We start from the raw sequence: 57,671 nt of genomic DNA, 5'->3' as shown, positions 1-57,671 counted from the left end.
TGGTGCACGTGCTGCTTCCCTGGCTCTTCTTCGCCGGGTTCGGCGCGTACCGCTCCTGGTCCGCCTCCGCGAGCGCCTCGATCCTGGCTGCGGCCGTCGTCGCGTGCGCGCCGGTGCTGGCCGTGCCGCTCCTGGTGATCTGGCTCGTCGTCGTCGCCACCTCGGGGCGGCGGATCGGCCGCTTCATCGGCCTGCCGATCCCCGCGGCCGTCCTCCTCTTCCCGCTGGTGGTCGCCCGCGCACCGCGGGGCGACTGGCTCGGCGTCCTCGCGGATCCGGGCGTCCCGCTGCCCTCCGCGCAGTCGGACCTCGTCGCGCTGCTCGCCGGCTTCCCGGCCGGTCTGCCCGACGGATGGCTCGCGTTCCTCGGCGGTCTGGGGATCGGCACCTCCGCCGCCCCGCTGGTCACGGCCGTGCTCGTCGTGCCGCTGATCGTCGCGGCGCTGGCCGCCCTCCTCCTCCCGAACAACCTCTCGGCCCTCGGCGGCGTCGGCGTCTCGGCGGCGGGTCTCGTGACCGCCTCGCTCGCCCAGGGCGTGCAGGTCGCGACCACCGGCTCCGAGGCGGTCTCCGTCTGGAGCGGCACCGGTCTCAGCCTCTACTGGCTCGGCCTGGTGATCGGCGCGTCGCTCTCGCTCGCCGCCGTGCGCTCGGTGCGCGTGGTGCCGGCGCTCGTCGTCACGGCCGCGGCGGCAGCACTGGTCGGTCCGCTCGCGGTGGCCTTCCCGACCGGCGCCGGCACGTCCGTGTCGACCACGTCGGACCGCTCGCTCCCCGCCTACGTGGCGGCCGAGGCCCGGAACGACCCGCGGGTGGGCACGATCGTGCTCGTCCCGCAGGCGGACGGCGGCGTCCTCGCCCGGCTGGAGCGCGGAGCGGGCGCGACCCTCGACCAGCAGTCGACCCTCGCGAACACCGGCGCCGAGAGCACGGACGCGATCGACGAGCTGGCGGGCAACCTCGTCTCGCGGACGGGCTACGACGTCCCCTCCGCGCTCGAGAGCCTCGGCGTGCGCTTCGTCGTGCTGACCGTGCCGGCCGGCACCCAGGTCGGCGACGCGGCCGCCGCCGTGCGCGCGCGGGCGGCCGTCTCCCTCGACGGCAACGCGGCGTTCTCGGCCGTCGGCGACACCCGCTACGGGCTCCTCTGGACGGCCGTCGACACCGAGGGGACCCGCACCGAGGCCGCTCCGTCCGGCGTTGTCGGGCCCTTCGGGATCGCCTACACGATCGCCCTCCTCCTCGTCTTCGTCGTCGCCCTCCTGCTGGCGGTGCCCACCGGGCTCTCGCTCGAGCGGGGCCGCTCCAGCGGCGCGGTCGCCGGGATCGACGACGAGCCGGGCGAGGCCACCGGCCAGTTCGACGACGGGAACGACGATGTCTGACCCCGCCGACCAGGAGAAGCAGATGCCCGAGTCCTCCGCCCGCCGCTCCCGCGCGGAGCGCCGCGCCGATCGCGCCGCGGCCTCGACGCCCGATCGCGCACCCTCGGCCGCCCGTCGGCGCCGGACGGCCCTGCGCGGTGCGGTGGGCGCGGCCGGAGTCGTGATCGCCGCGGCCGCCGTGGTCGTGCCCCAGCTCCTCCCGTCCCCCCTGGTCTCGAGCGCCGCGGAGGGCGTCGTCGTGACGCCCGTCGCGGCCGACAGTTCGCTGGTCTGCGGCGGCGATCTGATCGACGCCGGAGAGCCGGAGCAGCTGCGCGCCCTCGACGGCGCGGCGACCGCGGTCCGGCCCGAGGGCTCCACCTCGGACCCCACGGTCCTCGACGAGGACGATGTCGCCGCACCGGGCACCGGCATCACCGGTCTGAGCGTGCCCGCGGGCTCCGACCCCGCTCCCGGTGGAGCCACCGTCCAGGCCATCGGCACGGACACCCTCTCCGGACTGTCCGCCCGCGCCTGCGCCGAGCCCTCGGCCGACAGCTGGCTCGTGGCCGGCTCGACCGACGTCGGGCGCACCTCCGTGCTGATCCTGGCGAACCCGAGCGAGGTCGCCTCCACCGTCGACCTCACGCTCTTCTCCGAGACCGGCACCGTCCAGGCCACCGGCGCCACGGGCATCGTCGTTCCGGCCGGAGCGGTCCGCGCGCTCCCGCTCGCGGGGCTCGCCCCCGGGGTCGTCCAGCCCGTCGTGCATGTGACCGCTCGCGGCGGCGAGGTCGCCGCGAGCATGCAGAGCAGCGCCATCTCCGGGCTCACCCCGGAGGGCGTCGAGACCACCGGCCCCTCCGCCGGCCCGGACACGCTCGCCGTGATCGCCGGCTTCACCGTCACGTCGCCTCCGGCCGAGACCGCGAGCGACGACGGCAGCGGCGGCGCGGGCAGCCCCGTGCTGCGCATCCTCACCCCCGGCGACGCCGACAGCACGGTCTCGGTCGAGGTCACCAACGAGGACCCGAGCGGGTCGGGCACCTCCACCCAGGTCGTCGTCCCCGCCGGCCTCGTCGGCGAGGTCCCGCTCACGGGCCTGGCGGACGGCTCCTACCGCATCGTCCTGCGGGCCGATCAGCCGATCGTCGCGGCGGGGCGGACGACCTCGACCGGCTCGGCCGGCACGGACTTCGCCTGGTTCGCCTCCGGCACCGCGACCACGACGCCCTTCGGCGTCGCCGGCACGGGCGAGGGCGACGCGCGGCTGCACCTGGTCAACGGCAGCGACTCGACCGCCTCGGTCGAGATCGAGGCCCCGGGCGGCACCCGCACGCTCGAGCTCGGCCCGTTCGCGGCTCTCGCGACCCCGCTGGACGGCGACGGCGTGGTCGTCAGCAGCACCCAGCCGGTGCAGGCCTCGGTCTCGATCGCGCGCGACGGGCGGATCGCCTCGTACACGATCGTCCCGCCGGGACCGCTCTCCTCGCCGATCACGGTCTACTCGCACTGAGACGCGGGGCGGCGGCGCCTCGGCGGTGCCGGCGCCTCAGAGCTGCCGGCGCCTCAGGGGTGCCGGTAGCGGTCCGGGGAGATGTCCCACGGGTCGCGGCCGAGCAGCTCCGCGACGGCGCGGAACACGTAGCTCTCGATCAGCATGCGCTGGTGCCACTCGTCGCGGCGGTGCAGCTTCGCCAGGCGCTCGATCGGCACGCGGTAGAGCGTGATGCGGCGCGCGGCGTGGTCGACGCGCCACCGCGCGATGCCCGTGCCCTGCAGCCGGTCGGGGTCGACGTCGGGAGTCGCCGCGACGTCGACGCGGATGCCGGCGAGCTCCTCCGGCCAGGTGCCGCGCAGGTAGTCGAAGGCCGAGCCGATCGTCGCCTCGAAGAAGTCGGAGCGGGTCTGCAGCAGGGGGAGGTGCGGACCGGTGATCGGCCCTCGTGCGCCGCGGCCGTGCCGGTCGCGGGAGCCTCCGCGCGACCCGCTCGTCGGGCGAGCGGCGGAACGACGAGCACGGGGCATGGCTCCAGCCTATTGCTACTGTGGGCGGCGATGACCGGACGGCACTGCTCGCGGACGGGCTGCCGTGCGCAGGCCGTCGTCACGCTGACCTACGACTACCGCGACTCGCTGGTGGCGGTCGGGCCGCTGAGTCCTGCGCCGGATCCGCACGGCTACGACCTCTGCGCCGAGCACGACCGGCGGCTCCTCGTCCCGCGCGGCTGGGAGACCGTCCGCTACGGCGCGGGGCCCGCCTAGGCCGCTGCCGCGCGCGTCAGGGCCGCTCGGGGAAGCCGCGCGGCGTGCTCGAGAGCACGGGGGCCAGCCGCTCGAGGCGCTGGTCGGACAGGAGCAGGGCGCGCTCCTCCCGCGCCCGGCGGAGTGCGGCCACGGCGAGGAGGAAGTCCTCCGCGGGCGCGGCGGGCAGCGGGGAGACGTGGACCGCGGTCTCGTCGGCCAGCGCGGCGGCGAGCTGCGAGCGCGACGGCTCCGTCATGCCGTGGCGCTGACGGAGGAACTGCGCCAGTCGGCGCGCCAGGGCGTCGGGGAGGCGCGCGGTGTCCGCTGTGACGGCCCAGCCCCGCAGCGGCTCCGGGATCTCGACGACCAGCGGCTCCGCGCGGGGAACGCGCTCGAGCTGGCTGTGCGTGCCCGCGAGGACGTCGCCGAGACGGCGCGATCGGCGCGAGAGGAGGCCGACGACCGCGGCGAGCCCGCCGAAGGTCATCAGGATCTCGAGGACGCCGGTGAGGCCGCGCACGAGGGCGTGCCGGAAGCCGATGGAACCGCCGTCGTCGCGGACGACGCGAGCGCCGACGGTGAGCTTCCCGAGCGAGCGGCCGCGACTGGCCGTCTCGACGGTGACCGGCACGATCACCACGGCGATGACGAGGGCCGCGATCGCCACGGCGGCCGAGGCGGCGGGGTCCAGGCCGCCGTCCCCGGAGAGGGAGGAGACCAGCAGGAACAGGCCCAGCGCGAGCAGGAGCTCCGCGATCAGGTCGATGATCGCGCCGACCGCGCGGAGCACGAAGGAGGTGACGGGCACCTCGAGCGCGATCGCCTCGCCGGTGACCAGGTCGGCGTCGTCGAACTCGGTGCGCTGCTCCTCCACGGTGCTCCTCCCGGATGCTCGGCCTCGGCGGCGTGCCTGGCTATCCTGTCAGGAGATGGACATCGACGCTCTCTCGGCCGCCCGCGCTGCGCAGTGGACCCGCCTCGACGAGCTCTCGCGCAGGCGCCGCCTGACCGGAGCCGAGGCGGACGAGCTGATCGAGCGCTACCAGGCGGCATCCGCGGACCTCGCCACGATCTCCTCCACCGCCGGATCGACAGCCGTCGGCACTCGGCTCGCCGTCTCGCTCTCGCGGGCTCGGGGACGCCTGACCGGCACGCGAGACGAGCCGCTCGCCGCGGTCTCCCGCTTCGTCGTCCTCTCGCTCCCGGCCGCTCTGCACCGGCTGCGCTGGCTGACGCTCGCCGTCGCCCTCGCGACCGCGGTGGTGGCGACGCTCTACGCGCTCTGGATCCTCGGCGACCCGCGCCTGCTCGCCGCGCTGGGCGACGACGAGGAGCTGCGGCGCTTCGCCCGAGGCGACTTCATCGACTACTACTCCGAGAACCCCGCCGCCTCGTTCGCCGGGCAGGTCTGGACCAACAACGCCTGGATCGCGGCGCAGTGCGTGGCCTTCGGGATCGTCGGCGTCTACGTGCCGTACATCCTGCTGCAGAACGCGCAGAACCTCGGCACATCGATCGCGGTGATGTTCCACGTGGGGGAGGGCGACACGTTCTTCCTCTACATCGCGCCGCACGGCCAGCTCGAGCTGACGGCCGTGTTCGTCGCCGCGGCTGCGGGCCTGCGGATCTTCTGGGCCTGGATCGCTCCCGGCGCGCGCACCCGCGGCCAGGCGCTCGCCGAGGACGCGCGGAGCCTGTTCACGGTGGCGATCGGCCTGGTCTTCGTGCTGCTCGTCTCGGGCGTGATCGAGGGGTTCGTCACTCCGGCACCCTGGCCCTGGTGGCTCAAGATCGGGATCGGGGCGCTCGCCCTCGGCGCGTTCCTCTTCTACATGATCGTCGTCGGCGGGCGCGCGGTGCGGGCGGGGGAGACGGGCGACCTCGACCGGTTCGAGGCCGGGTCGCGGAGCATCGCGGCCGGCTGAGCCGAGCCGGACGAGCGCGGCCGTCGGAGCGGGGCCGTCGATCAGCGCTCCCGGGACCGACGACGGCCCCTCTCGCAGGTCAGAGCCGTCCGGCCGCCTTGAGCGCGAGGTAGCGGTCCGCGAGCGCCGGCGGGAGCGCGGAGGGGCTGCCGAGCACGACGTCCCCGCCGAGACGGCGGACGGCGGCCGAGAGCCGGTCCACGTCCGCGAGCGAGCGCTCCGCGGCGGCGGCGGAGTAGACCGCGGCCCGGTCGCTCCGGTCCTCCGCCATCCGCTGCAGCTCGGGGTCGAGCGCGCAGGCGACCACGACCGTGTGCACGCGGGTGAGCTGCGGGAGCACCGCGAGGAGCCCCTCCGCCGAGCCGACCGAGTCGAGCGCGGTGAGGAGGACCACCAGCGAGCGCTGGGAGGCCAGGGTGCGCACCTGCGCGGGGACCGCCGCCCAGTCGGTCTCGATGAGCTGGGGCTGCACGGGGGCGAGGGCGTCCACGACGCGGGTCAGCACCTCCGTGCCGGTCGCGCCGTGCACGCGGGCTCGCCGGGTGCGGTCGAACGCGAGCACGTCGACCCGGTCGCCGGCCGAGGCCGCGAGGGCCGCCAGGAGGAGCGACGCCTCGATCGCCGTGTCCAGGCGCGGCTCGTCCTCGATCCGAGCGGCGGACGTGCGGCCCGTGTCGAGCACGACGATCACGCGCCGGTCGCGCTCCGGGCGCCAGGTGCGGACGACCGGCTCCCGGCGCCGCGCGGTCGCCCGCCAGTCGAGCGAGCGGACGTCGTCGCCGCGGACGTACTCGCGCAGGCTGTCGAACTCCGTTCCCTGCCCGCGGATCATCACGCTGGTCCGCCCCTCCAGCTCGCGCAGCCGCGCCAGGCGCGAGGGCAGGTGGCGACGGGAGCGGAAGGCGGGCAGCACCCGGACGACGGCCGGCGCGGCCCGCGTCGCCTGGCGGCCGGCCAGCCCGAGCGGCCCGCGGGAGCGGATGGTGACGTGGAGTGCCCGGCGCTCGCCGCGGCGGAGCGGCTCCAGGACCGTGGTCACCGCGCGGCGCTCGCCCGGCGGCAGACGCAGGGACGACCGGGTCTCGAGGGCGCCGGCCGAGGGCTCCCAGGCGTCGCGGAGGACCCCCGTGATCCTCCTGCGGCCGGTGCTCGTGACCAGGAGGGTCGCCTCGGCCCGCTCGCCGAGCCGCACCCGGTCCGGCACCCGCCGCTCGAGCACGACGGCCCGGGGCGAGCCCGCGACCGCGACGTCGATCCCGACGAGGACCGCCCAGGCCAGGAGCCAGAGGCCGAGCACGGCGAAGGCGACCTCGGGGCGGCCGCCCAGGAGGACGACCGGCACCAGGCCGACGAGGAGGACGAGGACGCTGCGTCCGGTGAGGTGCACGGCTCAGACCGGGACGCGGACCTGCTGCAGGATCCCGCCCAGGACGGCCTCGGTGCGGACGCCCTCGAGCTCCGCCTCCGGCTCCAGCTGGATGCGGTGGCGCAGCACGGGCAGGACCATCGCCTGCACGTGGTCGGGGGTGATCGAGCCGTAGCCGTTGAGCCAGGCCCAGGCGCGGGACGCCGCGAGCAGGGCGGTCGAGCCGCGGGGGCTGGTGCCGAGCTTGACGCTCGGGCTCTCGCGGGTGGCTCGGGCGAGGTCGACGATGTAGCCGAGGACGTCGGGGCCGGCTCCGACGCGCCGGGCCGACGCCTGGGCGGCGCGCAGACGAGCGGCGTCGAGCACGGGGCGCACGCCCGCGGCGTCGAGATCGCGCGGGTCGAAGCCCGCGGCGTGGCGCGAGAGCACCTCCACCTCGACGTCGCGCGGCGGGATGTCGAGCACGAGCTTGAGCAGGAACCGGTCCAGCTGGGCCTCCGGGAGCACGTAGGTCCCCTCGTACTCGACCGGGTTCTGGGTGGCGGCGACGAGGAACGGGTCCGGCAGAGGCAGGGTGCGCCCGTCGACGCTGACCTGGCGCTCCTCCATCGCCTCGAGGAGCGCGGCCTGGGTCTTCGGCGGCGTGCGGTTGATCTCGTCCGCCAGCAGGAGGTTCGTGAAGACCGGGCCCTCGCGGAAGGCGAAGCCGGAGGTGGAGGCGTCGTAGACGAGGGAGCCGGTGATGTCGCCGGGCATCAGGTCCGGCGTGAACTGCACCCGGCGGGTGTCGAGGCCGAGCGAGACGGACAGGGCGCGCACGAGCAGCGTCTTCGCGACTCCGGGGACGCCCTCGAGCAGGACGTGGCCGCCCGCGAGGAGGGCGATCAGGAGCCCGGAGACGGCGCCGTCCTGGCCGACGACCGCGCGGCCGACCTCGGAGCGGACCCGGTCGAGCTCGGCGCGCAGGTCGTCGTCGGAGACCGGCGCTCCGTCGCGGGCGGAGGGGGTGGTGTCGCTCATCGGGAGTGGCCTTCCGGTCGTCGGGCGGTCGTCGGGGAGAGGGCGGCGCGGAGCGCGCTCTCGAAGCGGAGGAGCTCGTCGGAGGCGGCGACGAGGGCGGCGTCGTCGCCCGGCAGGTCGTCGACGAGCAGACGGCGCAGCGCGGCCTGATCGCGGCCGAGGCGCTCGGCGGCGACGGCGACGATCTCGTCGACCCCGGTCGCCGGAGCGAGTCCCAGGAGCGCGGCCGTCCGCCGGAGGGTGCCGATGCGCAGTGCGTCGAGGGCGCGGGGCCGGAGGGCTCCGCGCGCGTAGAGCCGCGCGCGGCCGCGGGCCGTCTCGCTCGCATGCACGACGACCGGCAGCGGCTCGACCGCGAGCGGGCCGAGCCGGCGGCCGCGCCAGACGGCGGAGGCGACGAACACGGCCACCAGCAGCAGGAGAGCCGGAGTCACCCAGCCGGGGGCGAGGTCGGCGGGTGCAGGGGTGGTGCTCGCCGAGTCGGCGGCTCCGGCGCGGTACCAGACCAGCCGGTCCTCACCGCCGAGCAGTCCGAGTGCGAGAGCGGCGCGGCCGTCCTGGCCGATGGTGCCGTTGCGGAGGAGGTCGGCGTCGCCGATCGCGGTGACCTCGGCGCCCTGCGGGAACCCGGTGCTCACGAGCAGGAAGCCGTCGTCGCCCGAGGGGAAGCAGCCGACGGCGTCGCCGTCGTCGAGGATCCGGTACGTGCTCCCTCCGGCGGGGAGCGTCCCGGCGCGCTCGGCCGCGGGGAGCGGGCACTCGGCGCGGAAGGGGCCGTCGCCGGCCGGGGAGCCGGCGAAGCGGACGTCCGGCAGCAGGGCGTCGAGCGCGGCTCCTCCCGGGGTCACCAGGACGAGCGAGGCCGAGGCGCGGGCGAGCCGGCGGTACTGGGCCTCGTCGAGGGCCACGTCCGGGTCGTCGACGAGCAGTGTAGCGTCGGGGGAGGAGGCGGCGAGAGCGGAGTCCAGGTCGTCGGCGCGGACGACCTCGACGCCCTGATCGCGCAGCACCTGGGCGAGCGCGCGGGCGCCGTCCGGGGTCGCGCTGTCGACGTCGAGGTCCGGGGCGGCCACCCGGGTCCCGGTCGCGACGGTGAGCAGCAGAGTGCCGACCGCGACGATCACGAGCAGGAGCACCCACACCCGTCCGCGGCGCAGCAGCGCGCCGAGGGTCGGGCTGGAGACCGTGTCGGCGCTCACCGGGGCGCCGCCAGGGCGTCCAGGACCGGCGAGGCCGCGGCGAGCTCGCGGTCCAGAGCCGCGACCCGCTCGTACTCGGCCGGGCCGCAGGGCTGCCCGAGGTAGCGCACGCGGTCGAAGTCGTCGGCCGTGCGGCGCAGCGCGGCGGCGGAGGAGGGGAAGGCCGCAGAGGCGCGCGACGCCAGGCCGAGCGCGGTCGTGCCGGGCGAGACCCGCAGGACGGTCCGCTCGTCGAGGGAGCGCACCAGGGCGCGGAAGCGCTCGACGAGCGCCTCGTCCCAGTCCCCGCGGGCGGCCGCGGCCTCGGCGAGCGAGCGGAGGATCGCGGCCGAGCGGGTGTCGTCGTCGGCGAGCACCGCTCCCGTGACGGTGCTGCGGCGACCGGCGCGGGGCCGTCCCGCGATGACGAGCGCGGCGACCACGAGCGCCACCAGCACCAGCACGCCGATCACGGCGGCGATCGGCACCGGCGGGCCGTCGCCCTGCAGCGTGAGGGAGGCGAACCAGTCGCGCACCGCCTGCACCACCCGGTCGAAGAGGGTCGGCTCGGCCGCCCGGTAGCGCGGGTCGGCGAGCTCCTCGAGGAGGAGTCGGCGCGCCTGCTCCGCGTCGGGCTCGAGAGGGGCCGCGGCGAGGATCACGGGCGCTCCGGCACGGGGAAGGGATCGGGGGAGGGGCGGCCCGCCGCGCGCTCCTCGACGTGGCGCATCAGCACCAGGTCGAAGCCCTCGCGGCGCATCCGTCGGTCGAGGTAGACCAGGCCCGTCACGGCCGACTGGAGCACGGTGCCGACGGCGCCGATCACGAAGCCCACGGCGACGGAGGCGATCGTCACCACGAGCGAGGTGACGAGCTGCGCGTCCGGGTCGGTCGGGGCGATCAGGGCGCCGGCGATCGGGATGAGCAGGCTGAACGGCGTGGCCACGATCTGGCCGGCGACCTGGATGATCACGGTCATCAGCGCGAGCGCGCCGAAGGTGCGCCAGAAGCCGCCCGCCACCAGCCGCCAGGAGCGCGCCACCGCACGGCGCAGCGGCAGCCGCTCGACGACGATCAGGCTCGGAACCAGGGCGAGCTTCGTCGACAGCCAGACCCCCAGCGCGAGGGCGACCAGGCCGGAGCCGACGAGTACCAGGATCCCGCCGACGATCGCGCTCGACGTCCCGTCCATCGCTCCGATGACGAACAGCGGCACGGCGAGCGCCACGGCGAGGAGCACCAGGAGGAGGTAGCCGACGCCCTGCAGGACCGTCCAGCCGATCAGCGCCCAGAAGCGGCCCCGCAGCCGGGCGAGCAGCTGTCGGAAGGTCGCCCGCTCGCCGAGGACGCCGCGGGTGACCTCGAGCACGACCACGCCCTGCACGAGGGCACCGCTGGCGAGCGAGACGGCGAGGGGGATGAGGGCGGCCAGGACCACGACCGCGAGGGAGCCCGCGCCGACGGCGTCGCGGTCGGCGGACTCCGCCTGCGCGATGCGCCCGACGGCGAGCACCGCGATCAAGCCGTAGACCGCCAGGGCGAGCACCGACCCGAGGCCCTGCACCAGCAGGGCGACGCCCAGGGTCGTGCGGGGGCTGCGGCGGAGGACCTGGAACGGGGCGCCGAGCAGGGTGCCGAAGCCGAGCGGGCGCAGCGGCACGAGACCGGGCTTGGGCGGGGGAGTCCAGCCGGGCGCTGGGCGTCCGGGCGACCAGGGGCCGGCGCCGGCGGGCGACCAGGAGCCCCCGGCGGGACCGGGTGGTACGGGGCCTGCGCTCGGCGGCGCGGGCGACCAGGCCGGGGCGACGGGAGCGGGCAGCGGCCTGCGCCGGTCGCCGTCCTGCGCCGGGACGGCCGCGTCGTCCGGACGCCCTGCGGGCGGGGGCCACTGAGCTGCGTCGGTCATCCCCTCCATGCTGTCACAGGCGTGCGGGCGGGGTCCTCCCCCGAGCGGACCCCCTTCGCCCGCAGAGCCCGCTCCCCGCCCACGGAGAGGTGCGTCGGTTAGCCTGGGTCGGGTCACCGTGCGCGCCGTGGGCGGGCGCGACCCGAGACGAGGAAGAGCAGACCGATGAGCGCGCGCATTCTGGTGGTCGACGACGACGCCGCCCTGGCCGAGATGATCGGCATCGTCCTGCGCGCCGACGGGTACGACGTCTCCTTCTGCGCGGACGGCTCAGGCGCCCTCGAGGCCTTCCGGCGGGCCCGGCCGGACCTGGTCCTGCTCGACCTGATGCTGCCCGGGATCGACGGGATCGAGGTGTGCCGCGCGATCCGCGCCGAGTCCGGCGTCCCCGTCATCATGCTGACGGCCAAGTCCGACACTTCCGACGTCGTGCAGGGCCTCGAGTCCGGCGCCGACGACTACATGGTCAAGCCGTTCGACCCCAAGGAGCTCGTCGCGCGGATCAGGACGCGCCTGCGTCCCGCCACCGCCGCCGCGAACGCGGTGCTGCAGGTCGGGGACCTGAGCCTCGACGTCGCCGGCCACGAGGTCCGCCGCGGCGAGACGCGCATCGGCCTGACCCCGCTCGAGTTCGACCTCCTCCTCGCCCTCGCCTCCAAGCCCCAGCAGGTCTTCACCCGCGAGATGCTGCTCGAGCAGGTCTGGGGCTACCACTACAAGGCCGACACCCGCCTCGTGAACGTGCACGTCCAGCGCCTGCGCGCCAAGGTCGAGAAGGACCCGGACGACCCCCGCATCGTGATGACCGTGCGCGGCGTCGGCTACCGCGCCGGCGCCGTCCTCCTGGGCTGACCGTGCCCCGCCTCGCCGCTCCCGACGTGCGCCGGTGGCCCCGCCGCGTGCTCGGGGTGTGGCGCACGTCGCTGCAGTTCCGCGCGGTCGCGATCACGGTCCTGCTCAGCGGCATCGCCATCGGCTCGACCGGCGTCTACCTCTCGTACAGCATCAGCGACAACCTGTTCCAGTCACGGCTGACGCAGGTCACGGGCGACACGTCGCGCGCGACCCGGGCCGCGCAGGGATACCTCGACGCCGCCACCGTCTCCACCCGCCAGGACATGGAGGAGGTGATGAGCTCGGTGCGCACCGCCGTCCGGGACGCCTCCTCCTCCGCGCTGATCGCCGTCGTGCGCTCGCCCGACCAGGAGGCGTCCTCGCTGGCGCCTCAGGACATCTACAACCGCGAGCTGCAGAACGGCGTGATCAGCGACGCGCTGCGCGAGCGGGTGCAGGCGGGCTCCGACGGGCAGTACTGGCAGTCGGTGACGCTCGACGCCTCCGGTCAGCAGCAGCCCGGCATCCTCGTCGGCTCGACCCTCGAGCTGCCGAGCTCGGCCGGGCGCTACGAGCTGTACATCGGCTACTCCCTCGCGGACGCGGAGCGCACGCTCCAGTTCGTGCAGCAGGTGCTCAACGTGGCGGGGATCCTGCTCATCCTGCTGATCGGAGCGGTCAGCTGGGTCGTCGTGCGGATCGTCGTCGCCCCGGTCCGGGTCGCGGCCGAGACGAGCCAGCGCCTCGCCGCCGGCGACTTCGACGTGCGGATACCCGAGCGGGGCCAGGACGTGATCGCGACCCTCGCCCGGTCCTTCAACGGCATGGCCGACAGCCTGCAGGACCGGATCAGCGAGCTCGCGACGCTCAGCCAGGTCCAGCAGCGCTTCGTCTCGGACGTCTCGCACGAGCTCCGGACGCCGCTGACGACGATGAAGCTGGCCGGGGACGTGCTGTACGACCAGCGCGAGGACTTCGCCCCGGTCGCCGAGCGCACGGTCGAGCTGCTGCACAGCCAGATCGACCGCTTCGAGAGCCTCCTCGCCGACCTGCTCGAGATCTCCCGCCACGACGCGGGATCGGCCGAGCTCGAGCTCGAGCCGGTCAACCTGGTGAAGCTGGCCGGCGACGAGATCGAGGCGATGCGCGGGATCGCGGAGGCGAACGGTTCCCGGCTCACTCTCTCCGCCCCGGGCGGCTACTTCGACGCCGACCTCGATCCGCGCCGCATCCGCCGGATCGTCCGCAACCTGCTGGGCAACGCGATCGAGCACGGCGACGGCCGCGAGGTCGTCGTCACCGTCGACAGCAACGCCAGCGCGGTCGCCCTCGCGGTGCGCGACTACGGGCACGGCATGAGCAGCGAGGAGGTGGTGCGCGTCTTCGACCGCTTCTGGCGCGCCGACCCGTCCCGCCGCCGCACGCTCGGCGGCACCGGCCTCGGCCTCTCCATCGCGCAGGAGGACACCGCCCTGCACCACGGCTGGCTGCAGGTCTGGTCCGTGCCCGATCGCGGCGCCTGCTTCCGCCTGACCGTGCCCCGGCACCGCGGCGAGCGGATCGAGGCCTCGCCGCTCCCGCTGCCCCCGGTCGACGCGGGCGAGCAGGCCTACAGCGGCCCGATCGTCCTCCCGCCGCTGCAGGCTCCTCCGGTCGGGGCCGCGGGGGTGCTCCCGTGAGGCGCGGCGTCCTCCGCGCCGTCGCGGCCGCCGCGCTGCTCGCGTTCGGGCTGGCCGGGTGCGCCGGCATCCCGCGGGACGGCGACGTCGGAGTCGGACGGCCCGACACCGCGCCGCAGGACCTCCAGTACGACTTCCTCCCGTCGGGACCCGCCGTCGGTGCGTCGCAGCGCGACATCCTGACCGGCTTCATCGACGCCGCGTCGAGCCCGCAGAACAACTACAAGATCGCCCGCGAGTTCCTCTCCACCGGAGCCGACTGGACGCCGGGCGAGCACGTGACGGTCGACGAGGGCCAGCGCTCCGCCTCGCCGCAGTCGGGATCCACGCTCTCGCTGACGATCACGCCCGTCGCCGAGGTCGACGCGACCGGCGTCTACACCGACGTCGCCACCACGGCCGGCCTGACCCTCGACTACGGCTTCGTCCAGGAGAACGGCGAGTGGCGCATCAGCGCGCCGCCGAGCGGCGTGGTGATCGACCGCACCACCTTCGAGCAGGTCTTCTCGACGCACGCGCTCTACTTCTTCGACCCCGGATACCAGTACCTCGTGCCGGACCTGCGCTGGTTCGCCTCGCGCGCCGACAGCTCCACCAGCACCACGATCGTCACCGAGCTGCTGCGCGGCCCCACGCCGTGGCTGCGGGACTCCGCCGCCGTCGTGTCGGCCTTCCCGACCGGGACGACGCTGGCGGCCGAGACCGTCCCGGTCGAGTCGCAGCGCGCCGTGGTGGACCTGAACCCGGCCGCTCTCGAGGCCGATCCGGCGCAGTGGCGGCTGATGGCCCTGCAGCTGAACCGGAGCCTCGCGAACGTCTCGAACGTCACCGGAGTCGCGCTCTCGGTCGAGCAGAACCCGATCGACGTCCCCTCCGAGGTCACCGGCCTGCCGACCTCGCCCCGCGTCGACACCCGGCCGCTCGTGCTGACCGACGACGCTTTCGGATTCCTCGGCTCCTCCGGGCTGGCCGGCCTCGGGATCTCGGATCGGATCGAGGCGCTGCAGCCGCGGGCCGCGGTCCTCGGCGAGCAGCGCGGGGCCGACTCGGACGCATCGGCGGCCGTGCTCACCGCCGCGGGCGTGAGCCTCGTGGAGCCCGACGGTGCCGACGTCCTCCTCGACGCGAGGTCGGGCCTCGTCGCGCCGACGATCGATCCGCTCGGGTACGTGTGGTCCGTGCCGTCGGCCTCGCCCGGGCAGCTGGTGGCGTACTCCGCGGACGGCTCGCGCTCGATGCAGGTCGCGACGGCCTGGAGCGAGGTCGAGTCGCTCGCCTCGATCGCCGTGTCGCGCGACGGCACCCGGATGCTGGCGCTCGCCCAGGACGGGCAGCAGGCCACGGTGCTGGTGGCCGGCATCACCCGCTCACGGGACGGCGACCCGGTGGCGGTCGGCGAGCCGGTCGTCCTCCGCTCGACCCTGGGGACCGCGGTCGCCGCGGCCTGGACGGACGAGCTCGACGTGGTGTCGGTCGTGCGCGGCTCGACGGGGGAGGACGCCGTCACGATGAACCTGCTCGGCGGAGGCGCCACGGCGCTCGGCACGACGACGGGCACGGTCCAGATCGCCGCGGGCAACACCTCGACCCAGGTCCGCATCCTCGCCGAGGGCGGGGAGCTCCGGCAGCAGCGGGGCTCGGCCTGGCAGACGACCGCGACGGACATCCGGCTGCTCGCGGCGCAGACCGGCATGGGGTCCTGACGGGTCCTGTCGGCGACGACGAGCCCTGTCGACGACGGCGCTCCCCGGATGATCCTCCCCAGGCGCGTCGGGCGGGCGGATCGTCCCGATCCGACGTATCAGCCCTCCGCGCCGAGGCCCGGACGGCGAGCGTGGAAGGCATGCTCTCCGATCACCTGCTCGACGCCCTCGCCGTCCTCCTCCCGCTGGAGTGCCCCGCCTGCGGAGAGCCGACGAGCCGGGCGCCCTGTCCGGACTGCTCGGCCGACGCGGCCGCCTCGGCCTGCCTGCTGACCCGCGTCGTCGGCCCGCCGGACGATCCGCTCCTCGTCATCACCGGTGCCCCGTACGAGGGCACGGTGCGCCGCCTCGTCGTCGCGCTGAAGGAGGAGGGCCGCACGGCCTGCCTCGCCCCGCTCGGCGCGCTGTTGCGTCCGGCCCTCGGCGCGGCGCTCGCCGGCAGCCCCGCGATCCTGGTCGTCCCGCCCGGCTCCTGGCTCGGCCGCGTGCGGCGGGGCGCCGATCCCGTCGCGCAGCTGGTCGCCGCGGCGGGAGGGCGGGCGGCGCGTCCTCTCCGGCGGTCGCGGATGGTCCGCGACCAGGTCGGGCTCGGCCGCGTCGAGCGGCGCGGCAACCTCGACGGGGCGTTCCGCGCCCGCCGTCCGCTCTCGTCGTGGCCGCCGGTGGTCCTCGTCGACGACGTGGTCACCTCCGGCGCGACCCTGCTCGAGCTCCGGCGCGCCGTGCGTGCGGCCGGCGGGACGGTCCGGGCCGCGGCGGCCCTGGCCGGCACCGCGCAACGAGGAGGGAACGTAGCAGCAGAATCCGGACGAACTCCCGGTGACGATCCGGTGGCCGGGGTCTACGGTGGGGGCACGGCGTGAACGGTCCGCCCCGGAGAAAGGCGGCACGCCGTACTCGACTGGGAGGTTGTCATGGACATCGACATCACAGGACGCAACATCGACATCACCGATCGCTTCCGCGCGTACGCGACGGAGAAGTCGGACAAGGTGGCGCACCTCGCCGATCGTGCTCTCGCACTCGAGATCAAGGCGAGCAGGCACGCCGAGGGCAAGGGCTCGGCCGGCGGCGACCGCGTGGAGCTGACGCTGATCGGCAAGGGGCCCGTGGTCCGGGCCGAGGCGAGCGGAGCCGACAAGTACGCGGCGTTCGACGTCGCCATCGGCCGGCTGCTCGAACGGGTGAGACGCGCCAAGGACCGGAAGAAGGTCCATCGGGGCCAGCATCGGCCGACCTCGCTCCGCGACGCGGCCGCCGACGACTTCAGCGTCGTCGCCATCCAGCCGGCCGACGCGGCGGTGCTGGAGCAGCTGAGCACGGGCGTCATCCCCGTGCAGGAGGCGCCGGAGCCGGTGGAGGACGAGGTCGAGGAGCCGTACTGCCCCGTCGTCATCCGCAAGAAGGTCTTCGCCTCCGTCTCGATGACCGTCGACGACGCCGTCGACTACATGGAGCTGGTCGGACACGACTTCTACCTCTTCATCGACTCCGACACGAACCGCCCGAGCGTGGTCTACCGCCGCAAGGGCTGGGACTACGGCGTGATCGGCCTCGGCGACGAGGCCGACGAGCTCGCCGAGCAGGCCGCCGGCTGAGATCCGACCCCGGGCCCCGGAGCATCCGCTCCGGGGCCCTCGCCGTGCCCAGGCAGGGAGTCCGCCCAGGGCGGACGCGTCGCCCCGACCGCTCGCCGCCCGCCCCGGCTAGGCTGGTCGCGGTCCGCGCTCCGGCGCGCGACTCCTGTCTTCTACTTTTATTGGAGTACCCCGTGGCCTCTGTCCTCGAAAAGGTCCTTCGCGTCGGGGAGGGGCGGGTCATCCGCCGCCTCGAGAACTACGCGAAGGCCGTCAACGCCCTCGAAGAGGACTTCACGCACCTCAGCGACGAGGAGCTGAAGAACGAGACCGTCGAGCTGCGCGAGCGCTACTCGAACGGCGAGTCCCTCGACGACCTGCTGCCGGAGGCGTTCGCCGCCGTCCGCGAGGCCTCGCGCCGGACGCTCGGCCTCCGCCACTTCGACGTGCAGCTCATGGGCGGCGCCGCCCTGCACCTGGGCAACATCGCCGAGATGAAGACCGGAGAGGGCAAGACGCTCGTCGCGACCCTCCCGGCCTACCTCAACGCGATCGCCAGCCGCGGCGTGCACATCGTCACGGTCAACGACTTCCTCGCGTCGTACCAGTCCGAGCTGATGGGGCGCGTGTTCCGCGCCCTCGGCATGACGACCGGAGTGATCCTCTCGGGCCAGACCCCGGAGCAGCGCCGCGAGCAGTACTCGGCCGACATCACCTACGGCACGAACAACGAGTTCGGCTTCGACTACCTCCGCGACAACATGGCGTGGCAGGCGCAGGACATGGTCCAGCGCGGCCACTTCTACGCCATCGTCGACGAGGTCGACTCGATCCTCATCGACGAGGCCCGCACCCCGCTGATCATCTCCGGGCCGGCCTCGGGCGAGGCGAACCGCTGGTTCGCGGAGTTCGCCAACCTCGCCAAGCGCCTCGACGAGGGCGAGGACTTCGAGGTCGACGAGAAGAAGCGCACCGTCGGCGTCCTCGAGCCCGGCATCGAGAAGGTCGAGGACTACCTCGGCATCGACAACCTCTACGAGTCGGCGAACACCCCGCTGATCTCGTTCCTCAACAACGCCATCAAGGCGCGCGCGCTGTTCAAGAAGGACAAGGACTACGTCGTGCTGAACGGCGAGGTCCTGATCGTCGACGAGCACACCGGCCGCATCCTGGCCGGACGCCGCTACAACGAGGGCATCCACCAGGCCATCGAGGCGAAGGAGGGCGTGCAGGTCAAGGCCGAGAACCAGACCCTGGCCACAGTCACGCTCCAGAACTACTTCCGCCTCTACGCGAAGCTCTCCGGCATGACCGGAACGGCCGAGACCGAGGCCGCCGAGTTCATGTCGACCTACAAGCTCGGCGTCGTCCCGATCCCGACGAACCGCAAGATGCAGCGGATCGACAACGCCGACCTCGTCTACAAGAACGAGCAGGTCAAGTTCGCCCAGGTCGTCGAGGACATCGCGGAGCGCCACGCGGCCGGGCAGCCGGTCCTCGTCGGCACGACCAGCGTCGAGAAGAGCGAGTACCTCTCGCGCCTGCTCGCCAAGAAGGGCGTGCGCCACGAGGTCCTGAACGCCAAGAACCACGCGCGGGAGGCGGCCATCGTCGCCCAGGCCGGCCGCCTCGGCGCCGTCACCGTCGCGACCAACATGGCCGGTCGAGGCACCGACATCATGCTCGGCGGCAACGCCGAGTTCCTCGCGGTCTCCGAGATGACGGCCAAGGGCCTGAACCCCTCCGAGACTCCGGAGGAGTACGAGGCCGCGTGGGACGAGGTCTTCGCCGCCGTCAAGGAGAAGGTGGGCGAGGAGGCCGAGAAGGTCCAGGCCGCCGGCGGCCTCTACGTGCTCGGCACCGAGCGCCACGAGTCGCGCCGCATCGACAACCAGCTCCGCGGACGCTCGGGCCGCCAGGGCGACCCGGGGGAGAGCCGCTTCTACCTCTCGCTCACCGACGACCTCATGCGCCTGTTCAACTCCGGCGCCGCCGAGGCGCTCATGGGCCGGGGCAACGTCCCGGACGACATCGCCATCGAGTCGAAGGTCGTCTCGCGCGCCATCCGCAGCGCCCAGTCGCAGGTCGAGGCCCGCAACGCTGAGATCCGCAAGAACGTCCTCAAGTACGACGACGTCCTCAACCGCCAGCGCGAGGCGATCTACTCGGACCGCCGCCACATCCTCGAGGGCGACGACCTGCACGAGCGCACCCAGAAGTTCCTCGTCGACGTGATCGACGAGATCCTCGAGGTGCACACCGGCGACGGCAACGGCGACGACTGGGACTTCGACGCCCTCTGGACCGAGCTGAAGACGCTGTACCCGATCAGCCTCACCATCGACGAGGTGGTGCAGGAGGCGGGCAGCCGCGGCCGCATCAACAAGGAGTTCATGCGCCGCGAGATCCTCTCGGACGCGCAGCTCGCCTACCAGCGCCGCGAGGAGCAGCTGGGCTCTCCCGCCATGCGCGAGCTCGAGCGCCGTGTCGTGCTCTCGGTGATCGACCGCCGCTGGCGCGACCACCTCTACGAGATGGACTACCTCAAGGACGGCATCGGCCTGCGCGCGATGGCCCAGCGCGACCCGCTGGTCGAGTACCAGCGCGAGGGCTTCGCCCTGTTCCAGCAGATGATGGGGCAGATCCGCGAGGAGACCGTCGGCTTCCTCTTCAACCTCGAGGTCGAGGTGACCCAGAAGCAGGGCGAGGTCGCCGGAGTCGCGGCCAAGGGCCTCGCTCAGCCGGTCGCTCCGGCCGAGAAGCTCAGCTACTCGGCCCCGAGCGACACCGGCGGCGTCGAGGTCCGCGACCAGCGCGGACAGGTGCAGCAGGCGGCCACCGCGAAGGCCCGCGCCGAGGAGGCCCGCAAGGCGCTCCCCGAGGGCGAGGCGGAGGAGACTCCGACGACCGGCGCCTTCGGCCAGAAGCCGGGCGGCTCGGACGCCCCCGCCAACCGCGAGGAGCGACGCGCGCAGTCCAAGCGCCGCTGAGTCCTCCCCGGACGACGCCCTCGGCCCCGGTCCCGCAGCAGCGGGTGTCCGGGGCCGTCGGCGTTCCTGCGGAGGCTCGGAGCCCGGCCTCGCCCGCCGTCAGGACTCGCCGCGCGCGAGAGCCGAGACGAAGCCGCCGGCGAAGGTGTCGCCGAGGCCGATCGTCGTCGGCCGGTCCGTCTCGAGGACGAGCCCGGGGACGCAGCAGGCCTCGAGCGCCGACTCCACCGCTGCGCACACCGCTTGCGAGCCGGGCTGGGGAGGGAGTCCGCCGATGTGGTCGTAGTCGGCGGCGGTGAAGCCGTCCCCGAGGAGGTCGCGGAGCTCGGTCGCGCGGATCATCTCGCCACCGCCGCCCCGCCGCCCCCGGAGCTCGAGGAGGCCCTGCGCGACAGGGGAGTGGAGATCGTGCTCCCGGCCGGTGCGGCCGCCCGGGAGCGCTGACCCGCTCCTCACAGCACGTTGATCGCGGTGGCCCGCCAGCGGGCGTCCGTACCCTCGAGCCGGATCGCGACGGCCCGGCTCCGTGCGCGGTGATGCACCAGGACCACTCCCTCGACGACGCCGTCCCGCGGCTCCGTGACGATCACCCGTCCGACCGTGAACGGGACGCGCTGCGCCGTCCGCTTCCGCAGGCTGCGGGCGCGGGCCGCGAGCACGACCCGCTTCTGCAGGTGGTGGTAGACCTCGTCGCTCAGCCATCGCGCGATCTGGTCGATCTCGCGCGAGCCCTCCAGGATCTCGATCACGAGGTGCGTGAGCCGGGCGAGCAGGGGCTCCGGGTCGGGCAGCTCGGCGCGGGTCGCAGGCTGCGGGGCGAAGAACTCCGCGAGGGTGAGCCGCTCCACGGCCGCCTCGGGGTCGAGGGGGAGGGTGCGGTAGTCGAAGGCGTGGAGGGGAAGGCTCATGCGGCGATCTCCTGGGGCAGGACGAGCTGTTCACGGGTCCGGGTCACCTCTCTGCTCGACGGGCGGGGCGCGCTGGGTCGGCACGCGAGGACGACCTCATCGAAGCAGTCGAGGGATGCTCATGGAGTGCAGAGGCGCAGACTGTGGATAATCGTCGGCCGTCCCGAGCTGTGGACAGCGAGCCCGGCGTGCACCGCCCGGCCGCGCCCTAGGCTTGTCGGGTGTCGACCCTCAGTGACCTCGTCCTCTCCCACGGCCGATCCGACGAAGCGGACGTCGAATGGCTGCACCTGCTCGTCGGCGACCTGCAGCTGCTCGCCGACCTGGCCTTCGCCGACATCGTGCTCTGGGTGCCCACGGCCGACGACAGCTTCGTCGCCGTCGCCCACGCGCGCCCCAGCAGCGCGGCGACGCTCTTCTACCGCGACTTCGTCGGGCAGAGGATCAAGTCGGAGTGGCGCGCCCAGGTCGTCGAGGCGTTCGAGACCGCGCGGATCGTCGACACCTCCGCCCCGGACTGGTTCGAGGAGACGCCCACCCGCGTGCGCGCGGTGCCCGTCCTGCGCCGCCTGGGGGCCTCCGACGGCGGCACGACGGACCGCCCCATCGCGGTCGTCACGCGCCACACCAACCTCAGCGAGACGCGCACGCCGAGCCGGCAGGAGCTGACGTTCAACGACTGCGCGAACGACCTCTTCTCGATGATCGCCTCGGGCGACTTCCCGGACCTGGGCGCGCCGACCGGTCCTCGTCGCGGGGCGCCGCGCGCGTCCGACGGACTGATCCGCCTGGACGTCGACGGCGTCACCACGTTCGCGAGCCCCAACGCCCTCTCGGCGTTCAACCGCATCGGCTTCGCCGACGAGCTCGAGGGGGAGTCGCTCGCCGAGGTCACCACGAAGCTGATCGCGGGGAAGGTCGTCATCGACGAGTCGCTCCCGCTGGTCGTGACCGGCCGGGCGCCGTGGCGCACCGACATCGAGGCCCGCGGAGTGACGGTGTCGCTGCGCGCGATCCCGATCCGCGACCGCGGCGAGCGGGTCGGCGCCGTCGTCCTGTGCCGCGACGTGACGGAGCTGCGCCACCAGGAGCGGGAGCTCATCACCAAGGACGCGACGATCCGCGAGATCCACCACCGCGTGAAGAACAACCTGCAGACCGTGGCCTCGCTGCTGCGGATCCAGGCCAGGCGCACCCACTCCGACCTCGCCCGGGAGGCGCTCACGCAGGCGATGCGCCGCGTCGCCGCCATCGCGGTCGTGCACGACACGCTCTCGGAGGGGCTGAACCAGAACGTCGACTTCGACGCGGTCTTCGACCGGGTGCTGCTGCTGATCGCCGAGGTCGCCTCGACCCACAACACCACGGTGCACCCGAAGCTGACGGGGAGCTTCGGCAACCTGCCCAGCGAGTACGCGACTCCGCTCGCGCTCGCCCTGACCGAGCTGGTCACCAACGCCGTCGAGCACGGCCTGGCCGGACGGGAGGGCTACGTGGAGATCGTCGCCTCGCGCAGCGACGACGAGCTCACGGTGAAGGTGCGCGACACGGGCGTCGGGCTGCCGGAGGGCAAGGTCGGATCGGGCCTGGGCACGCAGATCGTGCGCACGCTCATCCAGGGCGAGCTCGGCGGCACCATCGACTGGCACACGCTGGTCGGGCGCGGCACCGAGGTCACCATCGAGGTGCCGCTGCGGTGGCTGGAGCGCGCCCGCTCCTGAGCCCGGAGACGACGCGACCCCCGCTGCCGAGAGGCGACGGGGGTCGGGATCGTTCGTGCCGCCGAGCGGCTCGTGCGCCTAGGAGGCGCGGCGTGCGCGGGCGGCGCGGCGCTTCAGGGCGCGACGCTCGTCCTCGCTGAGGCCGCCCCACACGCCCGAGTCCTGGCCGGTCTCGAGGGCGTACTGGAGGCAGACCTCGGTGACGGTGCAGCGTGCGCACACCGACTTCGCCTTCTCGATCTGGTCCACGGCCGGGCCGGTGTTGCCGACCGGGAAGAAAAGCTCGGGGTCTGCGGTGAGGCAAGCGGCCTTGTCGCGCCAGTCCATGCGGGTGCTCCTTGTGTGAAGGCGTGCGTGGAGGAACCACGCAGTGTTCGGGTGGGATGATCGATCCACGCCGACGATCCCGACCAGTACTCGACCTCCGCGCCCTCACCGGCGCACGCCACGAGGCCCCGTGCTGGAGCGCGGGGTGGATCGGGGTGGTGGACGGGAGAACGCTCGGTTCTTGCCGGTGCACTCGACGCGATGCGTGAGCACTGCGTCGGCCACCCGGCTCCAGTGCTGGTCATCCGGCTCGCCCCCTTGCCTGACGGCGCGGCGGGATCGGATGTTCACATCGGCGGAAACCCACGACCCTGTGAGCGGTGAAACGAACTGGACTAGCCTGTCACGGGGATGAGCCCGAATCAAGAGTCCTGGATGGGATGTGCCTGTGACCGCTGACGCGAGCGGGTCCCGCGGACCCCGCCCGACCGCCTCCCGGCCGCTCGGTCTGGTGGTGCTGATCGCGGTCCTGGCACTCGAGACGCTCGCCGTCGCCGGGGTCGCGGCGTGGCTCGTGCTCGAGCTGCTGACGACCCGTGCCGACACGGTCGGCGGAGGGATCGCCATCGTCGTCCTCGCGCTGATCGCCGTGTGCTGGGCCGCCGCGACGACGCTCGGCGCCGTGCGACGGCGAGGCTGGATGCGCGCGTCGGCGCTGACGATCCAGCTGGTGATGATGGCCGTGGCGCTCGGCGCCTTCCAGGGCCAGTACGCCGTGCCCGACATCGGCTGGGCGCTGCTGGCGCCGGCCGCGGTGGCCGTCGTCGCGCTGTTCCTCCCGAGCGTGGTCGCCGCCACTCGTCGCGATCCGGCCGTGTAGCCGGACGGCTGGCGCGCCGCCGCTCGCGGGTGCGACGCTGGAGGGACCCCCTCCTCGACACGGAAGCGACGCGCATGGACTCCACCCGACTCGGCTCCAGCGGCCTGCAGATCTCCTCGATCGTCCTCGGCTGCATGAGCTTCGGCGCTCCCGACCGCGGTGCCCACGGCTGGAGCATGGGCGAGGAGGAGTCGCGGACCTTCCTCCGGCGGGCGCTGGAGCTCGGCGTCACCACGTTCGACACGGCGGACGTCTACTCCGACGGCACGAGCGAGGAGTTCGTCGGCCGGGCGCTCGCGGACTTCGCGGTCCGCGAGGAGGTCGTGATCGCCACGAAGGTCCACGGGCGGATGCGCCCCGGCCCCAACGGCGGCGGCCTCTCGCGGCGGCACATCCTCAGCGCGATCGACGACAGCCTCCGGCGTCTCGGCACGGACTACGTCGACCTCTACCAGATCCACCGCTGGGACCCCGAGACGCCGATCGAGGAGACGATGGAGACGCTCCACGACGTCGTCCGCTCGGGCAGGGCGCGCTACATCGGCGCCTCGAGCATGTGGGCGTGGCAGTTCGCGAAGGCGCAGTACACCGCGGATCTGGGCGGCTGGACGCGGTTCGTCTCGATGCAGGACCAGTACAACCTGATCCAGCGCGAGGACGAGCGCGAGCTGCACCCCTTCTGCGTCGACCAGGGAGTCGGCGTGATCCCGTGGTCGCCGCTCGCCCGGGGCCGGCTCACCCGCGACTGGGACGAGACCACGGCGCGCACCGAGACCGACGTCTTCGGCGGCACCCTCTACCGCCAGCAGGAGGAGGCCGACCGGCGGACCGTCGCGACCGTCGCACGCATCGCCGAGCAGCGCGGCGTGCCCCGTGCGCAGGTGGCGCTCGCCTGGGTCCGGCAGCAGGAGGCGGTCACCGCTCCGATCGTCGGAGCCACGAAGCTCCACCACCTCGACGACGCGGTCGCGTCGCTGGACGTGGAGCTGACCGCCGACGAGCTGGAGGCGCTGGGCGCCGACTACGCACCGCGCGCCAACGAGGGGTTCTGATCAGGCCGATGCGCCACCGCTGATCCGCCCGAGCGGTCTCCGCTATGTTTCCTCTCGAAGATGACGGAAGCTCGGATCGGGAGGCGGCATGGCGAGGAGTGCCGGGGATCCGTTGGGGGCGCGCTACCGCCTGCTCGAGCGGATCGGCTCGGGTGCCGCGGGCGAGGTGTGGCGCGTCGCCGACGCGCAGGGGCCGGACCGCGCGGCGAAGCTCCTCCGCGGTGAGCACGTGCACGACGCGGGCCTGGTCGAGCGGTTCGTCCGTGAGAGGTCGGTGCTCACCCGTCTGCGGCACCCGCACGTCGTGGAGGTGCTCGACCTCGTCGTGGAGGGGGAGACGCTCGGGATCGTGATGGAGCTCGTCGGCGGCGGATCGCTGCGGGAGCTGCTGCGGGACGAGGGCACCCTCCCGGCGGTCGATGCGCTGCCCGTGGCGGCCTCGATCCTCGACGCTCTCGCCGCCGCGCACGCGATCGGCACGGTCCACCGGGACATGAAGCCCGACAACGTCCTGCTCGCGGAGGGTGCGGACGATGCGGGCTCCGCCGTCCGCGTCTCCGACTTCGGCATCGCTCACGTGGTCGCCGAGGGGCCGCGCGCGACGACGGGCGTCATCGGGACGCCGGAGTACCTCTCGCCCGAGATGCTCGCCACCGGAGCGGCCGGCCCGCCGAGCGACGTCTACTCGACGGGGATCCTGCTCTACGAGCTGCTGTGCGGCCGGACCCCCTTCGCGGGCCCCGGCGCCGACGTCGCGGTCGCCTACCGGCACGTCGCGATGCTCCCGCCGCCGCTGGATCTGCCGCCGCGGCTCGCGTCGCTCCTGGACCGGATGCTCGCGAAGGATCCGGCGTCGCGGCCGACGGCTGCGGAGGCGGCGGGGATCCTGCGACGCCTCTCCCCGGCGCTGGCCGGGCTGCCGGCGCTGCCGCTCGCGGCGGGCGCGGCGGAGTTCGAGGAGGCCGAGCGCCCGGGCACGGTCCTCCGCGGGATGGCGGTGGAGATGTCGTCGGAGCCGGTGGAGGAGGGGCCCGCTCCCGAGCTCGGCCCGTCGTCGCAGGCGACCGTGCTCCGCCCGGTGCCGCGCCGCGAGCTGCGCCTGGCGGAACGGCCGTTCGAGGCTCCTGCTCGGCGGGGGCGCGGCGGACGTCTGCGGATGATTCTCGCCGCCGTCGGCGCCGGCGTCCTGCTCATCGGGGCGGTGCTCCTCGCCGTCCAGCCGCGCGGCGGCGGAGCACGGGCCTCGGCACCGGATGCCGACCTGTCGGCCCGGCAGCAGGACCGGCCGCTGCCGACGGGCCTCGGAGTGACGCGATCGGCCACCTGGGACGCGGAGCGACGGGCCGTGGTCGTCGAGATCTCCTACTCCGCCCAGAGCGCGCCCCTCTCGGGGTCCTTCCTCGAGGTGCTGCCGGGCCCGGACGCCGCGGCGGCGTGCCCCGCGGCCAGCTGGTCCGGAGTGACGGCGGTGCGCAACCGGCCGAGCGTCACCGGAGTCGGGGTCGGCTGCGGTTGGAGCCTGACGGACCTGCACGTCCCGGCGCAGGGGATCGTCGACGTCACGGCGACCGTGCCGATCGCGGTGGCCGAGCAGAGCGCCCTGGACGGGTGGCTGGCGGCGGCAGCGTCTGCGACGGCACAGGCCGTGGCCGACCCTGCGGTCACCGGGACGGCGTATCCCGTGCAGCGGCTGCGGGATGTGCGCATCGAGACTCCCGCGCGGACGGTCGGCCGGACCCCGCTGCCGGTGACGCTGGTGCCGGTCTGGCCGAGCGGGGCCGACCCCGTGAACCCCCTGCTCGCGACGCCGTCGTCCGCGCCGGCGAGCAGCATGCTCGACGCGATCGCGGGCGGAGTGGAGGGCGTGCGGTTCAGCGACGGCTGCGGCGGCGCGGTCGCCGTGTCGTCCGACGGGCTGACGGTGACCGCCCTCACGGTGACTCCGTCCTGCGAGCTGCGCGCCCGAGTGGGCGCGTTCTCGGACCTCTCGAGCAGTCCCTTCGCGATCACCACTCGCGAGTGAGTCGACCTCCCGCGCCAGTGTCGAGCCGTCGACGCCACGCGAGCCGTCTGTGCTGTCTTGCCTTCTACCATGACGAGACATCCTCATGAGACGTTGGTGGAGTGGGGAGCGGTCGGGACGGTCCCGTCCGCAGGGGTAGAAAGGTGTGATCCATGTCACGTGTTCTCTCGACCGACGAGGCGAAGTCCGCGATCCAGCAGATCCAGTCGATCGTCAACGGCGGCCTCGCCGATCAGATCAGCCGGCTCGACGCACAGGGGCGGACACTGTCCGATCCGAACCTCTGGGACGGTCCGCTGGCCTCGCAGTTCCGCTCGTCGACCTGGCCGGAGACGAAGTCGGCCCTCGAGAAGGCCAAGCAGGAGCTCGAGGAGCTGCGCAGCCCGCTGGCGACGATCTCGCAGAACATCTTCGCCGCCGGCGGAGGGAGCTGACCGGCCGTCCCGCCCCTGCGTGCTCCGGCGAGCGGGGGCGGGACGTGCTCGTCGTCGCCGCGCTCCTTCCTCCGCGCACCTCCATCGGAGCGTCTCGGAGTGATCGGAGCGCTCTCGAGGAGGACGCGCCGATCGACTCGGTGGCGGAGGCGCGATCACCCGCCCGAGGGCGCTGATCAGCCGCCGTCCGCCGGCGTCGGCGAGACCGACTGCACGAAGTGGATCTCGCCGTCGAGGCTGACGAAGCCCCGGCCCACCGTGGGCGGGACGGGGAAGCGCCGCGGGATCTGCGCGCCGAGGAGAGTGCCGTCGTTGTCGATGTCGGGCTGGAGCAGCAGCACGGAGCGGGAGGCCGCCGCCTTCTTCGTCCAGTTCCCGAAATGGCTGCGGAGCTCGCTCGACCGGCCGGCCAGCACGACGCAGAGTCCCGGGCGACCCGACGAGACCAGCCTCATCAGCGCCTGGTCGGTGTCGTCCCAGCGTTCGGCATCGTCGAGGAGGAGCAGCACGGGGCCCTCCTCCGTCGACAGCGACGCGAGGAGGGTGCAGAGCTCCTCCGCGCCCACGGCGAGTCGGTCGAGGTCGGCGCCCCTGAGCGGGGAGCGTCGATCGCACACTCCCCAGACGGCGACCGAGCCGGCGGCCCGCGCCGCCTCGGCCAGGGCGAGCAGCACGGTCGACTTGCCCGATCGAGCGGGTCCGGCGATGACGACGTGCTCGCCCTCGAAGACCTGGAACGCCAGCGGGGCGAGGTCCGACTCGCCGAGGCCGATCGGGAGCAGCCACGGCTCGCGATCGAAGCGGGCCTCGATCCCGAGTGCGCCCACAGCGACCCTGTCGGGAAGCGTGCCGACCGTGCTCGTCCTGCCGCGCGCATCCGGCCAGGCGGCCGCGAGCTCGGCGATCGCGTCGTCGAGACCGGCCCTCGGAGTCGCGACCTGCGTCTGCAGGAGCGACGAGGTGAGAACGCAGCGCCCCGGCACCGCTGCCGGCGCCTGCACCGGCTTCACCCCGGCGGCGGCGTAGTCCTGCGGGTCGGCGAGGCGGAACAGCCACTTCTGCGTCGTGACCTCCTCCATCACCGAGGGGATCGCCCTCGCCCGGGTGCTCGTCACCGCGAAGTGCAGGCCGAGCTCCGGTCCGTCGGCGTAGGCGCGGGTGAACGCCTCCATCAGAGCCAGGCCCTCCCAGTCCTGGAACTCGTCCTTCAGAGTCGCGAGACCGTCGATGAGCACCAGCGCACGACGGTGGCCCCCGGGCGATGCTCGGCGCCGGCGCACCTCGTCGCGCAGGTGACGGAGGAACCGGGTCTGCTTCTCGTGGGATCCGCCACCTGCGCCGACGTAGGAGACGGTGTGCGGGAGTCGCGCGAGCGGGGCGGAGTCGCGGGAACCAGCATCGAGGACGTAGAGGTCGAGCTCGTCCGGGGGGAAGTGGCGGGCGGCCGTCAGCGCGATCGACGCGAGCGCCGTGCTGGTGCCGCTGCCGGGGATGCCGATGAGGAGCAGGTTCCCCTCGCCCAGATCCCAGCCGGTCGGCGTCCGGCGCTGCCGGTCGGGGTCGTCCGAGAGTGCGACGTGCAGGACGTCGCCGACGACGCGACCGAGGTCGGACTCCTCCGCACCGAACCCGCTGAGGGCCACGGTGTCCTCGAGCGGCTCCGGCCAGATCGGGCGGGGAGGGCCGAAGCCCGAAGCGACGTCCGCCTCGACCACCGCGTCGATCAGGAGGTCGAGATCGGTCGGGGCCGTCTCGTCGGCGGCGACCGGGGAGGGGCCCTCGACGGGGACGCCCGTGGGTCCGACCGGGCGGACCTCGATCGCCTCGACGGCCGCCGCCTCCGCGCGACCGGTGACCAGCGCCGTCTGGACGGGCGAGATGTCGTTCTGGCCCCGCTTCACGTACGCCCGGCCGGTCTGGGAGCGGGAGATCCCGGCCGCGCTCGCGACTCCGATCACGTCGGTGGAGTCGTCCCGGCTCTGCACCCGGAGGGCGACGCGGAGGTTGGTGTTGGCGAGGATGTCGTCGTTCACCACTCCGGCCGGACGCTGGGTGGCGAGGATCATGTGCACGCCGAGCGTCCTGCCGACCGCGGCGACGCTCACGAGGGACGTCAGGACGTCGGGATGCTCCTTCGCGAGAACGGCGAACTCGTCGACGACGAGCAGGAGCCGCGGCATCGGCTCCGGCGGCGAGGTGGCACAGTACGCGTCGAGGTCGTCGAAACCCTCGCCGGCGGCGGCGAAGAGCCGCTGACGACGCCGCATCTCGGCCTGGAGCGAGCGCAGCGCGCGGTCGGCGAGCTGGGCGTCGAGGTTGCTGATGGTGCCGATCGTGTGCGGGAGCCGCTCGCAGGACGCGAACGCTGCACCCCCCTTGAAGTCGATGAGCACGAAGGTGAGGCGCGTCGGATCGTTCCAGGCCGCGAGGCCGGCCACGAAGGAGCGCAGGAACTCGCTCTTGCCCGAGCCCGTGGTGCCGCCGACCAGGCCGTGCGGGCCGTCGGCGACGAGATCGAGCACGAGCGGACCGTGCTCGGACGAGCCGACGGGCGCGCGCACGCCCCGGGCGCTCGACCACCACCCCCGGACGTCCGCGGCGGTCGGACGATCGGCGCCCAGGAGCGGCGGCAGCCGCACGAGCGCGGAGAGGGCCGCCCCCGCGGTGACGAGCTCCGGGTCCTCGAAGCGCGCCAGGTCGCGCGCACAGCGCTCGGCCGTGGAGGAGGCGAGACCGGCGAGCACCACGTCCTCGACGGTGATCCGCTCGTCGGGCCGGGAGAGGACCGCCGAGGCGTCCGCTCCGACCCGGACGACGACCGTGCAGGAGGCGGGGAGCTGCTCCTCCGACGCCGCGAGGACGAGGCCGGAGATCCGGGTCGCCGCCTCGCGCTCGCCGCGGCCGAGTCCGAGGAGTTCGCGCGCCGGAGCGGCGCGTCCCTCGGTCAGCACGTCGGAGTCGAGCACCAGGAGCACGCGCGGCGAGTCCTCCTCGCGGAGGGCGCGGAGGAGCTCGGAGCTGCGGTCGCGCCGGTCGGAGAGGCGGCGTCCGCCCCCGGGCAGACGCGTGTGGGGGAGCCAGGAGGCCCAGCTCCAGTCGGAGTCGCGTCGCCGGTCGCAGAACACCCCGATCGCCAGGTCGGCCGGACCGCAGTGGACCGCCGCCTGGCAGAGCAGGCTCCTCGCCAGAGCGAGGCCGCCCTCGCGGTCGCCGACGATCCCGACGACGCCCGAGTCCGCGAGATCGATGGACACGGGCGCGCTCGGGACGACGCTCACCGCCAGGATCGCGCGCACCTCCTCCTCGAGCCGCGGCACTCCGCGCTGATCGAGCGGGGGAGACCACGGGACGTCGCCGACGCCGATGTGCAGGCGGAGCACATCGGCGGAGGTCGCGCGCCGCTGCCACAGCGACGTGGCGGGCAGCGCCGCCCGGCGGATCGTCGTCGCCGGGTCGGGCGCGTCCTCCTCGAGGCGGGCCCGTTCGACACGCGCGGAACGGGCGATGTCGTCGCGGAGCGTCTGCAGCGCCTCGCCGTAGCGCTGCTCCTCGGACCGGGTCGCTCGGGCGTGCCGGTGCCGCTGCTCGAACCACAGGCCCACTCCGGCCACGGGGCTGAGCGCGGCGAAGAGGGCGTAGCGCGCATCGCCCATGATGAGGACCATCGCGAAGGCGAGGACGAGCGGCGCGGCGACGGTGATCACGCTGAAGTTCGTGGCGGAGGCGATCTCGAGGCGGGCCGGCGGGACGACCGCCTCGCCGGCCGCCGGACGTCCCGGTCGCGGCGGCCGGTTGAAGGGCACAGTCGCCGTCGCGGTGACGTTGTCCGTGCTCCCCGGCTCGGGCGCGAGGAGCTCGGGAGGCGCGGGGCGCAGTCGGAGAGCCGCCCCACCGGCGATCACGACCGCGGCGTCGGAGACGAGGACCCCGTCCCCCGTCGCGGAGACGCCGTCGACCAGAGTGCCGTTGGTGCTGTCGGCGTCGCGCACCCGCAGGCCGTCGCCCTCGCGGGTCACCGAGAAGTGCTCCCAGGAGGCGCTCGCCGTGTCGAGGACGACGTCGGCGTGCGGGGAGCGGCCCACGATCAGCGCACGGCCCCGCGGGATCTCGACCACGGCTCCCGCGCCGAGACCGCCCGACAGCACGGCCGTCCACCCGCGGGCCGCGGCAGGTCGGGGCAGGGGGGAGCGGGCGATCCGCGTCCCCTCGAGCAGCAGCAGATCGGCCAGCCGGGTCTCCACAGGGTGCAGGGCGGTGTCGACGGCGAGGGCCGTCCCGGGCGGGAGGCGGTGCCCGGTGGCGGTGGCGATCAGCTCGCCGAGTGTCGCGGAGTCGCGGTGGCGGCCGAGGTCGATGTCGGAGCGGGTGCCGTCGAGGTCGAGGAGGAGTCGCACCGGGGGCTCACGGTCGGGGCTGTCCGGCGAACCAGAGCAGCGGCGGGTCGGCGGGCCGCAGGCCGAGGCGCTGCGGCGAGGAGTGGAGGGGGAGTGCCGGGACGTCCAGAGCGTGCGCGGCGCCGAAGTCGAGCGGCGGACCGGCGAGCCCGTCCGCCGGTCCGATCGTGGATCCCCGGAGTGCGGCGGCGACCGCCGCGGGTTCTCTGCTGCCTGCGACGGCCGCGGCTCGCACCAGCGCCACGACGGCGTCGTGGCTGGGGGCGTCCGCGACCGCGGCGAGATCGCGGAACGCGCGGTCGCCGAGGAGGGTCGTCCGCGCGGCATCGTCGGCGGTCATCCGCACAGCCCCCAGGAACGCAGAGGCCGCGCGCCCGCGCTCGTCGCCGCGGAGAGCGACCGCGTCGCCGGAATCCGTGCCGATCGTCGTCAGATCTCCCGAGAGGGTGCCTCCGGCCGCGGCCAGGGCGGGAGCGAAGGCGGGGCTCAGCGCGTCGGGCGTGAGCAGGATCGGGACGGACGCCCCCGCCGCCTGCAGAGCGGCGACCGCCGTCGCCTGCGCCGCGGCGGGGCCGGACACGACGACGCGCTCGACCGCCAGCTCGCCCTCGAGGTGCGGGCGGGCGGCGGTGATGATCACGTCCGCGGTGGCGCCGGGATCGGCGGTCACCGTCGCGGCGGGCGAGAGACCGGTCGGGGTGCCTCCACCGGTGTCGACGAGGAGTACCCGGGCGCCTCCGCCGGCCTCCTCCACGAGTGCCGCGTCGGCCGAGGCGGTGTCGGGTCCGAGGGACCAGACGCCGTCGTCGGGCAGGGCGGGGCCGCCTCCGTACGGGAGGACGGCCGCTGTCCCCGCGGCCCGAGCGGCGTCCACGGCCGCAGCGGTGTGGGTGCCGTGGGTCGCGAGGACGAGGCCGGACACGCCCTGCCCCGTCAGCTCCTCGACGGCGGCGCGGGCACCCTCGGGCGTCCCGTGGTCGTCGACGGCGACGAGACCGATCTCGCAGCCGCCCATCGCTGACCGGTGCGCGGCGACGACGGCGCCGTTCGCCGCGTCCTTCCATTCCGCGCCCTCGCCCGGAGCCGAGCTGAGCGAGACCACCACCCCGAGCGTCATCCGCTCGGGCACCCGGGCGCACGAGAAGCCGACCGGGAGAGCGGCGACCTCCGTCATCGGGGCGGACTGCGGGGGCAGGAGGGAGACGAGGGCACCGCTGACGCCGAGGAGGGCGACGGCGCCGCCGATCAGCATCGGGCTCCGTCGGGCGGTGCGGGGGTGCTGCGCCGCGCGCCTGCCCAGGCGGGTCATCGCTCGTCCCCGATCCGGAAGGAGTAGACCGTCCGGGTCCGCGTGCCCTCGGGCAGGTCGAGGTGGAACGCGGGAAGCTCATCCCCGGCGCGGAGGGAGGCCCGCTCCTGGGCCTGCGCCAGCAGGATGCCCGAGACGTCCTCGGATCGCACCGCGGCGTAGCCCCGTGCGCTCTGCGAGGCGAGGGCGAGCTGCACGTCGGCGGTGCCGACCTTCGCGGCACTCGTGGTCATCGATCCGAGCAGGCCGGAGCCGCCGACCGTCCGGTCGCCGAGGTCCAGGAGCACCTTGTGCAGATCGGCTGCGAGGAGCGCGGCGGCCGCGTCGGTGTCGCGGGTCGAGGCGTCGATCGTCGTCGCGATGCCGGCCAGGGAGGCGCGCGTCCGCTCAGAGACGGCCCCGCCGATCCGGGCCTCCGCGGTGCGGAGAGCCCGGTGCCCGGCGTCCACCGTCGCTGCACCGTCGGAGCGGATGCCGGAGGAGGCCGTGCGCAGGCTCGAGACCGACCGGTCGAACATCGCGACGACCGCGTCGGCGTCGGCGCCGGAGCGCGTCGAGATCCGCCGCACCTGCTCGTCGAGGAGTGCGGTGACCGCGGATGCGGCTGCCGTGTCCGCCTCGGCGAACGCCTTCTGGATCGCCGGTGCGAGAGCGTCCTGCTGGGCACCGAGAGCGTCGATGCGGGTGCCGAGTGCGTCGCGCTGAGCGGTCAGCGCGTCGACGCCGGTGCGGAGGGAGGCGAGCAGGCCGGTGAGGCGCGTGTCGTCCGAGCCGGCCGTCGCGCCGGCCTCGGCCACGCCTCCGCGGACCGTGGCGAGCGCGGCGCGCAGGGCGGCGAGGTCGGCGCTAGCGCCGGTGCTGCCGACGGTGGAGGCGACGGCGGTCCACGCGTGGACCTGGTCGCTCAGCCGATCGGCCAGGGGGGCCGGATAGCCGTCGGGAGCGTCGAGGCGGCCCGTGCCGGAGCAGGGCGTCGCGGTCAGGTAGGCGCGGAGCTCCTCGACGGAGCCCCGGGTCACCTCCACGGGTGCGCGCGTCGGGCGCCCGGTCGGCGTGGGTGCGGCAGCAGGGGACAGTGTCGCCGGCGACAGCTCGCAGAGCCGATCGGCCAGCTCCTGGTTCTGCGCCGACAGCGACCCCGTGCTGGTCGGCGTGCCGAGCTCGTCCAGGGCGGTCGTGGCGGCGGTGCCGACCGAGGCGACCGTCGTCTCCAGGCCCGCGGTGTCCTCGTCGAGCTCGTCCAGCGTCGCCGACAGGGCGGCGAGTGCCCGGGTGACGGATCCCTCCGGGTCGGCCAGGGTGTCCACCGAGGCCGACGCGGCGTCCACCCTGCTCGCGAGGGCGGCGAACCCGGCCTGCACGCCGTCCATCAGCTCCGGCTGCAGGGAGTCGACGAGGTCCTGCCCGCGATCGAGCATCCCGAGCAGCACGGTGTCGACGGCGGCTCCGGAGGCGGCGAGGGAGCAGGTGGTCGAGGGTGCCGTGCAGGTCTCGGCGGAGGGCTGTGCCGGCCCCGCGGCAGCACGGACAGCCGCGACGACCTCGTCGCGGCAGGACTCGGCCGCCGCTCCGTACGCGTCGAGCTCGGCCGTGAGCCGCAGCAGCTCGGAGTGGATCGAGCCGGAGCGGCCGCCGTCGACGGCGACTCCGCATCCGCTGCCCGAGACCGTCGGCGGCGGCACCGCGGCCGATGTATCGCCCAGCAGGGCGTCCACCGCGTCGATCGCCTCGGACAGCTGCGCCAGCAGGCCGGACTCGGTGCCCGAGACCGTCGACGACAGCTGCGCCCGGAGCGCGCCGAGCTGCCCGGAGAGGCTCTGCATCGAGGCCGCCGTCGAGGCGGCGCCGGCCCGCAGCTCCTCGGCCGTGCGGACACCGAGAGTCTCGGAGGTCGCGTCGAGCGAGCCCCGCACCTCGGCGACGGTGGTGCCGGCCTGCGTCAGCAGGTCGTCCACCGCGGTGACGACCTCGATCGTGCGGCGCTCGAGGGCGAGCGGCGAGGCGTCGGAGGAGTCGAACGCGGCGCCCACCGCCCCCTCGGTGGTCGGGTCGGTGCTCACGCCGGGCTGGACCGCCAGGTCGAAGGCGGGGACGGCGAAGTCGGCGACGTCGGCGACGAGGGTCAGCGTCGCCGTCGCGCCACCGCCCGGGGGAGCGAGGAGAGCGGCCCACTGCACGACGGCGTCTCCGTGCTCGTCACGGCTGAGCACGCCGTTGGTGACGGCACCCGACTCGCTCTCGGTGACGACGCGACTCGGCGAGACGCCCGGCAGGACCGCGGAGGCTGCGATCGTCAGCGGAGCGCCGACGAGTGCACTGCGGCGGGCTGCACGACCGGCCGCGTCGAACGCGACCTCCTCGGGCCGGACCGTCAGGTTCTCCACCGCGAGCGAGATCTCGATCCGACCCGAGCGCCCGGCGAGGTCGGCCGGATCGGTGCCCGAGGCGTCGGCGGTGCGCCACGAGGGCCGGACACGGACCGGCAGGTCGGCGGCGACCTCGGGGGGATCGTAGACGGTGGTGGTCGCCGAGGCGTCGGACGGGTCGTCGCCGACGGCGAGGGCCGTCCCCTCGATCGCACGGACACCCCCGTCGGACGAGACGGCGACGGACACCGCCTGCAGCACCCTGGCGGCGGTGAGCGCCGGCTCCGGTGGCGTGCAGCCCGCCAGTACAGCGGCCACGACCGCGATCGCCGCTGCGGCCGTCGTCCTGCGAGCATTCGAGCGCACCCTGACCACCCCTCGTCCCGACGGGGCACCGGGCGGTGCCGCTCACGTCGACATGAGAGATGCTCGCAGATGAGCGTACCTCCGAGAGCCGGTGGCGCGCGATGACCTGCACCGCGCGCCCGGGGGTCACACGAGCTTCAGCTTCTTGCGGAGCGCCTGGACGTGCCCGGTCGCCCGGACGCCGTACTGCGCGAACTCGAGCGCTCCCTCGGCTCCGACGACGAACGTCGAGCGCAGCACGCCGACGACGGTCTTGCCGTAGAGGCTCTTCTCGCCCCACACCGCGTACGCGCGGTGCACGGTCATGTCGGGGTCGCTCAGCAGCGGGTACGCGATGCCCTGGGCGTCGGCCCAGCGGCGCAGCGCCTCCGGAGCGTCCCGCGAGATCCCGAGGACCTCGTAGCCGGAGTCGCGGAGGGACGCCGCGTTGTCGCGGAAGTCGCAGGCCTCCGTGGTGCAGCCGGGGGTGTCGGCCTCGGGGTAGAAGAACAGGATGACGCGCCGTCCGCGGTAGTCCGCGAGCGAGACGGGCTCGCCGTCCTGGTTCGGCAGCGTGAACTCCGGAGCGGAGTCGCCGGCGGCGAGGCGCGCCTCGGCGGGGAGGGGGGAGAGGTCGGTCATCGTCTGCTTCCGTCGGTCGTGGCGAAGGTGGTCAGGAGGCGCTGGAGCGAGTCGAGGCGCTCCGGTCCGCTGGCGCCCAGCAGTCCGCCCTCGACCGCCTCGATGATGGCGCAGTCGGGGGAGTCGGGCAGGTGCGTGCAGCCGCGCGGGCAGTCCCGGGCGATCACGGCGAGTGTCGTGAACGCGCCGAGGATGTTGTCGGTGTTCACGTGGCCGAGTCCGAACGAGCGGACGCCGGGGGTGTCGATGACCCAGCCGTGCCGGTCGCCGCGCTCCACGCGGAGCGAGACGGTGGAGGACGAGGTGTGCCGACCGCGGCCCGTCACGGTGTTGACGCGCCCGATGGCCCGGTGCGCGTCCGGGACGAGCTTGTTCACGAGGGTGGACTTGCCGACTCCGGAGTGCCCGACGACCACGGTCTCGTGGCCGAGGAGGGCGTCGGCGATCTCGTCGACCGGCGGCTCGTCCTGGCTCGAGAGGAACACGCGGAGGTCGAGCCCCTCGAAGTTGCGGAGGAACGGGGCCGGGTCCGCGAGGTCGGTCTTGGTGATGCAGAGCATCGGAGTGATCCCGGCGTCGAAGGCGGCGACCAGGTAGCGGTCGACCAGCCGGGTCCGGGGCTCGGGGTCGGCGGCGGCCACCACGCAGAGCATCTGGTCGGCGTTGGCGACGATCACGCGCTCGATCGCGTCGGTGTCGTCGGCGCTGCGGCGGAGGAGGGTCGACCGCTCGCGGATGCGGACGATGCGGGCGAGCGTCCCCTCGTCGCCGCTGGAGTCCCCGACCACGTCGACGCGGTCGCCGGCCACGATCGCCTGGCGCCGCAGCTCGCGGGCCCGGGCCGCCGTGAACTCGTGCTCCTCGGGCGTCCCGTCGCCGATCATCACCGTGTAGCGACCCCGGTCGACGCCGAGCACCATCGCGATCTCTGCGTCCTCGTAGGCGGGCCTGTTCTTGGTCCGGGGCTTCGTGCCCTTCGGGTTCGGGCGCACCCGCGCGTCCGACTCGTCGTACCCGTCGAAGTCGTCGAGAGCACCGTCGGCGTCGAGGCCGCTGTCCGTCCACCACGACACGGGTCAGACCGATCCGGCAAGGGTCGTCCACAGCTCCGGGAACTGCGGGAGGGTCTTCGCTGTCGTGGCGACGTCCTCGATCACCACGCCGGGGACCACGAGGCCGATCAGAGCGCCGGCGTGGGCCATGCGGTGGTCGGAGTAGGTGCGCCAGCGGCCGCCGTGGAGCTCGGCGGGCTCGATGCGCAGACCGTCCTCGAGCTCCGTGACCCGGCCGCCGAGGCCGGTGATCTCGGCGGCGAGGGCGGCGAGGCGGTCCGTCTCGTGGTGGCGGATGTGGCCGATCCCGGTCAGGGTGCTGGGAGTGGAGGCCAGCGCGGCGAGGGCGGCGAGGGCGGGGGCGAGCTCGCCTCCCTCCGACAGGTCGAGGTCCACGCCCAGGATCTCGTCGCCGCCGGTGACCACGAGGTCCTCGCCGTCGCGCTCGACGCGGGCGCCGAACAGCGGCAGGATCCGCTCGAGGTGCGCCCCGACCTGCGTGGTGACGGCCGGCCAGTGGCGAAGCCGGACGCGGCCGCCCGTGACGAGGGCCGCAGCGAGGAACGGCGCGGCGTTCGAGAGGTCGGGCTCGATCAGCACGTCGGCGCCGGCGATGGGCTGCGGCGCGACGGTCCACTCGCCGTCGGCGGGCGTGCCGACCTCGACGCCCCGTGCCGCCAGTGCGGCGACGGTCATGTCGATGTGGGGCCGAGAGGGGACGGCGCTGCCCTCGTGGCGCAGGTGCAGTCCCTCCTCGAAGCGGGCGCCGGCCAGCAGGAGCGCCGAGACGAACTGGCTCGACCGCGAGGCGTCGACGACGACGTCGCCGCCCCGGACGGCCCCGGAGCCGTGGACGGTGAAGGGGAGCGCGCCGCGGCCGTCATCGGCGACGTCCACGCCGAGCGCGCGGAGGGAGGCGATCGTCGCCCCCATCGGCCGCTTCGCCGCGTACGCGTCGCCGTCGAAGGTGGTGGGGCCGAGCGCGAGGCCGGCCAGCGGCGGGACGAAGCGCATCACGGTGCCCGCGAGCCCGCAGTCGATCGTCGTCGAGCCGAGCAGCTCCTCCGCGGGCTCCACGACCAGGTCGGCGCCGAAGCCGCCGGTCGAGCCGGACTCCCGGATCGTGGTGCCGAGCGAGCGCAGCGCCTCGACCATCAGGGCGCTGTCGCGGGAGTGCAGCGGCGCCCGCAGCGTGGAGGGCCCGTCGGCCAGAGCAGCGAGCACCAGCTCCCGGTTGGTCAGCGACTTGGAGCCGGGCAGGCCGACCTCGGCGTCGAGAGCGCCGGCCGCGAGGGGTGCGGGCCAGGCGTCGTCGCCGGGGAGCGCACGGGCGTCGCCGTACGGATCGAACTCGGGGGCGGAATAACGCGAGAAGACCATCGGTTGTCAGGATAGTCGGCGCGCAGGGCGTCGTCAGGAGCGTGACGGAGGCGGAGCATGACGGCAGCACCCCCGGTCCTCCGGAGCAGCAGGCCCGTCGCCCGGAGGCGCCCTCGTGCCGCAACCCCGGTCGTCCGCCGCGCCGCCGCTCTAGAATCGCTCGTGATGACTCGCGACGACGAACCCCGCACCACCCCCGCCGACGAGGCTCCCGAGCCCGCCGACGCGGAGCAGACGATCGTGGAGACCGTCGAGGAGTCGCTGGACGACGCCCCGGTCGAGGCTCCCGTCGATCTCCGCTCCCTCTTCGAGCAGCAGGCGCTGCCCTTCATCGACCAGCTCTACGCGGCCGGTCTGCGGATGACGAAGAACCCCTCCGACGCGCAGGACCTCGTGCAGGAGACTTTCGCGAAGGCCTTCGGCGCGTTCCGCCAGTTCGAGCAGGGCACCAACCTGAAGGCCTGGCTCTACCGCATCCTCACGAACACGTTCATCAACTCGTACCGCAAGAAGCAGCGCGAGCCCTATCAGAGCGCGATCGACGAGCTCGAGGACTGGCAGCTGGGCGGCGCCGAGTCGACCACGGCCACCTCCAGCCGCTCGGCCGAGGCGGAGGCGATCGACCACCTCCCCGACACCGCGGTGAAGGAGGCGCTCCAGGCGATCCCGGAGGACTTCCGGCTCGCCGTCTACTTCGCCGATGTCGAAGGCTTCTCCTACCAGGAGATCGCGGACATCATGAAGACCCCCGTCGGGACCGTCATGAGCCGGCTGCACCGCGGCCGGCGCATGCTGCGCGAACGACTCACCGACTACGCACGCGAGCGCGGATTCCGCGCCGCATTCACTTCCGGGAGCACGAAATGACCGACAGCGGCTGCACGAAGGCGAAGGCCGAGCTCGAGGAGTACCTCCACAACGAGCTGTGCAAGGAGGACGCCGCCGACATCCGCGAGCACATGGCGGGATGCGTCGACTGCGCCGACGAGGCGAAGGTCGGCGTGGTTCTGACGGTCGCCGTGCAGCGGGCGTGCAAGGAGACGGCGCCGGAGGACCTCCGCGCCCAGGTGCTCGGCATGCTCCGCGACGAGCACGCCGCGCACTCCCAGGCGCCCGCCCGCCTCTAGGCGCAGCACGACCCGGGGAGCCCCGGCCGTTCGAGACCTCCCGCGCACCGCGGGCCCTCGAGGGGCCGGGGCTCCGTCGTGTCCGGCGGCCTCCGGTCGCCGCGGCACCCGCACGTCGCGCGCGCTCCTGCCGGTCTCTGCGGGCCTGCGGTCAGGCACGGTCCGCCCGCAACGCGACGGGCCCGCCGGAACACGAGGTTCCGACGGGCCCGACCGCGTCGTGCGGACCGCGGGTCAGCGGGTGAGCGCCCGCGACAGCAGGTCGGCCTGCTCGGAGGCGTGCCGCTTGGCCGAGCCGGCCGCGGGGGAGGCCGCGGACGGCCGCGAGACCACGCGCATGGACCGGCCCAGCTTCGGAGCGACCTCGAGGGCCATGAACGGCCAGGCGCCCTGGTTCTCGGGCTCGTCCTGCACCCAGACGAGCTCCGCGTCCGGGTAGCGCTCGGCGATGCCGCGCAGCTCCTCGATCGGCGCCGGGTAGTACTGCTCGACCCGGACCAGCGCGATGCCGTCGTCGGGCTTCTTCTCGAGCTCCGCCTTGAGGTCGTAGTGGACCTTGCCGGCGTGGAGCAGGACGCGCTTCACGGCCGAGGCGTCCTGGATCCGCGCGTCGTCGATCACCGGCTGGAAGCGGCCCGAGGTGAAGTCCTCGACCGGGCTCGAGGCTCCGCGGAGACGCAGCATCGCCTTCGGGGTGAAGACGATCAGCGGTCGGCGGGGCCGGGAGTAGGCCTGGCGGCGCAGCAGGTGGAAGTAGGACGCCGGCGTCGACGGGCGCGCGACGGTCATGTTCCGCTCCGCGCACATCTGCAGGTAGCGCTCGATCCGGGCCGACGAGTGGTCGGGGCCCTGGCCCTCGTAGCCGTGCGGGAGCAGGAGCACGAGCGACGAGCGCTGCCCCCACTTCTGCTCGGCGGAGGAGATGAACTCGTCGATCACGATCTGGGCGCCGTTCGCGAAGTCACCGAACTGCGCCTCCCACAGCACGAGCGAGTCGGGCCGCTCCACCGAGTAGCCGTACTCGAACGCCATCGCCGCGTACTCCGAGAGCAGCGAGTCGTAGATCCAGAGCCGAGCCTGCTGCTCGGACAGGTTCATCAGCGGCAGCCACTCCTGGCCGTTCTCGCGGTCGTGGAGGACAGCGTGGCGCTGGACGAAGGTCCCGCGGCGCGTGTCCTGGCCGACAAGGCGCACCGGGGTGTCCTCGAGCAGCAGCGAGCCGAGCGCGAGCAGCTCGCCGAAGGCCCAGTCGATGGAGCCGGAGCGGCTCATCTCCTGGCGCTTCGCCAGCAGCTGCTGGAGCTTGGGGTGCACGGTGAAGCCCTCGGGCGGCGTCGTGAACGCGTCGCCGATGCGGGTGACGACCTCGGTCTTCACGCCGGTCACCTCGGGCTCGCCCGGGTAGTCCTCGCCCTGCTGCGCGTCGGGCAGCTCGAGGTCGGCCACGGAGTCGCCGTCGGCGGTGATCACGGGGATCGCGCCGGTCTGCGCGGCGTGGGTCTCGGCGAACGCGCGCTCCAGGCGGTCCTGGAAGTCCTGGTGGGCGCGGTCGTACTCCTCCTCGGTGATGTCGCCGCGGCCGACGAGCGCCTCGGTGTACAGCTTGCGGACCGAGCGCTTGGCCTCGATCAGGCTGTACATCAGCGGCTGGGTCATCGAGGGGTCGTCGCCCTCGTTGTGCCCGCGCCGGCGGTAGCAGATCAGGTCGATGACCACGTCGCGGTGGAATCGCTGGCGGTACTCGAACGCGAGCTGCCCGACATGGACGACCGCCTCGGGGTCGTCGCCGTTCACGTGGAAGATCGGCGCCTGGATCGTCTTCGCGCCGTCGGTCGAGTAGATCGAGGTGCGGGCCTCGTGAGGGGGAGTCGTGAACCCGACCTGGTTGTTGATGTTGATGTGGATCGTGCCGCCGGTGCGGTACGCGCGCAGCTGCGACATCTGCAGGGTCTCGACCACCACGCCCTGGCCCGCCATCGCGGCGTCGCCGTGCACGAGGATCGGCAGCGTGGTGAAGGTGCCGATGGGCTTGCGGTCCTGCTTGGCGCGGACGATGCCCTCGAGCACGCCGTTCACGGCCTCGAGGTGCGAGGGGTTCGCCGCCAGGTAGACCGGGATCTCCTCGCCCGCCGCGCCGCGGAAGGTGCCCTCGGTGCCGAGGTGGTACTTCACGTCTCCGGAGCCCTGGACCGTGCGCGGGTCCTGGGTGCCCTCGAACTCGCGGAAGATCTGGCCGTAGGTCTTGCCGGCGATGTTGGTCAGCACGTTCAGGCGGCCGCGGTGGGCCATGCCGATCGCGACCTCGTCGAGGTGCTCGTCGGCCGCGCCCTGCAGGACGGCGTCGAGCAGCGCGATGAGCGACTCCCCGCCCTCGAGCGAGAAGCGCTTCTGGCCCACGTACTTGGTCTGCAGGAAGGTCTCGAAGGCCTCGGCCTCGTTGAGCTTGCCCAGGATGCGCAGCTGCTCGTCGTGGCCCGGCTTCTCGTAGCCGCGCTCGAGCTTCTGCTGCATCCAGGCGCGCTGCTCCGGGTCCTGGATGTGCATGTACTCGACGCCGACGGTGCGGCAGTACGAGTCGCGGAGGATCCCGAGGATGTCGCGCAGCTTGAGCTGGCGCTTGCCGCCGAAGCCGTCCGTGACGAACTCGCGGTCGAGGTCCCAGAAGGTGAGGCCGTGGCTCTCGATGGCGAGGTCGGGGTGCGAGCGCTGCACGTACTCCAGCGGGTCGACGTCGGCCATCAGGTGCCCGCGGACGCGGAACGAGTTGATGAGCTCCTGCACGCGGGCGGTCTTGGAGACGCGCTCGGCGAGGTCGACGGCGATGTCCGTGGACCAGTGGATCGGGTCGTAGGGGATGCGCAGCGCGGCGAAGATGTCCTCGTAGAAGCCGCGGCCGCCGAGCAGGAGCTCGTGCACGATCTTGAGGAACTCGCCCGAGCCGGCGCCCTGGATGACGCGGTGGTCGTAGGTCGAGGTCAGGGTGATGGTCTTGCCGATGCCCAGCTCGACCAGCGTCTTCTCGGACGCGCCCTGGAACTCCGCCGGGTACTCGAGGGCGCCGGCTCCGATGATGCAGCCCTGGCCCTTCATCAGGCGGGGGACGGAGTGGACCGTGCCGATGCCGCCGGGGTTCGTCAGCGAGAGCGTGGTGCCCGCGAAGTCGCCGGCGACGAGCTTGTTGCCGCGCGCGCGCTTGACCAGGTCCTCGTAGGCCGAGAGGTAGGCCGTGAAGCTCAGCGTGTCGGCGCGCTTGATGCTCGGCACGAGCAGGGCGCGCGTGCCGTCGGGCTTCGGCATGTCGATCGCGATGCCGAGGTTGACGTGCGCCGGGGCGACGACCGCGGGCTTGCCGTCGACCTCGTCGTAGAACACGTTCTGGCTCGGGAAGTCCTTGAGCGCGCGGATGAGCGCCCAGCCGATCAGGTGCGTGAACGAGACCTTGCCGCCGCGGGTGCGGCGCAGGTGGTTGTTGATGACGATGCGGTTGTCGATCATCAGCTTCGCAGGGATCGTGCGGACGCTCGTCGCGGTGGGGATGCTGAGGCTGGCGTCCATGTTGGTCGCGAGGCTCTTCGCCATGCCGCGGAGCGGGGTGACGACGTCCTCGTCCGGCGTCGAGTCCTCGGCGGAGGGCTTGCTCACCGGAGCGTCGGCCGGGATCGGCTGCGCTTTCGGCTGCTTCGACGTGGTGCGGGAGGCGGGGGTCGACTCGGAGGAGGAGGCCGCGGCGGGATGGGTCACGGCGCCTCCGCCGCTCGACGAGACGCGCTCGGCGGCAGCGGCGGGCTTCGAGGCGGCGGGCGCGGGTGCCGCGGCGGGAGCCGGAGCCGGAGCGTCCTTGCCGGAGTTCGCGAGCTGGGCGCCGTAGCGCTCCAGGATGGGCCACCAGGACTCGTCCACCGAGGCGCGGTCGGCGCTGTACTGCTCGTACAGCTCCTCCACGAGCCACTCGTTGGCTCCGAAGTCCTCCGCGCCCTGCTCTGTTCCTGCTCCGGTCAACTGGCTCGACACAGCCGATCGCCCACTCTCTCCGTTGATTCGTCCTCGATCATCCGGACGGGCCCGTCGCATCCCTCGGCGCCTGCCACCGCGGCGGAGGAGGTCGTCCTCGCACCAGCGGGAACCGGTGCCGTCGCCTGGTCCCGTCCCGGTCGCCAAGCCTAGCCCCGTTCCCTGCACGGCCGACCCGGGGCCGCGCCGGAGTAGCGTTTCCCCCATGCGTTTCTCCGGCGGAACACCCTCAGGCGACCTCACCTACTCGGACGTCTTCCTCGTCCCCGGCCGCTCGTCGGTGACGAGCCGCCTCGACGTCTCGCTCGCCCCGGGCGACGGCACCGGGGCGACGATCCCCGTCGTCTCCTCCAACATGAACTCGGTCACCGGTCAGCGCCTCGCAGCGACGCTCGCGCGCCGGGGCGGGCTCGGCGTCCTCCCGCAGGACATGCCCCTGCAGGCGCTGGACGCCGCGATCCGCTGGGTGAAGCGCCAGCCGGTCGCCTTCTCCGGCGCCCTCACCGCTTCGCCGGCGACGACCGTGGAGGAGGCGCTGCGCATCCTGCCGGCCGTCGCCGGCCACGGCTTCGTGGTGCAGGAGGAGGGCGGCGCGATCCTCGGCTGCGTCCCGGCCGCGCGCCTGGCGACCGCGCTGCCGGACGCGCGCCTGGGCGACCTGGTGCACTCCGCCACCCCCTCGATCGACGCCGACGACGTGCCCACCGCGCGGGCCGCCTTCGACCTCATGGTGGCCGCCGACCTCGACTTCGCCCCCGTGCTGCACCACGGCGCCCTGGTCGGCACGCTGTCGCGCACCGGCGCCCTCCGCTCCACCGTCTACGACCCGGCGCTCGACGCGGACGGGCGTCTGCGCGTCGCGGCGGCGATCGGCATCAACGGCGACGTCGAGGCGAAGGCGCGCGCGCTCGTCTCCGCGGGCGTCGACGTCCTCGTCCTCGACACCGCGCACGGCCACCAGGAGGGGATGCTCCGGGCGCTCCGGACGGTCTCCGCGCTCGATCTCGGAGTGCCGATCGCGGCGGGCAACGTCGTCACGGCCGACGCGGTGCACGACCTCGTCGACGCGGGAGCGGACATCCTCAAGGTCGGCGTCGGCCCCGGCGCGATGTGCACCACGCGGATGATGACCGCGGTCGGCCGACCGCAGTTCTCGGCCGTCCTCGAGACGGCCGAGCGCGCGCACGAGCTGGGCGCCCACGTCTGGGCGGACGGCGGGGTGCGCTACCCGCGCGACGTCGCCCTCGCGCTGGCCGCGGGCGCCGCCTCCGTGATGATCGGCTCCTGGTTCGCCGGCACGATCGAGGCGCCGGGGGAGCTGCGCAGCGACGCGGTCGGCCGGGTCTACAAGGAGAGCTGGGGCATGGCCTCGGCCAAGGCGGTGCAGGAGCGCTTCGACCGCCTCGACGCCTACGAGCTCGCCCGCAAGCGCCTCTTCGCCGAGGGCATCTCCTCCTCCACCATCTACCTCGACCCGTTGCGGCCCTCGGTCGAGGACCTGCTCGACATGATCACCTCGGGGGTCCGCTCGTCCTTCACCTACGCCGGCGCCCGGAGCGTGGCCGACTTCCACGAGCGGGCGCACGTGGGCCTGCAGTCGGCCGCGGGCTACGAGGAGGGCAAGGCGCTGCCGGTCAGCTGGTGAGCGGGCGCCGCGTGCTAGAACCGAGCCCATGACCATCGTCGACAACGCCGTGTACGTCGACGGCCGCCGCATCCGGAACCCCGACTCGCTCGAGGACACCTTCGAGCTGATGCGCGACGAGCACGGCATGGCCTGGATCGGCCTCTACCGCCCGACGCGCGAGGAGGTCGAGGCGGTCGCCGAGGAGTTCGGGCTGCACCCGCTCGCCGTCGAGGACGCGCTCAGCGGGCACCAGCGGGCCAAGCTCGAGCGCTACGACGACGGGCTCTTCGTCGTGCTGCGGCCGGCGCGCTACGCGGACGCCGCCGAGACGGTCGTCTTCGGCGAGCTGCACGTCTTCGTCGGCCCCGACTTCGTGGTCACCATCCGGCACGCCGACTCCCCGGACCTCGCCCGCGTGCGGCGCCGCCTGGAGGAGGATCCGGCCCTCCTCGCCCGCGGGCCCGAAGCGGTGCTCTACGCGATCCTCGACCAGGTCGTCGACGAGTACGCGCCGGTGGTGTTCGGCGTCCAGGGCGACGTGGACGAGATCGAGGACCAGCTCTTCGGCGACGACTCGGACGACGGACTCTCCGAGCGCATCTACCGGCTCTCGCGCGAGGTCATCCACTTCCAGCGCTCGGTGCAGCCGCTGACCGCCCTGCTGCACGAGCTGCTGCAGGAGTCGACGCCCGTGGAGGGGGAGCCCTCGCCCTCGCCGGAGCGGATCGAGCTGCGCCGCTCCCTCCGCGACGTGCTCGACCACACCATCCGCGTCACGGAGGCGGTCGACTCCCTCCGCGCGATCCTCGACAAGGCGCTCACCGTGCACTCGACGCTCGTCTCGCGGCGCCAGACCGAGACCGGGCTCGCCCAGAACGACGTGGTCCGCAAGATCTCCTCCTGGGCGGCGATCCTCTTCGCTCCGACGCTCGTGGCCGGCATCTACGGGATGAACTTCGACGACATGCCCGAGCTGCACTGGCGGCTGGGCTACCCGTGGGCGCTGGGCCTGATGGTGCTGTTCGGCTTCGCGCTCTACGCGGTGTTCAAGAGGAAGAAGTGGCTCTGACAAATGAACTCAGGCTCGGGTAGGTTGGGGAGACGACCAGGCTGAACGAACGGGTATCAAAATGGGGCAGAAGATCAAGCATGACTACAAGGCAATTAAGTTCGGATATGCAAGCGCAGAAAAAGAGGGTTCCTTACGTCCCGATCTTTTGCTGCAGGGGTTTTACGACCACCAAGATGTGATTGAACAGGCCCGTTACGGGGATAAATTTCTTTTCTTGGGTTATAAAGGTTCAGGGAAATCGGCTATCGGGCAACGGCTGATCTTGGATGGCGCAGATTCAATTGACTTAGTGGTACAGCCGATGGTTTTGAAAGATTTCCCCTTTAATGCTTTTGGCAAGGTGGGTTCTGCGGTAGACGAACCTGAGAGTCGCTACCCTACATCTTGGGCCTGGCTAATATTGTTACGCTTCTTAGATTCCTTTGATAGAGATAGTGCACCGAAAAGTCCTATGTTCGCAAAATCAGTCGCTGCTCTAAAGAAGGCCAACTATTTGCCGATCGGAGACTTTAAGGGACTCGTCGTAACGTCTTCGAAAAATTCTTTCAAGGCACAAATCCCAAAACTTATTGCTGCGACCAGAGAGACTGCGCAGACGTCGGAGGGGGTTGGTCTGCTTCAGCTCGTTGAACATTTGCGAGTCGCTGTCCGAACATTTAAATCGACTTCGCAACACATTATAATCATTGACGGCCTTGACGATATTCTTACCCATAAAGAGATCCAATATGTTTCTCTAGCCGCTCTGTTGCAAGAGGTCTCGCGTATAAATGAGGAGTTTATTGCGTGGTCGGTCCCAGCAAAAGTTGTTCTACTTTGCAGAACGGACCTTTTCGAACTCTTCCCTGACGCAAATAAAAACAAGGTAAGACGAGATAGTGCTGTAAGCCTCGACTGGTATCACGATACCGCGACTCCAGAAAATTCCGCTCTGATGGCGCTTGCTGATCTTCGAGTGCAGCTAGCGACGGGGGATCGATCAGCAACGTTGCTCGACTTCCTGCCGAGTACTATCGACGGCGAACCGATCGTGAAGGCCCTATTGACACTGACTCGCCACACGCCGCGTGACTTTTTGCAACTCTTGGAAAGCATCCAGGTCTTCGCGAAGCCGTTCGAAAAACTAACAATTGAGCAGGTGTCTAGCGGAATGCGGCATTACTCAATTGAATACTTTTTCCCCGAGATCAAGGACGAGCTCGTTGGAGTCGGCCAGCCGGCTGAGATAGATGCAATGTTGCAGCTAATTGCCGCCATGAAAAGTCGAGATTTCAAAGCAGACCAACTTAAGGCCTTCGCAAGTAAAAATAAGGTATCGGCTTTCGAGGATCTCGATATTGATCGAATGCTGAATGCGTTATATGACCGCTCTGCAATAGGAACTCGAACGTCTTCGAGGGCGCTAGAGAAATTCTCTTTCAAGTTCCGTAATCGGAATTCAGTCCTCGGCTACACTGATCATATCATTCTACATCGTGGCATTTGGAAAGCAATGAATGTCGGATAGCATATATTTGGAGGAACGAATGTTGTCAATTATTTTCATCAAAATGACGAATTTAGCCTTTTCGATGTTCTGATCGCCTCGCAAGTCCGCAAAGATCATATTTTTGAGTAGACAAAGGCTAGCGGTGTCCCATCGCGCTTCCGTGAGTTGGTATGGTGAGGGCCATAATGGATGACCCTCCCTCTACCCAAATTGCCGTAAAGCGGACGAACACGGTTCCTGCTTGTAGTCCTCTCGTGACCGGGGGCGACCACCGTGGGAACTGAGTGGCTCCTCCTCGGCGTCGGCCTGCTGCTGACCCTGGGCACCGGCGTCTTCGTCGCCAGCGAGTTCGCGCTGGTGAACCTCGACCGGGCCGACCTCGAGGCCCGTCGCGACCGTGGCGAGACGCGCCTGGGCATGACCATCGCGGCCCTGCGCGTCACCTCCACGCACCTCTCGAGCGCGCAGCTGGGCATCACTCTCACGACGCTGCTCACCGGCTACACGATGGAGCCCGCCCTCTCGACGCTGCTCCAGGAGCCGTTCAGCGGACTCGGCATCCCGGAGGAGGCGCTCGCGCCGGTCATGACGGTGGTCGCCATCGTCATCGCGACCCTGCTGTCGATGATCCTCGGCGAGCTGGTCCCCAAGAACTTCGCCCTCGCTCTGCCGCGGGCGACCGCGAAGCTCGTCGTGCCGCTGCAGACCGCGTTCACGACGGTGTTCCGCCCGGCCGTCGCCCTGCTGAACGGCAGCGCGAACGCCCTGCTGCGCCTGGTCGGCATCGAGCCGAAGGAGGAGCTCTCGGGCGCCCGCAGCGCCGAGGAGCTCTCGAGCCTCGTGCGCCACTCCGCCAGCGCCGGACTGCTCGAGGAGGACACGGCCGACCTGCTCGGGCGCACCCTCCGCTTCTCCGCCCTCACCGCGGGCGACGTGATGACGCCGCGCCTGCGCCTGTCGACGGTCGAGCGCGCGAGCACCGCGCAGGACGTGCTCGACCTCGCCCGCACCACCGGGTTCTCGCGCTTCCCGATCACGGACGACGACATCGACGACATCGTCGGAGTCGTGCACGTCAAGCAGGCCGTCGCCGTGCCCCGCGGCAAGAGGTCCGACGTGCCGGTCACGGCGCTGCGCTCCGAGCCGCTCCGCGTCCCCGAGACCATGAAGCTCGACGTGCTGCTCACGGAGCTGCGCGGACGCGGCTTCCAGCTCGCGGTCGTCGTCGACGAGTACGGCGGGACGGCGGGCGTCGCCACGCTCGAGGACCTGGTCGAGGAGCTGGTCGGCGAGGTCGCCGACGAGCACGACCGCTCCCGGGCCGACGTGGTCAAGCTCCCCGGCTCCACCACCTTCCCCGGCATGCTCCGCCCCGACGAGGTCCTCGACCGCGCCGGCGTGCACATCCCCGAGGAGGGGCCCTACGAGACGGTCGCCGGATTCGTGATGAGCGAGCTCGGCCGCCTCCCCGCCGTCGGCGACCGGGTCGACGTCGAGGGCGGCTCGCTGCGCGTCGAGCGCCTGGACGGCCGCCGCATCGACCGCCTCCGCTTCACGCCCGACCCCGACGCGGATCCCGACGGGATCCCCGACCCGCTCGCCGACGTCGCCCGCGGACACCGCGGACGGAAGGAGTCCGACGATGAGTGACTGGGCCGGAATCGCCTGGCTCGTGGTGCTCCTCGCCGCGAACGCCTTCTTCGTCGGAGCGGAGTTCGCGGTCATCTCCGCGCGCCGCTCCCAGATCGAGCCCCTCGCGGAGAGCGGACGCCGCAGCGCGATCACCGCGCTCGCCGCGATGGAGCACGCCACACTGATGCTCGCGACCACGCAGCTGGGCATCACCGTCTGCTCGCTGCTGATCCTCAACGTGAGTGAGCCGGCGATCCACCACCTGCTCGAGGTGCCGCTGCACGCCGTCGGCATCCCCGACGAGCTCTCCGGCACCGTCGCCTTCGTCATCACGCTGCTGATCGTGTCGTTCCTGCACGTGGTGCTCGGCGAGATGGTCCCCAAGAACATCTCGTTCTCGATGCCCGACCGCGCCGTGCTCCTCCTGGCGCCGCCGCTCGTCGCCATCGCCCGGGTCCTCCGCCCGATCATCGTCGCCCTCAACGCGGTCTCGAACGGAGTGCTCCGCCTCTTCAAGGTGGAGCCCAAGGACGAGGCGAACAGCACCTTCACGCTCGAGGAGGTGCAGACGATCGTCGACCAGTCCACCCGCGAGGGCACGCTCCGCGACTCGACCGGGACCCTCCTCGCCGCGTTCGAGTTCACCGAGAAGAAGGTCCACGACGTCGCCCTGCCCCTCGACGGGATCGTCAGCCTCCCCAGCGGAGCGACCCCCGCCGACGTCGAGCGCGCCGTCGCCAAGCACGGCTTCTCGCGCTACGTGATCCTCGGGGAGGACGGCACCCCCGAGGGCTACATCCACCTCAAGGACGTCCTCGACCTCGACGGCGACACGGAGGGCGCCAAGTTCCGCCTCCCCGTCCCCGCCAAGCGCATCCGCCAGCTCGCCTCGATCTTCGAGGCCACCGACCTCGAGGACGCCCTCGCGATCATGCGGCGCACCGGCGCCCACCTCGCCCGGGCGTTCGACGAGCAGGGCCGCGCCACCGGAGTGCTGTTCCTCGAGGACATCATCGAGGAGCTCGTCGGCGAAGTCGACGACGCCACCCGCCGCTAGGCGCGGGCCGCGGAGGGGCCGTCTGCGGCGTTGTCGTCGGGCGCGATACCGCCGGTATCGCTTCCTCCTCCGCCTTGCATCCGACCCCTCCGCGGCCCGCGCCCGCGGGTGCTGGAGGGGGCGTTGTCGTCGGGCGCGATACCGCCGGTATCGCTTCCTCCTCCGCCTTGCATCCGACCCCTCCGCGGCCCGCGCCCGCGGGTGCTGGAGGCGGCGTTGTCGTCGGGCGCGATACCGCCGGTATCGCTTCCTCCTCCGCCTTGCATCCGACCCCTCCTCGGCCCGCGCCCGCGGGTGCTGGAGGGGGCGTTCGCGGCGTTGTCGTCGGGCGCGGTACCGCCGGTACCGCTTCCTCCTTCGCCCAGCGAATGCCCCCTCCAGCACACGCGCCCCCCTGGAGAAAGGGGAGAGGGGTGCGGCTGCGCCGGCACCAGTGCGCTGCGCCGGCACCAGTGCGGCAGCGGCGGCACCGGGCGGCTCCGTCGCAGGGCGACGTAGGGTGGCGGGATGGGTGAGCGGGTCGGGACGGCGGAGGCGGCGCGGAGCATCAGGGTGCCGCGGGAGGACGACGACAAGTACACGCGCGGGGTGCTGGGGATCGCGACCGGGTCGGAGCGGTACCCGGGAGCGGCGGTGCTCGGCGTCGAGGCGGCGGTGCGGACGGGAGTCGGCATGGTCCGCTACCTCGGACCGGAGCGGCCCGGGGGCCTGGTGCTCGCCCGGCGGCCGGAGGTCGTGACCGCGGTGGGGCGCGTGCAGGCCTGGCTCGTCGGCTCCGGCACCAGCGCCGAGGACCGCAGCGACGAGGAGCGGCGCACCCTGATCGAGCAGCTGCACTCGGGAGTCCCGGTGGTGCTCGACGCGGGCGCGCTCGACCTGATCGACGAGGCCGCAGGCCCGGTCGTCATCACGCCGCACTACCGCGAGCTCGCCGGAGTGCTCGGCCGAGCGGGTCTGGACGCGGACGCCGCGACGATCGCCGAGGCCCCGGGGGAGTGGGCGCGCCGGGCGGCGGACCGCCTCGGAGTCTGCGTGCTCCTCAAGGGCGGCATCACCCACGTCGTCGCGGGCGGCGTCGAGCTCGAGGTCTCCGGATCCACGCCCTGGCTGGCGACCGCGGGCAGCGGCGACGTCCTCGGCGGCGTGCTCGGCGCACTCCTCGCCGGTCGGGCCGCGGACGCCGAGGCGGCCGGGGCGACTCTGACCGCGGAGGACCTCGCCCCCGTGGCCGCCGCGGCCGCCGTCCTGCACGCGGAGGCCGGACGGAGCGCCTCCGCCGGCGGCCCGATCGCCGCGCTCGACATCGCGGAGCACCTGCCCGGAGTGGTCGCCGCACTCCTGCGCTGACACGCCCGTCGGACGAGCGCTGAACCGAACCGGGACCGCCGCCGTTGTCCTGGAGGAAGCGACGCCCGCGGCCCGGCTCACCGGCTCCGCACCGCCGCCTCATCGGGTGCTCGAAGCGAGCACCTCTACCGTCGGATCCGCCGCGTCCGCCTTGACCAGGAGAACAGACATGACCGCGAAGACCACGACTCCCGCCCGCTACGCCCTGACCCTCCTCGCCGGCGCCGGCACCCTCGCCGCGCTCGCCGCCTGCTCCAGCACCACCACGACCGGGAGCGACGCCGCCGACGCGGCGACCACCACCGCTCCGAGCACCGCCACCAGCTCCGCCCCCGAGGCCACCGGCGCCGCGTCTTCCGCCGCGAGCGGCAGCAGCTACGCCGACGGCACCTACGAGGCCGAGGGCGCCTACACCTCGCCCGGAGGGAACGAGAAGGTGGGCGTCTCGCTGACCCTCGCCGACGGCGTCGTCACCGACGTGACCGTGACCCCGGAGTCGGAGAACCCCACCGGCCAGCAGTACCAGTCGCGCTTCGCGGGTGGCATCGCGGGCGAGGTCGTCGGCAAGCAGCTCGACGAGCTGAAGGTCTCCAAGGTGTCGGGGTCCTCCCTCACCTCCGGCGGCTTCAACGACGCCGTCGAGACCATCAAGGCCGATGCCACGGCCTGACGCCCCGACGGTCCTCGGCCACGCGTGGCGGTTCGACGCGATCGGCACCGGCTGGCAGATCGACACCGCCGAGCCGCTCGAGCCCTCCCACCGCTCGCGGGTCGAGGCGCGCATCGCGGAGTACGACCGCACCTGGTCGCGGTTCCGTGACGACTCCGCCGTCTCGCAGCTGCGGGTCGGAGGCGAGCACGTCTTCCCCGACGAGGCGGCCGACCTCTTCGCACTGTACGACGTGCTCGACGAGCTGACCGGCGGGGCGGTCACCCCCTTCGTCGGCGGCTCTCTCGAGCAGCTCGGCTACGACTCCGCGTACACCCTCGTCCCGCGCGGACCCGCCGTCCCCGCTCCCTCCTGGGCCGCCGCCCGACGCGGGGCGGCGGGCCTGCGGATCGAGCCCGGGACCGTCGTCGACGTCGGCGCCGCGGGCAAGGGCCAGCTCGTCGACCTCGTCCTCGAGGAGCTCGACAGCGCCGGGCCCGCCGTCGTCGACGCGAGCGGCGACCTCCGGGGCATCGGAGCCGGACCCGTCCGGGTCGGCCTCGAGCACCCGTGGGACCCGAGCAAGGCACTGGGAGTGGCGGTGCCCGGCGACCGCGCGCTCTGCGGCTCGGCGAGCAACCGCCGCGCCTGGGGCAGCGGCCTCCACCACGTCCTCGACGGGCGGACCGGAGCTCCGGTCGAGACCGTCGTCGCCACCTGGGCGGTGGCCGACACGGCCCTCGTCGCCGACGGGCTCGCGACCGCGCTGTTCGTCTGCCCGCCCGAGGCCCTCGCCGAGCGCTTCGACTTCGAGTTCGTCCGCGTCCGCAGCGACGGCACCCTCCACTACTCGCCTTCCTTCCCCGGAGAGGTCTTCCGATGATCGGCACCTTCGACCGCGCCCTCGGCCGCGTCACCACCTACCGGCTGGTCTGGATGACGCTCGCCGCGCTCCTGCTCGTCGCCGTCGGCTACGCCGCAGCCGGCCTGATCTTCTCGACGCCGCTCGAGATCCTCGGCACGACGCTCGTCGCCGTCGCCTCGACGGCCCTGGTCAGCGCGGTCCTCGCGCGGCTGTTCCGCAGCCGCGCGCACCTGGAGTCCTCGCTCGTCACCGGTCTGCTGATCGCCTGCCTGCTCTTCCCGACGGCCGATCCTCGCGGGCTCGCCGTGATCGCGCTCGTCGGCGCGATCGCCGCCGCGTCCAAGTACGTCCTGGCCTGGCGGGGCCGCCACCTCTTCAACCCGGCCGCGGTCGCCGTGCTGATCATCGGCTTCACCGGGCTCAACGCCGGAGCCTGGTGGATCGCCAGTGGCGCGATCTGGCCGTTCGTCGTCGTGGGCTCCCTCCTGATCGTCGCGCGGGTCCGCCGCTGGGCCGTCTTCGCCGTCTTCGTCGTCGTCGCCGGCGGGGTGTCCGTGCAGCAGGCGGTGCAGAACGGCCAGGACCTCGGCGCCGCGGCGGCCCTGGTCCTCACGGCCTACCCCTTCGTCTTCGCCGGCGCCTTCATGCTGACGGAGCCGCTCACGCTCGCGCCGCGCCGCTCGCAGCAGCTGATCATCGCGGTCGTCGCAGCGCTCGTGGCGAGCGTCCCCTTCCACATCGGCGTCGTCTCCGCCACTCCGGAGCTGGGCCTCGTGGTCGGCAACGCCCTCGCGTTCGCCTTCGCATTCCGCCAGCGTCGGCGGCACACGCTCGAGCTCGCCTCGACACGCGTGCTGGCGCCGGGCATCGCGGAGTACCGCTTCCGCTCCCGCTCGCCGCTGGCCTTCGAGCCGGGCCAGTGGCTCGAGCTCGACCTGCCGCACCGCGCCGACAGCCGGGGCAGCCGGCGCACCTTCTCGGTCTCCTCCGCTCCGTCCGACGGCGAGATCGCGATCGCCCTGCGGATGCCGGAGAAGGCGAGCAGCTTCAAGCGCGCCCTCGCCGCTCTGGAGCCCGGCGACTCGCTCCGGGCGACGAGCGTCGGCGGTGACTTCGTCCTGCCTGCCGATCCCGCCGTGCCACTGCTGCTGGTGGCGGGGGGCATCGGGATCACCCCGTTCGCCAGTCAGCTCCGCTCGCTCGCGGACGGTCCGCGGCGCGACGTCGTCGTCGTGGTCGCCGCGCCGAGCCTCGCCGAGGTCGCGTACCGCGACCTGCTGCAGGAGTCGGGGGCCCGGGTCGTGCTCTGCTCGAAGGAGGCGCCGACCGACCTGCCCGCACGGTGGTCGCACGTCACAGGCCGACTGACCGCCGAGCTGCTCGCGGATGCGGTGCCGGACGCCGGCCGCCGCGTGGGCTACGTCTCCGGGTCGCCGTCGTTCGTCGACTCGGTCCGCGGCGCCCTGCGCGGTGCCGGGCCGAAGCGGATCCGCACCGACGCGTTCGCCGGCTACTGAGTTCGTCGGGTCGCGACGCCGGCCGCTGACGCCCGGCGGCGACCGACGCCGCCGGGGGGACCGATGCCCGGCGGGAGCGGCGCTCTCAGGCGGGCTCAGGTGCTGCCAGGGTCCCGTTCAGCGGCCCCCCTACAATGACGCGGTGCCGTCCTCCCCTCCCCGAGCGTCCTCCCGCCCCCTCGCCCGGCTGCGCGAGAACCGCGACTCCGTCGCCGTGCTCTGGGGCGCCTTCGCGCTGGTGCACGTGGTGCTCTCCCTCCTGGCGCTGTTCGCTCCGGGTCTGCCGATGGGCGACGTCAGCATCGTCTACAAGGAGTGGATGAGGACCGCCGTCGAGGGCGGCGGCATCGCCGGGATCGACACGGGCTGGGTCTACCCGATCCTCGCCTGGGGCCCGATCGCCGCCTCCTGGCTCTTCGGCTCGGCGGGCTACGACCTGATGTGGCTCGTCCTCGTCGCGCTCGCCGACGCCGCCGCCTTCGCCCTGCTGCTGCGCGGCCGGTCGGCACCGCGCCTCGCCGCGGCGCGCTGGTGGCTGCTGTTCCTCGTCCTCCTCGGGCCGATCGCGATCGGCCGCATCGACGCCTTCACCGCGCCGCCGGCCATCGCCGGGATGCTCTGGGCTGCGACCCGTCCGGGCGTCGCGGCGCTGCTGCTGACCGTGGCCACCTGGATCAAGGTGTGGCCGGCCGCGATCCTCGCCGCTGCCGTGCTGGTCCTGCGCGGACGGCTGCGGATGGTCCTCGTCCCCGCGGTCGCCTCCGTGATCATCGTGCTCGCGGTCGTCCTCGTCGGTGGCGGGGACCAGGTCTTCAGCTTCGTCACCGATCAGACCGATCGGGGCCTCCAGATCGAGGCCGTCGTGAGCACTCCCTGGATGTGGCTGTCGGTCCTCCCGGGATCGGGGAGCTACGTCTACTACGCCGCCGACATCAACACCTTCGAGATGCACGGGCCCGGCACCGAGTTCGCGGCGAGCCTGATGACCCCGCTGCTCGCTCTGGCCATGCTCGGCGTGGCCCTGCTGGGTGCCCGTGCTCTCGCCCTCCGGGCGGACCCCGCGAGGCTGTTCCCGCTGCTCGCGTTGACCTTCGTGGTCGTGTTCATCGACACCAACAAGGTGCTCTCGCCGCAGTACATCGTCTGGCTCGCGCCGCCGGTGATCGCCGGGCTGATCGCGTGCCGCGACGGCGCGTTCGACCGGCCCGCGAAGCTGACCCTCGTCACTGCGGCTCTGACCCAGGTGGTCTACCCGTACCTCTACCTCTTCCTCCTCTGGTCGCACTGGTGGATGGTGCTCGTGCTGACCGTGCGGAACATCCTCCTCGTGGTGCTGCTCGGCTGGCTGCTGCGCGAGCTGTGGAGGATGGGGACGGCGCGGGTCGTCGCACCCGGCGCCACGACTTCCGCGTCGTCGCTGACCGGCGAGACCCGCCTGGCGCCCCAGGGCTCGTAGGCTCGGAGGGCGCGGGGCCGGCACGCGGTGCGCGCAGTCAAGGAGGCTCCCATGCTCGTCGCATTCTCGGTCGCACCGTCCGGGGGCGAGGCGCCCGACGCGTCCGTCCACGACGCCGTCGCCGCCGCCGTCCGCATCGTCCGCGAGAGCGGCCTGCCGTCGCGGACGACCTCGATGTTCACCGAGATCGAGGGGGAGTGGGACGAGGTCTTCGACGTCGTCAAGCGCGCGACGGAGGCCGTCGGAGCGTTCGGGACGCGCGTGTCGCTCGTCCTGAAGGCGGACATCCGCCCCGGCTACTCGGGCGAGATCGACGGCAAGACCGCCCGGCTGAACGACGCGCTGGGGGAGTAGCGGGTCCGCGCCGAGACCTCTCGTGTCCGGGCTTTCTCGAATCGATTCGACATCCGCCCGATCCTGAGTAGCCTTGACCGGTGACGCTCTCGCCCGCTCGGACCCGCCTCGCCCTGCTCGCCCTCGCGATGGGGGGCTTCGGCATCGGCTCGACCGAGTTCGTCGCGATGGGGCTCCTCCCGCAGCTCGCCGCCGACCTCCTCCCCGGGGTCTGGGCCGTGAGCCAGGAGCAGGCCGTCTCGCAGGCCGGGATGCTGATCTCGGCCTACGCACTCGGCGTCGTGGTCGGCGCCCCCACCATCGCCGCCGCAGCGGCGCGCTGGCCGCGCAAGAGGCTCCTCCTGACCCTCCTCGTCGCCTTCACCGTCGGGACGATCGGCTCGGCGCTGCTCCCGAGCTTCCCGCTCGTCCTCGCCGCGCGCTTCGTCGCCGCGCTCCCGCACGGTGCCTACTTCGGCATCGCCTCCCTGGTCGCCGCCGACCTGATGGGTCCCGGCAAGCGCGGCAAGGGAGTCGCGTTCGTCCTCTCCGGGCTCACGATCGCGAACGTCGTCGGCGTGCCCGCGATCACCTGGGTCGGGCAGGTGGCCGGCTGGCGCAGCGCCTACCTCGTGGTCGCGGTGCTCTTCGCGCTGACCGTCGTGGCCGTCCAGCTTCTGGTGCCCGCGCAGCCCGGGAATCCGGCGGCGACCGTCCGCAACGAGCTGCGGGCGTTCGGGCGCCTGCAGGTCTGGATGACCCTGCTCGTCGGCGCCATCGGCTTCGGCGGACTCTTCGCGATGTACAGCTACATCTCGCCGCTCGCGACCGAGGTGACGGGCCTGCCGCTCGGCGCGGTCCCGTGGATCCTGGTCGTCATCGGCCTCGGGATGACCGTCGGCAACCTCGTCGGCGGCTGGGCCGCCG

General features: G+C 72.9%; 46 protein-coding genes (2 of these 46 cut by a window edge). 29 read left to right on the top strand and 17 right to left on the bottom strand.

Annotation, left to right across the window (positions count from 1 at the left end; genetic code table 11):
- Positions 1 to 1,385, top strand: the 3' end of a protein-coding gene (locus C5C69_RS00740) for a glycosyltransferase family 2 protein (protein ID WP_104232805.1). Its footprint begins 1,483 nt before the window's first position; the window shows 1,385 of its 2,868 coding nt (coding positions 1,484-2,868); its start codon lies beyond the left edge, outside the window; it ends in the stop codon at positions 1,383 to 1,385.
- Positions 1,378 to 2,880 (top strand): DUF5719 family protein, encoded by a 1,503-nt coding sequence (locus C5C69_RS00735; RefSeq protein WP_146079406.1) that lies wholly within the window; start codon positions 1,378 to 1,380, stop codon positions 2,878 to 2,880. The genes C5C69_RS00740 and C5C69_RS00735 overlap by 8 nt, the downstream gene beginning before the upstream one ends.
- A gap of 53 nt (positions 2,881 to 2,933) precedes the next feature.
- Here C5C69_RS00735 and C5C69_RS00730 read toward each other — a convergent pair whose 3' ends face one another.
- On the bottom strand, positions 2,934 to 3,392 hold the full coding sequence (locus tag C5C69_RS00730; RefSeq protein ID WP_104224142.1) for a metallopeptidase family protein: 459 nt from the start codon (positions 3,390 to 3,392) through the stop codon (positions 2,934 to 2,936).
- Positions 3,393 to 3,422: 30 nt separating this feature from the next.
- Here C5C69_RS00730 and C5C69_RS00725 point away from each other — a divergent pair, with 30 nt between their 5' ends.
- Positions 3,423 to 3,629: a DUF3499 family protein gene (locus C5C69_RS00725; protein WP_104224141.1), complete on the top strand. Its 207-nt coding sequence runs from the start codon at positions 3,423 to 3,425 to the stop codon at positions 3,627 to 3,629.
- 16 nt (positions 3,630 to 3,645) lie between these two features.
- Here C5C69_RS00725 and C5C69_RS00720 read toward each other — a convergent pair whose 3' ends face one another.
- Positions 3,646 to 4,485 (bottom strand): RDD family protein, encoded by an 840-nt coding sequence (locus C5C69_RS00720; protein ID WP_104224140.1) that lies wholly within the window; start codon positions 4,483 to 4,485, stop codon positions 3,646 to 3,648.
- A gap of 55 nt (positions 4,486 to 4,540) precedes the next feature.
- Here C5C69_RS00720 and C5C69_RS00715 point away from each other — a divergent pair, with 55 nt between their 5' ends.
- A complete protein-coding gene (locus C5C69_RS00715) occupies positions 4,541 to 5,536 on the top strand; it encodes a stage II sporulation protein M (protein WP_104232803.1) in 996 nt (331 codons plus the stop codon).
- 79 nt (positions 5,537 to 5,615) lie between these two features.
- Here the strand turns inward: C5C69_RS00715 and C5C69_RS00710 are convergent, their stop codons facing one another.
- The 5 genes from C5C69_RS00710 to C5C69_RS00690 are packed head-to-tail and all read right to left on the bottom strand — an operon-like array spanning position 5,616 to position 11,006.
- On the bottom strand, positions 5,616 to 6,923 hold the full coding sequence (locus C5C69_RS00710; protein ID WP_104232802.1) for a DUF58 domain-containing protein: 1,308 nt from the start codon (positions 6,921 to 6,923) through the stop codon (positions 5,616 to 5,618).
- Positions 6,924 to 6,926: 3 nt separating this feature from the next.
- Positions 6,927 to 7,922, bottom strand: a complete 996-nt coding sequence (locus C5C69_RS00705; protein WP_104224137.1) for a MoxR family ATPase — start codon at positions 7,920 to 7,922, stop codon at positions 6,927 to 6,929.
- A complete protein-coding gene (locus tag C5C69_RS00700; protein WP_104232801.1) occupies positions 7,919 to 9,121 on the bottom strand; it encodes a DUF4350 domain-containing protein in 1,203 nt (400 codons plus the stop codon). Before C5C69_RS00700 ends, C5C69_RS00705 begins: the two co-directional genes overlap by 4 nt.
- Positions 9,118 to 9,762 carry a DUF4129 domain-containing protein gene (locus tag C5C69_RS00695; protein ID WP_104232800.1) on the bottom strand — a complete coding sequence of 215 codons (645 nt, stop codon included), beginning with the start codon at positions 9,760 to 9,762 and terminating at the stop codon, positions 9,118 to 9,120. The genes C5C69_RS00700 and C5C69_RS00695 overlap by 4 nt, the downstream gene beginning before the upstream one ends.
- The gene (locus C5C69_RS00690) at positions 9,759 to 11,006 is read right to left on the bottom strand and encodes a hypothetical protein (protein WP_146078410.1); all 1,248 of its coding nucleotides are present in this window, start codon (positions 11,004 to 11,006) and stop codon (positions 9,759 to 9,761) included. Before C5C69_RS00690 ends, C5C69_RS00695 begins: the two co-directional genes overlap by 4 nt.
- A 165-nt stretch (positions 11,007 to 11,171) precedes the next feature.
- On the opposite strand from C5C69_RS00690, the gene mtrA reads away from it, so the two are divergent.
- The 6 genes from mtrA (at position 11,172) to secA (ending at position 19,789) form a co-directional block, all read left to right on the top strand.
- A complete protein-coding gene (mtrA, locus tag C5C69_RS00685; RefSeq protein ID WP_104232798.1) occupies positions 11,172 to 11,858 on the top strand; it encodes an MtrAB system response regulator MtrA in 687 nt (228 codons plus the stop codon).
- Between the two features lie 2 nt (positions 11,859 to 11,860).
- On the top strand, positions 11,861 to 13,519 hold the full coding sequence (gene mtrB, locus C5C69_RS00680) for an MtrAB system histidine kinase MtrB (protein ID WP_244229464.1): 1,659 nt from the start codon (positions 11,861 to 11,863) through the stop codon (positions 13,517 to 13,519).
- Positions 13,516 to 15,222 (top strand): LpqB family beta-propeller domain-containing protein, encoded by a 1,707-nt coding sequence (locus C5C69_RS16790; protein WP_181067739.1) that lies wholly within the window; start codon positions 13,516 to 13,518, stop codon positions 15,220 to 15,222. Before mtrB ends, C5C69_RS16790 begins: the two co-directional genes overlap by 4 nt.
- Positions 15,223 to 15,362: 140 nt before the next feature.
- Positions 15,363 to 16,085, top strand: coding sequence for a ComF family protein (locus tag C5C69_RS00670; RefSeq protein WP_104232797.1), 723 nt, complete (start codon positions 15,363 to 15,365; stop codon positions 16,083 to 16,085).
- Positions 16,086 to 16,136: 51 nt separating this feature from the next.
- On the top strand, positions 16,137 to 16,820 hold the full coding sequence (hpf, locus tag C5C69_RS00665; protein WP_104224131.1) for a ribosome hibernation-promoting factor, HPF/YfiA family: 684 nt from the start codon (positions 16,137 to 16,139) through the stop codon (positions 16,818 to 16,820).
- Between the two features lie 173 nt (positions 16,821 to 16,993).
- Complete coding sequence (secA, locus tag C5C69_RS00660) at positions 16,994 to 19,789, top strand: preprotein translocase subunit SecA (protein WP_104225488.1); 2,796 nt, start codon at positions 16,994 to 16,996, stop codon at positions 19,787 to 19,789.
- A gap of 99 nt (positions 19,790 to 19,888) precedes the next feature.
- Here secA and C5C69_RS00655 read toward each other — a convergent pair whose 3' ends face one another.
- Positions 19,889 to 20,131, bottom strand: a complete 243-nt coding sequence (locus tag C5C69_RS00655; protein ID WP_104224129.1) for a hypothetical protein — start codon at positions 20,129 to 20,131, stop codon at positions 19,889 to 19,891.
- Positions 20,132 to 20,241: 110 nt separating this feature from the next.
- Entirely contained in the window at positions 20,242 to 20,697 is a 456-nt protein-coding gene (locus tag C5C69_RS00650; protein ID WP_219812326.1) for an Rv3235 family protein, read from the bottom strand.
- 221 nt (positions 20,698 to 20,918) lie between these two features.
- Here C5C69_RS00650 and C5C69_RS00645 point away from each other — a divergent pair, with 221 nt between their 5' ends.
- Positions 20,919 to 22,418: a sensor histidine kinase gene (locus C5C69_RS00645; RefSeq protein WP_104257098.1), complete on the top strand. Its 1,500-nt coding sequence runs from the start codon at positions 20,919 to 20,921 to the stop codon at positions 22,416 to 22,418.
- A 78-nt stretch (positions 22,419 to 22,496) separates the two neighbouring features.
- On the opposite strand, the gene C5C69_RS00640 is transcribed toward C5C69_RS00645, so the two are convergent.
- A complete protein-coding gene (locus C5C69_RS00640; RefSeq protein ID WP_055788231.1) occupies positions 22,497 to 22,745 on the bottom strand; it encodes a WhiB family transcriptional regulator in 249 nt (82 codons plus the stop codon).
- Positions 22,746 to 23,133: 388 nt separating this feature from the next.
- On the opposite strand from C5C69_RS00640, the gene C5C69_RS00635 reads away from it, so the two are divergent.
- The 4 genes from C5C69_RS00635 to C5C69_RS00620 all read left to right on the top strand — a co-directional run bounded on the left by C5C69_RS00635 (position 23,134) and on the right by C5C69_RS00620 (position 27,074).
- Complete coding sequence (locus C5C69_RS00635) at positions 23,134 to 23,565, top strand: hypothetical protein (RefSeq protein WP_104257097.1); 432 nt, start codon at positions 23,134 to 23,136, stop codon at positions 23,563 to 23,565.
- A 74-nt stretch (positions 23,566 to 23,639) separates the two neighbouring features.
- Complete coding sequence (locus tag C5C69_RS00630; RefSeq protein WP_104257096.1) at positions 23,640 to 24,617, top strand: aldo/keto reductase; 978 nt, start codon at positions 23,640 to 23,642, stop codon at positions 24,615 to 24,617.
- An 88-nt stretch (positions 24,618 to 24,705) separates the two neighbouring features.
- Positions 24,706 to 26,640, top strand: a complete 1,935-nt coding sequence (locus C5C69_RS00625) for a serine/threonine-protein kinase (RefSeq protein ID WP_104257095.1) — start codon at positions 24,706 to 24,708, stop codon at positions 26,638 to 26,640.
- A 152-nt stretch (positions 26,641 to 26,792) separates the two neighbouring features.
- Positions 26,793 to 27,074 carry a pyrophosphorylase gene (locus C5C69_RS00620; RefSeq protein WP_104257094.1) on the top strand — a complete coding sequence of 94 codons (282 nt, stop codon included), beginning with the start codon at positions 26,793 to 26,795 and terminating at the stop codon, positions 27,072 to 27,074.
- A gap of 176 nt (positions 27,075 to 27,250) precedes the next feature.
- Here C5C69_RS00620 and C5C69_RS00615 read toward each other — a convergent pair whose 3' ends face one another.
- The 6 genes from C5C69_RS00615 to aroA all read right to left on the bottom strand — a co-directional run bounded on the left by C5C69_RS00615 (position 27,251) and on the right by aroA (position 38,562).
- The gene (locus tag C5C69_RS00615; RefSeq protein ID WP_104257093.1) at positions 27,251 to 31,468 is read right to left on the bottom strand and encodes an FtsK/SpoIIIE domain-containing protein; all 4,218 of its coding nucleotides are present in this window, start codon (positions 31,466 to 31,468) and stop codon (positions 27,251 to 27,253) included.
- Between the two features lie 7 nt (positions 31,469 to 31,475).
- Positions 31,476 to 32,777 (bottom strand): ABC transporter substrate-binding protein, encoded by a 1,302-nt coding sequence (locus C5C69_RS00610; protein WP_104257092.1) that lies wholly within the window; start codon positions 32,775 to 32,777, stop codon positions 31,476 to 31,478.
- Complete coding sequence (locus C5C69_RS00605) at positions 32,774 to 35,509, bottom strand: hypothetical protein (protein ID WP_146083584.1); 2,736 nt, start codon at positions 35,507 to 35,509, stop codon at positions 32,774 to 32,776. The genes C5C69_RS00610 and C5C69_RS00605 overlap by 4 nt, the downstream gene beginning before the upstream one ends.
- A gap of 126 nt (positions 35,510 to 35,635) precedes the next feature.
- Positions 35,636 to 36,130 (bottom strand): thioredoxin-dependent thiol peroxidase, encoded by a 495-nt coding sequence (gene bcp, locus C5C69_RS00600; protein WP_104232788.1) that lies wholly within the window; start codon positions 36,128 to 36,130, stop codon positions 35,636 to 35,638.
- Complete coding sequence (gene rsgA, locus C5C69_RS00595; protein WP_104224119.1) at positions 36,127 to 37,203, bottom strand: ribosome small subunit-dependent GTPase A; 1,077 nt, start codon at positions 37,201 to 37,203, stop codon at positions 36,127 to 36,129. Before rsgA ends, bcp begins: the two co-directional genes overlap by 4 nt.
- Positions 37,204 to 37,206: 3 nt before the next feature.
- Positions 37,207 to 38,562 (bottom strand): 3-phosphoshikimate 1-carboxyvinyltransferase, encoded by a 1,356-nt coding sequence (aroA, locus tag C5C69_RS00590; protein WP_104232787.1) that lies wholly within the window; start codon positions 38,560 to 38,562, stop codon positions 37,207 to 37,209.
- 165 nt (positions 38,563 to 38,727) lie between these two features.
- Between aroA and C5C69_RS00585 the strand changes: the two genes are divergently transcribed.
- Both C5C69_RS00585 and C5C69_RS00580 read left to right on the top strand, forming a co-directional pair.
- Positions 38,728 to 39,429, top strand: a complete 702-nt coding sequence (locus C5C69_RS00585; RefSeq protein WP_104224117.1) for a sigma-70 family RNA polymerase sigma factor — start codon at positions 38,728 to 38,730, stop codon at positions 39,427 to 39,429.
- Entirely contained in the window at positions 39,426 to 39,689 is a 264-nt protein-coding gene (locus tag C5C69_RS00580) for a zf-HC2 domain-containing protein (RefSeq protein WP_104224116.1), read from the top strand. Before C5C69_RS00585 ends, C5C69_RS00580 begins: the two co-directional genes overlap by 4 nt.
- A 234-nt stretch (positions 39,690 to 39,923) precedes the next feature.
- Here C5C69_RS00580 and C5C69_RS00575 read toward each other — a convergent pair whose 3' ends face one another.
- Positions 39,924 to 43,700 carry a multifunctional oxoglutarate decarboxylase/oxoglutarate dehydrogenase thiamine pyrophosphate-binding subunit/dihydrolipoyllysine-residue succinyltransferase subunit gene (locus C5C69_RS00575; RefSeq protein ID WP_181068290.1) on the bottom strand — a complete coding sequence of 1,259 codons (3,777 nt, stop codon included), beginning with the start codon at positions 43,698 to 43,700 and terminating at the stop codon, positions 39,924 to 39,926.
- A gap of 205 nt (positions 43,701 to 43,905) precedes the next feature.
- Here C5C69_RS00575 and C5C69_RS00570 point away from each other — a divergent pair, with 205 nt between their 5' ends.
- The 12 genes from C5C69_RS00570 to C5C69_RS00520 form a co-directional block, all read left to right on the top strand.
- Positions 43,906 to 45,345 carry a GuaB1 family IMP dehydrogenase-related protein gene (locus tag C5C69_RS00570; protein WP_104249514.1) on the top strand — a complete coding sequence of 480 codons (1,440 nt, stop codon included), beginning with the start codon at positions 43,906 to 43,908 and terminating at the stop codon, positions 45,343 to 45,345.
- A gap of 28 nt (positions 45,346 to 45,373) precedes the next feature.
- A complete protein-coding gene (corA, locus tag C5C69_RS00565) occupies positions 45,374 to 46,396 on the top strand; it encodes a magnesium/cobalt transporter CorA (RefSeq protein ID WP_104224113.1) in 1,023 nt (340 codons plus the stop codon).
- A 61-nt stretch (positions 46,397 to 46,457) separates the two neighbouring features.
- Positions 46,458 to 47,906: a P-loop ATPase, Sll1717 family gene (locus tag C5C69_RS16585; RefSeq protein ID WP_146083583.1), complete on the top strand. Its 1,449-nt coding sequence runs from the start codon at positions 46,458 to 46,460 to the stop codon at positions 47,904 to 47,906.
- Between the two features lie 255 nt (positions 47,907 to 48,161).
- On the top strand, positions 48,162 to 49,538 hold the full coding sequence (locus C5C69_RS00560) for a hemolysin family protein (protein ID WP_104225499.1): 1,377 nt from the start codon (positions 48,162 to 48,164) through the stop codon (positions 49,536 to 49,538).
- Positions 49,531 to 50,577: a hemolysin family protein gene (locus C5C69_RS00555; protein ID WP_104224111.1), complete on the top strand. Its 1,047-nt coding sequence runs from the start codon at positions 49,531 to 49,533 to the stop codon at positions 50,575 to 50,577. Before C5C69_RS00560 ends, C5C69_RS00555 begins: the two co-directional genes overlap by 8 nt.
- 507 nt (positions 50,578 to 51,084) lie before the next feature.
- On the top strand, positions 51,085 to 51,924 hold the full coding sequence (locus C5C69_RS00550) for an ADP/ATP-dependent (S)-NAD(P)H-hydrate dehydratase (protein ID WP_104257089.1): 840 nt from the start codon (positions 51,085 to 51,087) through the stop codon (positions 51,922 to 51,924).
- 169 nt (positions 51,925 to 52,093) lie between these two features.
- Positions 52,094 to 52,594 carry an FMN-binding protein gene (locus tag C5C69_RS00545; protein ID WP_104224453.1) on the top strand — a complete coding sequence of 167 codons (501 nt, stop codon included), beginning with the start codon at positions 52,094 to 52,096 and terminating at the stop codon, positions 52,592 to 52,594.
- Complete coding sequence (locus C5C69_RS00540; protein ID WP_104257088.1) at positions 52,581 to 53,456, top strand: FAD:protein FMN transferase; 876 nt, start codon at positions 52,581 to 52,583, stop codon at positions 53,454 to 53,456. The genes C5C69_RS00545 and C5C69_RS00540 overlap by 14 nt, the downstream gene beginning before the upstream one ends.
- Positions 53,453 to 54,955, top strand: a complete 1,503-nt coding sequence (locus C5C69_RS00535) for an oxidoreductase (protein WP_104257087.1) — start codon at positions 53,453 to 53,455, stop codon at positions 54,953 to 54,955. The genes C5C69_RS00540 and C5C69_RS00535 overlap by 4 nt, the downstream gene beginning before the upstream one ends.
- Positions 54,956 to 55,097: 142 nt before the next feature.
- On the top strand, positions 55,098 to 56,411 hold the full coding sequence (locus C5C69_RS00530; protein ID WP_181126992.1) for a glycosyltransferase 87 family protein: 1,314 nt from the start codon (positions 55,098 to 55,100) through the stop codon (positions 56,409 to 56,411).
- A gap of 51 nt (positions 56,412 to 56,462) precedes the next feature.
- Positions 56,463 to 56,765: a thiamine-binding protein gene (locus C5C69_RS00525; protein ID WP_104257085.1), complete on the top strand. Its 303-nt coding sequence runs from the start codon at positions 56,463 to 56,465 to the stop codon at positions 56,763 to 56,765.
- A 128-nt stretch (positions 56,766 to 56,893) separates the two neighbouring features.
- Positions 56,894 to 57,671 carry the 5' portion of an MFS transporter gene (locus tag C5C69_RS00520; RefSeq protein ID WP_104257102.1) on the top strand. 437 nt of this gene lie beyond the right edge of the window, so only the first 778 of its 1,215 coding nucleotides appear in the window; the start codon lies at positions 56,894 to 56,896; the stop codon falls past the right edge of the window.

Origin of the sequence: Rathayibacter sp. AY1C7 (assembly GCF_002931865.1) — a bacterium.
GTDB lineage: Bacteria > Actinomycetota > Actinomycetes > Actinomycetales > Microbacteriaceae > Rathayibacter.
This window is presented reverse-complemented; position numbering and strand designations above follow the sequence as displayed.

Bases quoted from the DNA above. Each gene is read 5' to 3' on its own strand.
- C5C69_RS00725 (WP_104224141.1), top strand. From the start codon at position 3,423: ATGACCGGACGGCACTGCTCGCGGACGGGCTGCCGTGCGCAGGCCGTC.
- corA (WP_104224113.1), top strand. From the start codon at position 45,374: ATGACCATCGTCGACAACGCCGTGTACGTCGACGGCCGCCGCATCCGG.
- C5C69_RS00705 (WP_104224137.1), bottom strand. From the start codon at position 7,922: ATGAGCGACACCACCCCCTCCGCCCGCGACGGAGCGCCGGTCTCCGAC.
- C5C69_RS00545 (WP_104224453.1), top strand. From the start codon at position 52,094: ATGACCGCGAAGACCACGACTCCCGCCCGCTACGCCCTGACCCTCCTC.
- C5C69_RS00715 (WP_104232803.1), top strand. From the start codon at position 4,541: ATGGACATCGACGCTCTCTCGGCCGCCCGCGCTGCGCAGTGGACCCGC.
- C5C69_RS16585 (WP_146083583.1), top strand. From the start codon at position 46,458: ATGGGGCAGAAGATCAAGCATGACTACAAGGCAATTAAGTTCGGATAT.
- C5C69_RS00620 (WP_104257094.1), top strand. From the start codon at position 26,793: ATGTCACGTGTTCTCTCGACCGACGAGGCGAAGTCCGCGATCCAGCAG.
- C5C69_RS00655 (WP_104224129.1), bottom strand. From the start codon at position 20,131: ATGATCCGCGCGACCGAGCTCCGCGACCTCCTCGGGGACGGCTTCACC.
- C5C69_RS00650 (WP_219812326.1), bottom strand. From the start codon at position 20,697: ATGAGCCTTCCCCTCCACGCCTTCGACTACCGCACCCTCCCCCTCGAC.
- mtrA (WP_104232798.1), top strand. From the start codon at position 11,172: ATGAGCGCGCGCATTCTGGTGGTCGACGACGACGCCGCCCTGGCCGAG.
- C5C69_RS00690 (WP_146078410.1), bottom strand. From the start codon at position 11,006: ATGACCGACGCAGCTCAGTGGCCCCCGCCCGCAGGGCGTCCGGACGAC.
- C5C69_RS00555 (WP_104224111.1), top strand. From the start codon at position 49,531: ATGAGTGACTGGGCCGGAATCGCCTGGCTCGTGGTGCTCCTCGCCGCG.
- C5C69_RS00585 (WP_104224117.1), top strand. From the start codon at position 38,728: ATGACTCGCGACGACGAACCCCGCACCACCCCCGCCGACGAGGCTCCC.
- C5C69_RS00610 (WP_104257092.1), bottom strand. From the start codon at position 32,777: ATGACCCGCCTGGGCAGGCGCGCGGCGCAGCACCCCCGCACCGCCCGA.
- bcp (WP_104232788.1), bottom strand. From the start codon at position 36,130: ATGACCGACCTCTCCCCCCTCCCCGCCGAGGCGCGCCTCGCCGCCGGC.
- C5C69_RS00550 (WP_104257089.1), top strand. From the start codon at position 51,085: ATGGGTGAGCGGGTCGGGACGGCGGAGGCGGCGCGGAGCATCAGGGTG.
- C5C69_RS00640 (WP_055788231.1), bottom strand. From the start codon at position 22,745: ATGGACTGGCGCGACAAGGCCGCTTGCCTCACCGCAGACCCCGAGCTT.
- C5C69_RS00580 (WP_104224116.1), top strand. From the start codon at position 39,426: ATGACCGACAGCGGCTGCACGAAGGCGAAGGCCGAGCTCGAGGAGTAC.
- C5C69_RS00625 (WP_104257095.1), top strand. From the start codon at position 24,706: ATGGCGAGGAGTGCCGGGGATCCGTTGGGGGCGCGCTACCGCCTGCTC.
- C5C69_RS00570 (WP_104249514.1), top strand. From the start codon at position 43,906: ATGCGTTTCTCCGGCGGAACACCCTCAGGCGACCTCACCTACTCGGAC.
- aroA (WP_104232787.1), bottom strand. From the start codon at position 38,562: ATGGTCTTCTCGCGTTATTCCGCCCCCGAGTTCGATCCGTACGGCGAC.
- C5C69_RS00535 (WP_104257087.1), top strand. From the start codon at position 53,453: ATGATCGGCACCTTCGACCGCGCCCTCGGCCGCGTCACCACCTACCGG.
- hpf (WP_104224131.1), top strand. From the start codon at position 16,137: ATGGACATCGACATCACAGGACGCAACATCGACATCACCGATCGCTTC.
- C5C69_RS00540 (WP_104257088.1), top strand. From the start codon at position 52,581: ATGCCACGGCCTGACGCCCCGACGGTCCTCGGCCACGCGTGGCGGTTC.
- C5C69_RS00630 (WP_104257096.1), top strand. From the start codon at position 23,640: ATGGACTCCACCCGACTCGGCTCCAGCGGCCTGCAGATCTCCTCGATC.
- C5C69_RS00735 (WP_146079406.1), top strand. From the start codon at position 1,378: ATGTCTGACCCCGCCGACCAGGAGAAGCAGATGCCCGAGTCCTCCGCC.
- C5C69_RS00525 (WP_104257085.1), top strand. From the start codon at position 56,463: ATGCTCGTCGCATTCTCGGTCGCACCGTCCGGGGGCGAGGCGCCCGAC.
- C5C69_RS00670 (WP_104232797.1), top strand. From the start codon at position 15,363: ATGCTCTCCGATCACCTGCTCGACGCCCTCGCCGTCCTCCTCCCGCTG.
- C5C69_RS00730 (WP_104224142.1), bottom strand. From the start codon at position 3,392: ATGCCCCGTGCTCGTCGTTCCGCCGCTCGCCCGACGAGCGGGTCGCGC.